Annotated in this window: 51 protein-coding genes (1 of these 51 only partly in view); 12 read left to right on the forward strand and 39 right to left on the reverse strand. The window is 48.2% G+C overall.

Translation table 11 applies throughout. The features are described from left to right. Nucleotides 1-13: 13 nt before the first annotated feature. The gene (locus ICL07_RS19280) at nt 14-1,039 is read right to left on the reverse strand and encodes a LacI family DNA-binding transcriptional regulator (RefSeq protein ID WP_188089649.1); all 1,026 of its coding nucleotides are present in this window, start codon (nt 1,037-1,039) and stop codon (nt 14-16) included. 261 nt (nt 1,040-1,300) lie between these two features. On the opposite strand from ICL07_RS19280, the gene ICL07_RS19285 reads away from it, so the two are divergent. The 7 genes from ICL07_RS19285 to ICL07_RS19315 all read left to right on the forward strand — a co-directional run bounded on the left by ICL07_RS19285 (nt 1,301) and on the right by ICL07_RS19315 (nt 14,293). Further along, the gene (locus ICL07_RS19285; protein WP_168872001.1) at nt 1,301-2,176 is read left to right on the forward strand and encodes an AraC family transcriptional regulator; all 876 of its coding nucleotides are present in this window, start codon (nt 1,301-1,303) and stop codon (nt 2,174-2,176) included. Between the two features lie 161 nt (nt 2,177-2,337). Continuing rightward, on the forward strand, nt 2,338-2,928 hold the full coding sequence (locus ICL07_RS19290; protein WP_188089650.1) for an RNA polymerase sigma factor: 591 nt from the start codon (nt 2,338-2,340) through the stop codon (nt 2,926-2,928). An 80-nt stretch (nt 2,929-3,008) separates the two neighbouring features. Then, a complete protein-coding gene (locus ICL07_RS19295) occupies nt 3,009-4,028 on the forward strand; it encodes a FecR domain-containing protein (protein WP_188089651.1) in 1,020 nt (339 codons plus the stop codon). 26 nt (nt 4,029-4,054) lie between these two features. After that, nucleotides 4,055-7,519, forward strand: coding sequence for a SusC/RagA family TonB-linked outer membrane protein (locus ICL07_RS19300; RefSeq protein ID WP_188089652.1), 3,465 nt, complete (start codon nt 4,055-4,057; stop codon nt 7,517-7,519). An 11-nt stretch (nt 7,520-7,530) separates the two neighbouring features. Then, entirely contained in the window at nt 7,531-9,105 is a 1,575-nt protein-coding gene (locus ICL07_RS19305) for a SusD/RagB family nutrient-binding outer membrane lipoprotein (RefSeq protein ID WP_188089653.1), read from the forward strand. Between the two features lie 413 nt (nt 9,106-9,518). Next, nucleotides 9,519-12,635, forward strand: a complete 3,117-nt coding sequence (locus ICL07_RS19310; RefSeq protein WP_188089654.1) for a SusC/RagA family TonB-linked outer membrane protein — start codon at nt 9,519-9,521, stop codon at nt 12,633-12,635. Nucleotides 12,636-12,661: 26 nt separating this feature from the next. Then, a complete protein-coding gene (locus ICL07_RS19315) occupies nt 12,662-14,293 on the forward strand; it encodes a RagB/SusD family nutrient uptake outer membrane protein (protein WP_188089655.1) in 1,632 nt (543 codons plus the stop codon). Nucleotides 14,294-14,822: 529 nt separating this feature from the next. Here ICL07_RS19315 and ICL07_RS19320 read toward each other — a convergent pair. The 3 genes from ICL07_RS19320 to ICL07_RS19330 are packed head-to-tail and all read right to left on the reverse strand — an operon-like array spanning nt 14,823 to nt 18,579. Then, on the reverse strand, nt 14,823-15,635 hold the full coding sequence (locus ICL07_RS19320) for an alpha/beta hydrolase (RefSeq protein WP_188089656.1): 813 nt from the start codon (nt 15,633-15,635) through the stop codon (nt 14,823-14,825). A gap of 6 nt (nt 15,636-15,641) precedes the next feature. After that, nucleotides 15,642-17,966, reverse strand: coding sequence for a M1 family metallopeptidase (locus tag ICL07_RS19325; RefSeq protein ID WP_188089657.1), 2,325 nt, complete (start codon nt 17,964-17,966; stop codon nt 15,642-15,644). Between the two features lie 31 nt (nt 17,967-17,997). After that, the gene (locus ICL07_RS19330; RefSeq protein WP_188089658.1) at nt 17,998-18,579 is read right to left on the reverse strand and encodes a HupE/UreJ family protein; all 582 of its coding nucleotides are present in this window, start codon (nt 18,577-18,579) and stop codon (nt 17,998-18,000) included. A gap of 69 nt (nt 18,580-18,648) precedes the next feature. Between ICL07_RS19330 and ICL07_RS19335 the strand changes: the two genes are divergently transcribed. The 4 genes from ICL07_RS19335 to ICL07_RS19350 are packed head-to-tail and all read left to right on the forward strand — an operon-like array spanning nt 18,649 to nt 20,428. Then, nucleotides 18,649-19,137 carry a DUF6702 family protein gene (locus ICL07_RS19335; protein WP_188089659.1) on the forward strand — a complete coding sequence of 163 codons (489 nt, stop codon included), beginning with the start codon at nt 18,649-18,651 and terminating at the stop codon, nt 19,135-19,137. A 10-nt stretch (nt 19,138-19,147) separates the two neighbouring features. Beyond that, the gene (locus ICL07_RS19340; protein WP_188089660.1) at nt 19,148-19,729 is read left to right on the forward strand and encodes an ATPase; all 582 of its coding nucleotides are present in this window, start codon (nt 19,148-19,150) and stop codon (nt 19,727-19,729) included. Continuing rightward, entirely contained in the window at nt 19,722-19,901 is a 180-nt protein-coding gene (locus tag ICL07_RS19345) for a hypothetical protein (RefSeq protein WP_188089661.1), read from the forward strand. Before ICL07_RS19340 ends, ICL07_RS19345 begins: the two co-directional genes overlap by 8 nt. A gap of 8 nt (nt 19,902-19,909) precedes the next feature. After that, nucleotides 19,910-20,428, forward strand: a complete 519-nt coding sequence (locus ICL07_RS19350) for a GNAT family N-acetyltransferase (RefSeq protein ID WP_188089662.1) — start codon at nt 19,910-19,912, stop codon at nt 20,426-20,428. A gap of 26 nt (nt 20,429-20,454) precedes the next feature. On the opposite strand, the gene flxY is transcribed toward ICL07_RS19350, so the two are convergent. The 30 genes from flxY to ICL07_RS19500 form a co-directional block, all read right to left on the reverse strand. Further along, entirely contained in the window at nt 20,455-21,747 is a 1,293-nt protein-coding gene (gene flxY / locus ICL07_RS19355; RefSeq protein ID WP_188089663.1) for a flexirubin biosynthesis putative acyl-CoA ligase FlxY, read from the reverse strand. Between the two features lie 12 nt (nt 21,748-21,759). Further along, on the reverse strand, nt 21,760-22,134 hold the full coding sequence (acpS, locus tag ICL07_RS19360) for a holo-ACP synthase (RefSeq protein WP_188089664.1): 375 nt from the start codon (nt 22,132-22,134) through the stop codon (nt 21,760-21,762). Further along, nucleotides 22,131-23,819 carry a C45 family autoproteolytic acyltransferase/hydrolase gene (locus ICL07_RS19365; RefSeq protein ID WP_343071085.1) on the reverse strand — a complete coding sequence of 563 codons (1,689 nt, stop codon included), beginning with the start codon at nt 23,817-23,819 and terminating at the stop codon, nt 22,131-22,133. The genes acpS and ICL07_RS19365 overlap by 4 nt, the downstream gene beginning before the upstream one ends. Before the next feature lies 1 nt (nt 23,820). Further along, complete coding sequence (locus tag ICL07_RS19370) at nt 23,821-25,338, reverse strand: phytoene desaturase family protein (protein ID WP_188089666.1); 1,518 nt, start codon at nt 25,336-25,338, stop codon at nt 23,821-23,823. Next, a complete protein-coding gene (locus ICL07_RS19375) occupies nt 25,325-29,200 on the reverse strand; it encodes a trifunctional MMPL family transporter/lysophospholipid acyltransferase/class I SAM-dependent methyltransferase (RefSeq protein ID WP_188089667.1) in 3,876 nt (1,291 codons plus the stop codon). Before ICL07_RS19375 ends, ICL07_RS19370 begins: the two co-directional genes overlap by 14 nt. 65 nt (nt 29,201-29,265) lie before the next feature. After that, entirely contained in the window at nt 29,266-30,450 is a 1,185-nt protein-coding gene (locus ICL07_RS32720; RefSeq protein WP_188089668.1) for a DUF2062 domain-containing protein, read from the reverse strand. Then, a complete protein-coding gene (locus tag ICL07_RS19385; protein WP_188089669.1) occupies nt 30,451-30,813 on the reverse strand; it encodes an ApeI family dehydratase in 363 nt (120 codons plus the stop codon). A gap of 60 nt (nt 30,814-30,873) precedes the next feature. After that, entirely contained in the window at nt 30,874-31,494 is a 621-nt protein-coding gene (gene lolB2 / locus ICL07_RS19390; protein WP_484484276.1) for a flexirubin biosynthesis protein LolB2, read from the reverse strand. Next, nucleotides 31,472-32,104, reverse strand: coding sequence for a flexirubin biosynthesis/transport protein LolA2 (lolA2, locus tag ICL07_RS19395; protein ID WP_188089671.1), 633 nt, complete (start codon nt 32,102-32,104; stop codon nt 31,472-31,474). Before lolA2 ends, lolB2 begins: the two co-directional genes overlap by 23 nt. Next, nucleotides 32,097-32,876, reverse strand: coding sequence for a polysaccharide deacetylase family protein (locus tag ICL07_RS19400; RefSeq protein WP_188089672.1), 780 nt, complete (start codon nt 32,874-32,876; stop codon nt 32,097-32,099). The genes lolA2 and ICL07_RS19400 overlap by 8 nt, the downstream gene beginning before the upstream one ends. After that, complete coding sequence (locus ICL07_RS19405; RefSeq protein WP_188089673.1) at nt 32,866-33,936, reverse strand: beta-ketoacyl synthase N-terminal-like domain-containing protein; 1,071 nt, start codon at nt 33,934-33,936, stop codon at nt 32,866-32,868. Before ICL07_RS19405 ends, ICL07_RS19400 begins: the two co-directional genes overlap by 11 nt. 15 nt (nt 33,937-33,951) lie before the next feature. Then, nucleotides 33,952-35,145, reverse strand: coding sequence for a beta-ketoacyl-[acyl-carrier-protein] synthase family protein (locus ICL07_RS19410; protein WP_188089674.1), 1,194 nt, complete (start codon nt 35,143-35,145; stop codon nt 33,952-33,954). Then, nucleotides 35,142-35,405, reverse strand: coding sequence for a phosphopantetheine-binding protein (locus ICL07_RS19415; RefSeq protein WP_078667218.1), 264 nt, complete (start codon nt 35,403-35,405; stop codon nt 35,142-35,144). The genes ICL07_RS19410 and ICL07_RS19415 overlap by 4 nt, the downstream gene beginning before the upstream one ends. A 12-nt stretch (nt 35,406-35,417) precedes the next feature. Next, nucleotides 35,418-36,053, reverse strand: a complete 636-nt coding sequence (locus ICL07_RS19420; protein ID WP_188089675.1) for a hypothetical protein — start codon at nt 36,051-36,053, stop codon at nt 35,418-35,420. After that, the gene (locus tag ICL07_RS19425) at nt 36,046-37,302 is read right to left on the reverse strand and encodes an NAD(P)/FAD-dependent oxidoreductase (protein WP_188089676.1); all 1,257 of its coding nucleotides are present in this window, start codon (nt 37,300-37,302) and stop codon (nt 36,046-36,048) included. The genes ICL07_RS19420 and ICL07_RS19425 overlap by 8 nt, the downstream gene beginning before the upstream one ends. Before the next feature lie 132 nt (nt 37,303-37,434). Then, nucleotides 37,435-38,496 carry a class I SAM-dependent methyltransferase gene (locus ICL07_RS19430; RefSeq protein ID WP_188089677.1) on the reverse strand — a complete coding sequence of 354 codons (1,062 nt, stop codon included), beginning with the start codon at nt 38,494-38,496 and terminating at the stop codon, nt 37,435-37,437. A gap of 55 nt (nt 38,497-38,551) precedes the next feature. Further along, on the reverse strand, nt 38,552-39,691 hold the full coding sequence (locus ICL07_RS19435; protein ID WP_188089678.1) for a beta-ketoacyl-[acyl-carrier-protein] synthase family protein: 1,140 nt from the start codon (nt 39,689-39,691) through the stop codon (nt 38,552-38,554). A gap of 3 nt (nt 39,692-39,694) precedes the next feature. Then, on the reverse strand, nt 39,695-40,117 hold the full coding sequence (locus ICL07_RS19440) for an acyl-CoA thioesterase (RefSeq protein WP_188089679.1): 423 nt from the start codon (nt 40,115-40,117) through the stop codon (nt 39,695-39,697). 102 nt (nt 40,118-40,219) lie between these two features. Further along, complete coding sequence (locus ICL07_RS19445) at nt 40,220-40,954, reverse strand: hypothetical protein (protein ID WP_188089680.1); 735 nt, start codon at nt 40,952-40,954, stop codon at nt 40,220-40,222. Nucleotides 40,955-40,960: 6 nt separating this feature from the next. After that, complete coding sequence (locus ICL07_RS19450) at nt 40,961-41,386, reverse strand: hotdog family protein (RefSeq protein ID WP_188089681.1); 426 nt, start codon at nt 41,384-41,386, stop codon at nt 40,961-40,963. 76 nt (nt 41,387-41,462) lie between these two features. After that, nucleotides 41,463-42,338, reverse strand: coding sequence for a lysophospholipid acyltransferase family protein (locus ICL07_RS19455; protein ID WP_188089682.1), 876 nt, complete (start codon nt 42,336-42,338; stop codon nt 41,463-41,465). Then, nucleotides 42,338-42,595: an acyl carrier protein gene (locus tag ICL07_RS19460; RefSeq protein WP_078667209.1), complete on the reverse strand. Its 258-nt coding sequence runs from the start codon at nt 42,593-42,595 to the stop codon at nt 42,338-42,340. The genes ICL07_RS19455 and ICL07_RS19460 overlap by 1 nt, the downstream gene beginning before the upstream one ends. 180 nt (nt 42,596-42,775) lie before the next feature. Next, nucleotides 42,776-44,002: a beta-ketoacyl-[acyl-carrier-protein] synthase family protein gene (locus ICL07_RS19465; RefSeq protein WP_188089683.1), complete on the reverse strand. Its 1,227-nt coding sequence runs from the start codon at nt 44,000-44,002 to the stop codon at nt 42,776-42,778. Between the two features lie 14 nt (nt 44,003-44,016). Continuing rightward, entirely contained in the window at nt 44,017-44,748 is a 732-nt protein-coding gene (gene flxB / locus ICL07_RS19470) for a flexirubin biosynthesis SDR family reductase FlxB (protein WP_188089684.1), read from the reverse strand. 58 nt (nt 44,749-44,806) lie between these two features. Beyond that, complete coding sequence (gene flxA / locus ICL07_RS19475) at nt 44,807-46,345, reverse strand: flexirubin biosynthesis tyrosine ammonia-lyase FlxA (RefSeq protein ID WP_188089685.1); 1,539 nt, start codon at nt 46,343-46,345, stop codon at nt 44,807-44,809. 154 nt (nt 46,346-46,499) lie between these two features. After that, complete coding sequence (locus ICL07_RS19480) at nt 46,500-47,792, reverse strand: hemolysin family protein (RefSeq protein ID WP_188089686.1); 1,293 nt, start codon at nt 47,790-47,792, stop codon at nt 46,500-46,502. A gap of 24 nt (nt 47,793-47,816) precedes the next feature. Continuing rightward, a complete protein-coding gene (locus ICL07_RS19485; RefSeq protein ID WP_188089687.1) occupies nt 47,817-48,548 on the reverse strand; it encodes a ZIP family metal transporter in 732 nt (243 codons plus the stop codon). Further along, on the reverse strand, nt 48,545-49,123 hold the full coding sequence (locus ICL07_RS19490; RefSeq protein ID WP_188089688.1) for a phosphatase PAP2 family protein: 579 nt from the start codon (nt 49,121-49,123) through the stop codon (nt 48,545-48,547). The genes ICL07_RS19485 and ICL07_RS19490 overlap by 4 nt, the downstream gene beginning before the upstream one ends. 2 nt (nt 49,124-49,125) lie before the next feature. Beyond that, nucleotides 49,126-49,875: a class I SAM-dependent methyltransferase gene (locus ICL07_RS19495; RefSeq protein WP_188089689.1), complete on the reverse strand. Its 750-nt coding sequence runs from the start codon at nt 49,873-49,875 to the stop codon at nt 49,126-49,128. A gap of 28 nt (nt 49,876-49,903) precedes the next feature. Further along, entirely contained in the window at nt 49,904-51,922 is a 2,019-nt protein-coding gene (locus ICL07_RS19500; RefSeq protein WP_188089690.1) for an LTA synthase family protein, read from the reverse strand. Nucleotides 51,923-52,079: 157 nt separating this feature from the next. Between ICL07_RS19500 and glmM the strand changes: the two genes are divergently transcribed. Further along, a complete protein-coding gene (gene glmM, locus ICL07_RS19505) occupies nt 52,080-53,459 on the forward strand; it encodes a phosphoglucosamine mutase (protein ID WP_188089691.1) in 1,380 nt (459 codons plus the stop codon). Between the two features lie 147 nt (nt 53,460-53,606). On the opposite strand, the gene ICL07_RS19510 is transcribed toward glmM, so the two are convergent. The 5 genes from ICL07_RS19510 to ICL07_RS19530 all read right to left on the reverse strand — a co-directional run. Continuing rightward, nucleotides 53,607-54,734: a cysteine desulfurase family protein gene (locus ICL07_RS19510; protein WP_188089692.1), complete on the reverse strand. Its 1,128-nt coding sequence runs from the start codon at nt 54,732-54,734 to the stop codon at nt 53,607-53,609. A 270-nt stretch (nt 54,735-55,004) separates the two neighbouring features. After that, a complete protein-coding gene (locus ICL07_RS19515; RefSeq protein ID WP_188089693.1) occupies nt 55,005-55,715 on the reverse strand; it encodes a LytR/AlgR family response regulator transcription factor in 711 nt (236 codons plus the stop codon). Further along, complete coding sequence (locus ICL07_RS19520; protein ID WP_188089694.1) at nt 55,712-57,016, reverse strand: sensor histidine kinase; 1,305 nt, start codon at nt 57,014-57,016, stop codon at nt 55,712-55,714. The genes ICL07_RS19515 and ICL07_RS19520 overlap by 4 nt, the downstream gene beginning before the upstream one ends. A gap of 169 nt (nt 57,017-57,185) precedes the next feature. Continuing rightward, complete coding sequence (locus ICL07_RS19525; protein ID WP_188089695.1) at nt 57,186-57,530, reverse strand: DUF4907 domain-containing protein; 345 nt, start codon at nt 57,528-57,530, stop codon at nt 57,186-57,188. After that, nucleotides 57,523-57,671: the 3' portion of a Kelch repeat-containing protein gene (locus tag ICL07_RS19530; RefSeq protein WP_188089696.1), read on the reverse strand. Its footprint extends 847 nt past the window's final position; only the last 149 of its 996 coding nucleotides appear in the window; its start codon lies off the right edge, out of view — the gene reads right to left on this strand; its stop codon occupies nt 57,523-57,525. The genes ICL07_RS19525 and ICL07_RS19530 overlap by 8 nt, the downstream gene beginning before the upstream one ends.

A 57,671-nucleotide genomic window follows, 5' to 3' on the forward strand; every position in this document is an offset into this window, starting at 1 on the left:
CAGGCGTGGGATATTATTTTTTGCCGGGATCAGAAGAAGCTCTTATGATCACCGAAGGTTCCAGCACGATTTGCCGGGGAGCAGCGGAGGGATGATTCAGTTCCTGCATCAGCAGTTCCACGATATTTCTACCGATTTCCGGAATAGGCTGTGCTACGCAGGTGATGGACGGGCTGTGCAGGCGGAAGAGGTCATGGTCATCGAAGCTGGCCACACCGATCTGTGCACCTATTTCCCAGCCGAGGGAGCGGATAGCTTCAATGCCGTAGATACCGAGGTAGTTGGTGGCAAAGAATACCGCATCGAGGCCTTTAATGCTTGTCAGGAATTTTTTGATTTCAGTTGTAAATGCTTCGCGTTCCAGTTCGAACGGTATTTTCTTTACCAGGCTTTTACTGAAAGGCAGTTGGTGATCTTTCAGCGCAGCAGTAAATCCTTCCAGACGGTCTTTCATTTGAATCTGGTCGGAGGTGATGGTAACGATCGCGATTTTTTTATAGCCCTGATTGGCCAGGTGGCTGGTAACGTTGTAAGCGCCCTGGTAGTTATCTACCACCACATAGTGAGAGCTGACATGCGGAAAATAGCGGTCCATCAGTACTACTGGTTTGGACGTTGCTTTCAGCTGTTCTATTTCCTTATCCAGGTTTTTGGTAGGGGTAACGATATAGGCATCCACCTGGCGGTATTTCAGTACCTCCAGGAGACCTTTTGCTTTTTCCGTATTGTCTTCCGTACTGCCATAGAGCACTTTGTACCCGTGTTTATCAGCTTCATCTTCCATGACTTTAGCGAGGCTGGCGAAGAAGTTATTGGCGATATCTTCCACGATCAGTCCGATCGTTTTGGTTTTTCCGGTACGGAGGCCTCGGGCCAGCTGATTTGGTTTGTACTTCAGCCGGGAAGCGATTTTCTGTATTTTTTTGCTTACCTGCTCGCTGATCCGTTTCTCTTTCGCTTTGCCGTTGAGTACAAACGAGACAGTGGTAGGAGATACTCCCGCTTGTTTTGCAATATCTTTTATAGAGATTCCTTTCATAGACAACAAATGCTATATCGATTTAGCCCAGCGTAATTTACAAAATGAAAGCTGAAATTTACATTCTTGTACTAATTATTCCAAAAAAGTTGCTAAATCTTCTGAATGAGATTAGCAGCCGGTCTATGACATTTAAGGGTCATTTTCGCAATAATGATATTTTTTTAACCAATTTTTAATAATTTGGCAACATTCATAGGACAATGGCAATACTAAATAGGGTATTGTTGGTTACCAGTAGTTTAAAAAATTAATACTTGAATGAAACCCATTCTTATTAAAGTTGGGGCTTTTGCCGATAATCAGATCACCATCATAGAGCGATGTGATCCGTATTTTAACACACCTTTTCACTTCCATCCGGAGTGTGAGCTGGTGTTTGTTACGGAGAGCCACGGGAAGAGGATTGTAGGGGACAGCATTGAGAGCTTTGAAGAGGGCGACATGGTATTTTTGGGGCCGCACATCCCCCATGTATGGTATAACGAAGAAGAATATTATAAGGGAGATGAAAATCTGAAGGCCCGTTCTGTAGTGATTTATTTCCCTAAAGATATTTTTGGGGAGAAATTTTACGGTCTGCCGGAAACGAAGGCGCTAAGCGAACTTTTTCATCGCGCGCAGCGCGGGATGAAAATCATAGGACCCACCTATGACAAGTTAAAGCCGGAAATATTGTCGCTCCCCAAAAAGGAGGGGCTGGACCGGATCATCTCTTTGCTGAACATTCTGAAAACGCTGTCGGAAACGCGCGATTGTTATTACCTGGCCAGCACGGGGTATTCGCATGCCTACAATGTAAAGGACAACCATAAAATAGACGAGGTATTTAAATATGTGATGAACAACTTCTCCAAGGAAATTTCCCTGCAGGATGTGGCCAGCATCACTAATCTTTCTCCACAGTCGTTTTGCCGCTTCTTTAAAAACCGCACCAAAAAATCTTTTGTGCAGTTTCTCAACGAAGTACGGATTGGGCATGCCTGTAAGCGGCTGACCGAAGAAGACTGGTCTATTGCAGAAATCGCTTATTCCTGTGGGTTTAAGAATCTATCCAATTTTAACCGCTTTTTTAAAGAGATTGTAGGAAAAACGCCAAAGGAATACAAAAACGAACTCAGGTTAAAAGAAGCCTGATAATTTGGCTATTTAATTATTTAGCTATTTGATTATTGGGGTTGCTGCGATCCAACAGCACCCAATAAATAACCAAATAACAAAATAGCTAAATAACAAATTTTCTTCTTACTTTCATCGGCAGTAATTCAACCAAAACATCTAATTGCTACTGTAATTCAATGTTCAGCAGTTATTCAGATAACCAGTTAGTGTCGCTGCTCAAAAGCGATAACAGTGCCGCCTTCAATGCCATCTATGATCGCTACAGTAAAATGTTGTATCTCTTTATTTACAGCAAACTGGACGCGGGAGAGATCAGTAAAGACGTACTGCAGGATCTCTTTATTTCCCTGTGGGAAAAACGTCATACCCTTGTATTGAAAGAATCGCTGAAATCGTACCTATACCAGGCGGCCCGGCATAAGATCATCGATATTTACCGGAAAAACGCTACCTATCGCAAGTACCTGCAGCAGCTCATAGAACATTTTGATGCACAACCGCATTCCGTGGAAGATACGGTAGATTACAAAGCCAGGTCACAGGAGCTGTTTGAAGCGATCAACCATTTGCCGGAGAAAATGAAGGAGATCTTTATGTTAAGCCGGTTTGAAAATCTTTCCATCGAACAGATATCCACTCACCTGGGGCTTTCTCAGCAAACGGTGAAGAATCAGATCACCAAAGCCCTGAAGATATTACGAGCCAACTATGCCCAAACCGACATGATATTACTTGTTATATCATTGGTTTTCACGGCCAGCCGCTGATTTTCAGAAAAATATTGTTGTATTGCCATGGTACTAATTCCACGTTACCACGACTTACTATCATCCAAAAACGCTATCAGGTGGACACAGAACAGATAAAAATACTGCTGGAGCGATATCAACAGGGGAGCTGCTCACCGGAGGAAGCGAAAATCATAGAACAGTGGTTTGACCAGGTTAACAGCCACCAGTCTACTTTTGCCGACGAGCAGGTGCTCGAACGGGAGTTGGACGAGGTGAAAATGCGTATCCAGGGACAGCTGGCACCGGCGCCACCGGTGCGTCGCCTGCGGCCATGGCTTTTGTCATCCGCCGCTGCCGCCGCCGTTATTTTAACGGCAGGCCTGTTCTGGTTTAACAGCAACCGCCCTGCTACCGCACCCGCCGATACCCGGCTGGCCCATCATCCCGCCACCGGCAGCAGCCGCGTGGTGGCAGATGGTTTTGTAGAAATCACTACCGCCAAAGGACACCAGGAAAATATCCGGCTGGAAGACGGCAGCACCGTGGCCCTCAATGCCGGCAGTAAACTGCGCTACCCCGAACACTTCAGCGCTACCGAAAGAAGTGTATACCTCGATGAAGGCGAAGCCTTCTTTAACGCCGCCCCCGATGCCGGCCGCCGTTTTGTGGTTCGTACCGCCGAACTGGCTACTACCGTATTGGGTACCACCTTTAATATCCGCGCCTATAAGGCTGAAAATAAAGTGACTGTCGCCCTGCTCACCGGTAAAGTGAAAATAGACCCGTTACAAAACAATCACCCGGTCAGCTCCATCGTATTACTCCCGAGCGAACAAATCAGCTACGACCGGCAGCTGCTGAGCATGATCAAAACATCCTTTGCCAAACCGGAAGAAGTAACCGGATGGAAACAAGGTTATCTTGTGTTTAAAGACGCACCCTATAATGAACTGATGACCGGCATTGAAAACCGATATGGTGTCACCGTTATCAACGAAAGCAATAAAACCGCGTGGAATTATACCGGCAATTTCAGAAATGAAAGCCTGTCCGAAGTAATGGACATTATTTGTATGGCGAAATCCTTATCATATACCATTAAAAAAGACACCGTTTATCTTGTAAATAAAAATTAGACGCTATGAGGGTAAAGCTTTACCCCATGACATGGTTCATCCACATGGGGCTAATGCTGACATTGCTGCTGACCGGCAGCCTGAACACCCTGAGCAGTGCGTTTGCCCAAACACAGCAACCGCCATCCACAATAGTTGTCAGCATCCAGGCAAAAAATAAAAACCTGGAAGATGTGATGACCGAAATATCGGTCAAAACCGGGCTGAACTTCCACTACGACAAAACTGATCTTAACCTGAGAAAAAAGGTTACGCTCAACTGCACCAAAACACCCATAGAAGACGTTCTGGCGTTGTTATCAGCACAAACCGGATTGAAGTTTACCCGTATCAACAACAAAATTATTGTTGGAAGTGACACCGACACAGGAGGCACGCAAACAGTTGACTTGTTAAAGCACGTTTCACTGGAAAGAACAATTACCGGTACCGTACGCGATAATAAAGGCACGCCACTCCAGGGAGTAACCGTTCAAATCAGGAACAGCAATAAAGGAACACAAACAGACGCCGACGCCGGGTATAGCATTGCCGCCAGCCCCGGCGATGTGCTGTTATTCAGTTACGTAGGTTATCTGACACGCGAAGTCACCGTCAGCTCCAACAGCCAGATTGATATCACCCTCCGCGAAAACATCAAAGCACTGGGCGAACTCGTTGTTACCGCCCTGGGCATCCAGAAAAAATCAAGGGAACTGCCCTACTCCACCCAGCAACTGGATGGAGACGACGCCTCGCTGGTAAAAGATGTCAACTTCATGAACTGCATCTCCGGCAAAGCAGCCGGCGTTTCCATCACCCGCAACGCTTCCGGAATAGGCGGCACTGTCAGGGTCGTTTTACGCGGTAATAAATCCACCCGGGAAAACCAACCCCTGTACATCGTCGACGGCGTACCCTACGCCAACTACACCCCTTCCCAGCCACAGGACGTATGGGGCCAGGCCAACAACACCATCGGCGGCGGCGGCCGTGATGGCGGCGATGGTATCTCCAACATCAACCCCGACGATATTGAAAGCATCAGTATCCTGAAAGGCGCCTCCGCCGCTGCCCTGTACGGCAGCCAGGCGGCCAACGGCGTGATCCTCATCACCACCAAAAAAGGTAAACCCGGCAGAAGCCGCATCGATGTAGCCTCTGACTTCACCGTGGAAGCACCGTCGCTGTTACCGAAGCTGCAATACCGCTACGGACAAACAGAAGCCCCCGGCAGCGATTCGGTAGGCGCTCCCAAACCCGGTTCCCTCGGTAGCTGGGGCGCCGCTGTACAAGCGCCCGATCATGTCAAACATTTTTACAACACCGGCGCCACCTGGACCAACACCATCTCCTTCAGCGGCGGCACCGAAACGGCACAGACTTATTTCTCCTACTCCAATACCACCAACAAAGGCATTCTGCCGACGAATAAATTCAACCGGCATACCGTCAACTTCCGCGAAACCCTTAAACTGCTCAATGATAAACTGGTGATGGATGCCAACGCCTCTTTCCTGGCACAGTCGTCCGTCAACCGCTTATCGTCCGGATTGTACTACAGCCCTATCTCCGGACTGTACGTGTTCCCCCGCGGGCTGGATTTCTCCGGCTACAAAAATCAGTTTGAATATTACGATACCACCCGTAACCTGTATATGCAGGACTGGTGGAATATCCGCCATGATAAAAACTGGATAGGACAGGACGACCAGCAAAACCCCATGTGGGCGTTGCTCCGCAACCGCCGCCTGGATACCCGCTACCGGGGCATGGCATCGCTGGCGCTCAGTTATCAGTTCAACAGCTGGCTGTCCGTTAAAGGACGTACCAGCTTCGACAAATCGCTGGACCAGTACGAACTCCAGGCCTATGCCGGCACACAGCCCGTACTATCAGACTCCAACGGCCGTTATACCCTGGAAAAAGAATTTAATACCCAGCTATATGCCGACGTAATGGTGAACGCCAGCAGCAAAGTAAACCAGTGGCTGCACCTGGCCGGTAACGTAGGCGCCAGCATCACCGATATAAAGGCCCATGAAAGATCCTTTTATGGCGCTAACCCCAATGCCGATCCCGGTCTTATTTATCCCAATAAATTCTCTGTTTCCAATATTCCGGATAAATCGCTCGACGCCCAGCATAGCGTGGAACAAAAACAACTACAGGCCCTCTTTGGCAATGCCCAGTTAGGCATCAGGAACTTCCTGTTCCTTGATTTAACAGGGCGCAACGACTGGTCCAGTACCTTCGCGTTTACACCTACGCTGAACAAAGGATACTTCTATTATTCGGTGGGCCTGTCGGCCATATGGACCGACATGTTTAAACTACCCAAAGCCTTTAACCTGTTGCGAACGCGTATCTCCTACGCCAAAGTGGGGAACGACATTGCCAGCTATGCTTCCAATCCGGCGCCTTTTACTATGCGCACCATTGCCGGGGTGAGCCGGGTGGTGCTTAACCAGCGTACCCCTTATCCGGGTGTATACCTGGAACCGGAAGACAACCGCTCCTTTGAGGCAGGCGTAGAAGTACATCTTTTCAACAACCGGCTTAACGCGGACATTACCATCTACAAAAACAATAACTACAAACAATACATGGAAGTGCCCGCCCCTCCCGGTTCCGGCTTTATGACCTATTATCTCAATATGGGAAATATCCAGAACAAGGGGCTGGAAGCATCTATCACGGTAACGCCTGTACAAACGAAGGGTTTTAACTGGAATACCACCATCAACTTCTCCACCAATCGCAATAAGGTGTTGCAGTTGAGCAATAACAGTATTTCCGGGGCAGATACCAGTAATATGTTTACCCTCACCGATTTCGGCGTAAATATGTTCGGCTCCTTTATACAGGAAGGTGGTTCCTGGGGAGATATTTATTCCAACAAAGAGCTGAAGCGGAATGATAAAGGACAGGTTGTGGTAGATGAACACGGTAAACTGACCACCACCGGTATTTTCAAAAAAGTTGGTAATCCTAACCCTGATTTTATGTTGGGATGGAACAATAGTCTTTACTATCGTAACTTCACCGTCAACTTTTTAATAGACGGTCGTTTTGGAGGTAAGGTAATGAGTGTTACCCAGGCGGTGCTGGACTGGTATGGCGTGAGCGAGATAACCGCCAAAGCCCGCGACAACGGCGGCGTAGCCCTCAATGCCGCGTTGGCAGACGGCACTCCTTACACCGGTAAAATAGATGCCGCCAATTATTACACCACCATTGGTGGCCGTTCCGGCATTGGCGAGATGTATATGTATGATGCCACCAATATCCGGTTACGCGAGCTGAGCGTTAGTTACCTGGTACCATTAAAGTGGAAATGGTTGCGTAGTTTACGGGTAGGTGTTATAGGCAGAAATTTGTTTTTCTTTAAACTCAATGCGCCCTTTGACCCTGAAGTGTCTATGGGCTCCGGTAATGGGCTGCAGGGCGTGGATGTATTCGGATTACCGCCGCTGCGCAGTATGGGCCTGAACCTGAAACTAGGATTTTAAAATGAGACGTCATGCGTAAAGGGATTCATCTCCAGTTGTTGCTTGTCACCGTCCTCATCCTGGGCGCGTGCACCGGAAAGTTCACCGACATCAACAAAAATCCGTTTGACTTTACGGAAAGTGATCTGAAAGGCGATTTCCAGCTGATGGGAGCTCCGCTCTCACAGGCACAACTGTACCTGTTACGCTACAACGATCCGCCCACCGCGCAATTACAACAAAACCTCAATGCAGACATTTTCTCCGGATATATGATGTCGCCCACGCCGTTTGAAGGCAATATCAACAATACCAATTACGGATTGCTGTATTACTGGAACAACCATCCCTGGAATGAAGCCTATCACTGGGTGATGAAAGCCTGTGTATTTGCCCAGGAGAAAGCCGGCGACAAATATCCTGATTTCTATGCCTGGGCGCTGATCATGAAAGTGGAGGCCATGCACCGGATCAGCGATATTTTTGGGCCCATTATTTACAACCGTTACGGGAAGATGAATCCTGACAATAGTTTTGATTATGATTCCCAGCGGGACGCCTATTATTCCTTCTTCCGGGATTTGGACACCGCCATCAACCTGTTGACCGATTACGTAAACCGGGGTAACCCGCAACGTTTCCAGGCCTTCGACCTGGTATATAAAGGTGATTATGTCAAATGGATAAAATTCGCCAATACCTTACGGTTGCGGTTAGCCATCCGGGTGAACGGCGTAGAGAAAGACAAGGCCAGGAAAGAAGGCGAAGCCGCGTTGAAACATCCGCTGGGGTTGCTACAGGAAGCCAGGGATAATTTTGCGGTAGACATCTCTCCCGTTACCCATCCGCTGAATATTATGTGTTATACCTGGGCGGATTTGCGAATGAGCGCCCCGATGGAATCGATACTTTCCGGATATAAAGACCCGCGCCTGCCAAAGTATTTTGTGCATACCGATGAAGGGCCGGAGATATACCGGGGTATCCGTAATGGTATCCCTATTTCCCTGAAAGAGCAATATTCCGGTTATTCCAAGCTGGTGAGACTGGAGAACAAGATCCAGTTTATGGCCGCGGCAGAAGCGTGGTTTCTCAAAGCAGAAGCCTCCCTGAATGGCTGGGATGGCGCCGGCAGCGCTGCCTACAATTACGAAAAAGGCATCAGCACTTCTTTTGACCAATACGGCGTTTCTAACGTTGCCGGCTATATGAAAGACGACACCAGTAAAGCCAGGCCCTATATTGATCCCAACAACCGCAGCAACAATGTAGAAGCCGGCAACCCACATCTCAGCAAAATTACCATTCACTGGGAAGAGCAGGCAACGCCGGAAGAGAAGCTGGAACGTATTATTACACAGAAATGGATTGCCATGTTTCCCGAAGGGCAGGAAGCCTGGACAGAATTCCGGCGGACAGGTTATCCCAAACTTTTCCCCGTTGTGATCAACAACAGCTACAATACCATCAACACGGAAAAATTTATCCGCCGCTTACCTATGCCACAGATAGAACAGGTCACCAATCCCAAAGCACTGGCCCGTGCTATCGCCACGCTGAAAGGAAAAGACAATGGCGGTACTCCGTTATGGTGGGATACCAAATAATCGTTTTGTTATTTGGTTATTTTTTTATTTAGAATTTTTTTTTAGCCTGCCGTAGTACCATTTACGTCAACACACGACTTCCTTCCTGTAGCGCGTAGATAGCGCTCATCCAAATGAAAACAAGAGCGAGTTAACATCATTCAAATTAAAAATTTCATGTAAGAAAAACAGGCACAACAAACGATGACGGAATCGGCGCGGTAATACCGTGTTGTTTTTCCGCAGGGGATTCCTGTGCTAACAAAACCACGTAATTCAATCAAAACAAGGTGGTAAAGGATGGCTAACGCCATGCTAATGGGGTATTTATTTCCAGTCAGCACGTGACGTATTGTATCAGCCAGGCACGCGATACATGTCAGATCTTATCCACATCATTTTAATACCAATTATTAACCAAAAAAAAGGCAAGTATGAAAAAAAACCTACGCCTTATGAAAGTGTGTGCTGTAACGGGAATAGCGCTCACTTCCATATTAGCAGACAATGCATATGCGAAGGCTGCCGGCTATACTTATGCGCCCACAGCTTCATTCCGTAGCATTTTACAGGAAAAGGAAATCAGCGGTACCGTGCGTGATAGCAAAGGCGCACCATTACCGGGTGTTTCCGTTCAGGTAAAAGGTACTACCAAAGGCGCACAAACCAATGCCAACGGCCAATACCACCTTAGTGCCAAGGCCGGCGATGTATTGGTATTTTCCTCCATCGGCTTCGGTTCACATGAAGCAGTAGTAGGCAACAGCGCTACGCTGGATGTAAAACTGGATGACAACGTAAAAGGATTGAATGAACTGGTAGTAACCGCACTCGGTGTAAAAAAAGCTGCCAAGTCGCTCACCTATTCTACACAGCGCCTGGGCAATGAAGAACTGACTACCGCCAAAGACGCGAACGTGATGAATTCCATCTCCGGTAAAGCTGCTGGTATCACTATAAGCAAAAGCGGTTCCGGTGTAGGTGGTTCCGTTAAAGTAACTCTCCGCGGTAATAAATCCGCCCAGGGTACCAACCAGCCGTTGTATGTAATAGATGGTATCCCCATGACCAACTACAGTACCCAACAGCCTAACAGCACCTGGGGTGGCGATGGTACTTCTACCTTTACCCCTGGTCGTGACGGTGGTGACGGTATCTCCAACCTCAACCCTGATGATATCGAAAGCGTATCCGTACTGAAAGGTGCTTCTGCATCTGCCCTGTATGGCAGCCAGGCGGCCAATGGTGTTATCCTCATCACCACTAAAAAAGGTAAAGCAGGTAACGCTAAAGTTGAATTCTCCAGTGGTTTCACGTTAGATAAAGTAGCTTACAAACCTGAACTGCAGAACTCCTATGGTGCTACCAAAGATGGTTCCACCCAAAGCTGGGGCCCTGCCATCACCAATGCGCAGGATAACGTATCTGATTTCTTCCGTAATGGCAACACCTGGATCAACTCCATCAACTTCACTGCCGGCACTGAAAAAGCTCAGTCCTATTTCTCCTATGCCAATACCAATGCAAAAGCGGTAATGCCGGGCAATGATCTCAATCGTCATAACTTCTCCTTCCGGGAAACAGCCAAGTTCCTCAACGATAAACTGACCCTGGATGGTAACGTGAATATCATCAGCCAAAAAACAGATAACGGTCCTGTAACCGGTTTGTACTTCAACCCGCTGACCGGTCTTTACCTGTTTCCAAGAGGCCGTGATCTGTCACCTTATAAAACCTATACCAAGTTTGACCCCATCCGTCAGATCGATCTCCAGAACTGGCCTTTCAACGAAGACGTACAACAGAATCCTTACTGGATCATTAACAAGAACAACAGTCAGGCAGTACGTAACAGAACGCTCTTCAATGCCAGCGCCAAATATGATTTCAATGACTGGTTATATCTGCAGGCCCGCGGTAACATGGACCGTACCAACGATACTTACGATGGTCAGTTTTACGCAGGTACTAACCCGGTACTGTCCGGCGCCAACGGTCGTTATATCATGAGCGATCTGACCACCACTCAGTTCTATGGTGATTTGATCCTGAACCTGAACCGTAATCTTGGCACCAATTTCAAACTGAATGCCCTGGTAGGTACCAGCATCAATGATACCCGTACCAAAGGCATGAGCGGAGACAGCTACCTGGGCGACCTCTATGTAGCCAACAAATTCATCCTGCAGAATATGACTGCCGGCAGCCTGATTCAGACCGTTCCGGAGAACCACACACAGTTGCAGGCTGTATTCGGGAACGTGAACCTGTCTTACAAAGACCTGGTATTCCTGGACCTCAGCGGACGTAATGACTGGTCATCCAATCTGTCATTTACCCCCAATGGCTCCTACTTTTATCCCTCTGCCGGCCTTTCCTTCATGCTCCATCAACTCTTCAACCTGCCGGAACCGGTTAGTTACGCCAAACTCCGTGGCTCTTATGCCGTGGTAGGTAACACCGTTCCTTTGTATGTAACGAACCCGCTGAGCAGGCTGGGACAGGTAGGTGGAACCTTCCAGTTCAACAACCAGGCGCCTTTCACCGATCTGAAACCAGAAAGGACCAAATCACTGGAAATCGGTACAGAATGGCGTTTCCTGCAGAGCAGACTGAACTTCGACTTCACCTATTATAAAACCAATACCACTAACCAGTACTTCCAGATTGCCGTACCGCCGGGAACAGGTTACAGCTTCCGTTTCATCAATGCGGGTAACATCCAGAACAGTGGTTTCGAAGTAGTGTTGGGTTATAATGTGATCCAGTCCAGCAGATTTACCTGGAACACCAGCGTGAACTATTCTCAGAATAAGAACAAGGTTATTGAGCTTGCAGACAACATCGACCAGTTTATCCTGACACCTGCCGGTTCCAATACCTTTGGTTCTATCATTGAAAAAGGCGGTTCCTATGGCGATATCTTCGGTAAAGCGCTGAAAAGAGATGAAAGCGGCCGTATTATCATCGGTTCCGATGGTACGCCGCTGGTAACTTCCGACCTGGTATATGTTGGCAATGCTAATCCTAAATGGCAGGCCGGCTGGAGCAACCGTTTCACTTACGGCAACTTCAACCTGAGCTTCCTGGTTGACGGCAAATTTGGCGGTAAAGTAATGTCCCAGACCGAAGCCGTAATGGATAAATATGGCGTATCTGCCCGCACCGGCGAAGCCCGCAAAGCAGGTGGCGTATTTATAAACGGTGTGTCTGAAGCGACCAAAGAGCCTGTTACCAAAGTAGATGCCGACAAATGGTATGGTACCGTTGGTGGCCGTGATGGAGTGAGTGGTGAATACATGTATGATGCCACTGTAGTAAGATTAAGAGAACTGTCTTTAGGTTATGCGATTCCTTCCAAAGCGCTGGGCCATGGTTTTGTAAAGAACATCCGTTTCTCTCTCGTAGGCAGAAACCTGTGGTATATTTCTAAAAAGGCACCGTTTGATCCGGAAATCGCTATGTCTACCGGTAACGGTCTTTCCGGTGTGGATATGTTCGGTTTACCCGCTACCCGCAGCTTCGGCTTTAACCTGAATGTTGGTTTCTAATCATGTTCACCTTTAATTCAACACAGATGAAAAAATTAAGATTCAAACTATATAAGCCGGTGGCTATCATCACGCTGGCGGCTGGTATCCTGGGCCTGAACGCCTGTACCAAAAACTTCGAACAATACAACACCGACAATACCGGGTTGACCGAAGGTGAGTTGAAGCCCGATTTCAACAATATCGGTGGTTTCTTTCCGCAGATACAGTCTTCCATCTACTTTAACTTCAACAATACCACCGCCGACTTCCAGTTGCAGCAAAACCTGATGGGCGATGTGTATTCCGGTTATATGATGCCGCCGAATAACTTCCGTGGTAACATCAATAACATGACGTATTCGCTGGTAGACGGCTGGAACGCTTCCGCCTTCAACCTGGCTTACAACAACGTGATGGCGCCTATTTATGAAATAAAAAGAAGAGGCGCACAGACAATTGCTCCTGAGTTCTGGGCTATCGCGCTGATCCTGAAAGTAGAGGCCATGCACCGGGTAACCGATATCTACGGTCCTATTCCTTACAGCAGCTATGGTACCGGTGGTACTACTTCAGCTTACGACTCCCAGCAGGATGTATATACCCGCTTCTTCAAAGAGCTGGATACCGCTGTTACCACGTTGAATGATTATGTAACCGCACATCCCGGCATCTCTCTCTTCTCCAAATTCGATATGTTGTATGGTGGCGATTACAAACAATGGGTGAAATTTGCCAACTCCCTGCGTCTGCGCCTGGCCATCCGTATCTCCGGAGTATCACCTGCAAAAGCCCAGGCTGAAGCGGAAAAAGCGCTGAACCCAACTTCCGGCGGTGTGATGGAGATTCCTAAAGACAACGCCAATGTTTCCGGTTTCGGGCTGAAAAACCCGTTGTTTACCATCGTGACTTCCTGGACAGACAATGCCATGAACGCCTCTATGGAATCCTTCCTGGTAGGGTATAAAGACCCCCGCCTGCCGAAATATTTCGATCATGCCACTGCTTACCCCGGAACTTACAAAGGTATCCGCATCGGTAGCCTGGTAACTGCCAAACCGGACTATAACGGCTACTCCGTTCCGGCTTATGTGGAAACCAAGACCTTTAAAGCTACCACGCCGTTGCAGCTGATGACCGCCGCCGAAGTATGGTTCCTCCGTGCCGAAGCAGCCCTCAATGGCTGGAGCAATGCCGGCGGTACTCCCGGTGAGCTGTATGAAAAAGGTATGCGTGCCTCCTTCACCCAATGGGATGTTGATCTGGCTGCTGTTAACAACTACGTGGTTGATAATGCCGCCAAACCGATCGATTATGTAGATCCCCGTAATGCGGCCAACAACCACGCTGCCATGACCAGCACTACCGTTAAATGGGATGACGCCGCTGATCCGAAAACCAAACTGGAACGTATCATCACCCAGAAATGGATCGCGATCTATCCTGAAGGCCAGGAAGCCTGGAGCGAATTCCGCAGAACCGGTTATCCAAAACTCTTCCCGGTAGTGAACAACTACAGCAACAATACTATCAACACCGATATACAGATCAGAAGGATACCTTTCCCATCTACAGAGTACACTTCCAATAAAGCAGAAGTGTTAAAAGCCATCCAGTTGCTCGGCCCAGGCGCCGTAGACAACGGCGGACAAAGGCTTTGGTGGGATATTCCTCACTGAGTGTAGTTACATACTTATTTTGAATCGCGTGCATAAAAAAAAATGCCGGTCCTATCGAGGACCGGCTTTTCTTTTTGGGGTTAGCAGTGCGTATTTTTTACACATTAAAAATATTTTATTTTCGATGGTACTATCAGTTTACTATTACGACTTCTTGCCTGATAACGAAAATAGTTCTGATAAAACACGTCATGAAAAACAGGATCTAAGGACCTACAACAGAAAGCATTTGCGATTCGGTTGCCATCCGTTATATAGGGCGTACTTGTCATCAACAAAAAATAACCTATGCCAAAATCATTGTCGCCCGACTATTACCGGGATATATAAACGCAATTGATTTCGCTTAGCATTCAACTTAGGTCACATGAAAATAATCCGGCCGCTTGCAATCCTGCTTACGGCCGCTCTTTTCAACTAAAACGACAACTCAAATTTTCATAGATCAACAGGACATATTAGCAAGTTTTAAAAAAGCCGCCCCGTTCCCGGGACGGCTTCATTTTTTATAGCCTTTTGTCGTTTGTTATTATTTGTTGAAGAAACGATGGAAGTATAACATGTGATAGTAGGTAGAATTTGACCAGTAGGGCCAGTCGTGCTGTCCGGGCCGTTCAGTATAATCGTGGTCAATTCCCTTTTCGAGCAGTTTTTTGTTCAGTGCCCGGTTTACATCAATAAAAAAGTCCTTCACGCCACAATCGATAATCATCGACAAAACACCCGGTTTCAGTCTGTCAACCTGGTCCATTACCGTGTAAGGGGTCCAGTTCACGCCATCTTTACCCGGTTCTCCCAACAGTTTTACGAGTTCCCAGCTTTTGGGGAATGGCCTGATATCCACACCTCCGCTCATACTACCTGCTACGCCAAATACATCCGGATGCCGCATCGCCAGATACAGGGCGCCATGGCCGCCCATACTGAAACCAGTTATAGCGCGGTGTTTGGAGTCCGGCAGGGTTTTATAGCGCTGATCAATATAAGCCGGTATTTCCTTGCTGACATATGTTTCAAAGCGCATGGAGCTATCCATCGGGCTATCCAGGTACCAGCTGCCAAAGGCGCCATCAGGAAATACCATTACACATTGGTAGGTATCAGCCAGGTCCTTCGCCGCCGGCATTTTCGTAATCCAGCTGGCATAGTTACCGCTGTAACCATGCAGTAAATATACTACCGGATAACGCTGTTTGCCTTTCTTATAGGAATCCGGTGTTACCACCACACATTTGTAGCTGCGGTGCATAGCCGCACTGGGAATACTGATAGTGTCCACCGTGGCCGCGCGGAGCGATTGCAGGGAACAGCACAACAGTAAGAGGAGAAGCGTGTTTTTCATCAACGTTTATTTATTAAGGGCTTTTTTCATCGGGTTATCGCCGGTTGAAGCACCTCTTACGCCCGCACCATCCTTAAACATCTCAAACCGTGACGGAGCAGCTTCTCTTGGCCAGCTGTTATTGCTTTCATCAATATCAGCTGTTTCGCGGAGCGGGTCCAGCTTCAGGGAGACCACCTTTTTGTCTTTGGCGAATACTTTGGTCACCTGATTTTCATTTTTACGCCAGATGTAGGCCGAAATACGGTCTGTTTCTTTTGTACCGTCTTCAAACGTCCATTCCAGGATGAGCGGCATTACCAGTCCGCCTACATTGGAAAAAGTTACTTCATAGAAGTTCTTTTTACTGTCATACATCGCCTTTTCTTCCGGAGTCAGGTTATTATAGAACTGATCGTAGGCCGCTTTGTCTTCCGGCGCTACTTCAAAGCGGTTCCATTTGCTGTAGAAGTCCTGCAGGCTGGTATCCTGATCTACCACAAATTTGACGCCAGCCGCTTTATTACGTTGACGGGCCACATGGTCCATATTACGGTCATATTCCGCTTTCGCCTGTTGACTGGCAACAGCCGGATTTTTACCCCCGAGGTTATACCACTTCACGTTATCGATAGAGATATCCACCGGTTCGATGGAGAAGAACCATCCGCGCCAGAACCAGTCCAGATCTACCGCAGAAGCATCTTCCATGGTACGGAAAAAGTCGGCCGGCGTTGGGTGTTTAAAAGCCCAGCGACGGGCATATTCGCGGAAAGAGAAATCAAACAGTTCCCGGCCCATCACGGTTTCCCGGAGGATATTGAGCGCGGTAGCCGGTTTGGCGTAAGCATTAGGACCAAACTGGATAATATTTTCGGAGTTGACCATAATCGGTTCCAGCTGATCTTTCGGCATCTTCATATAGTCCACGATCTTATGGGCAGGACCACGGGAGGAAGGGAAATTGTTATCCCATTCCTGTTCAGCCATAAACTGGCAGAAAGTGTTCAGCCCTTCATCCATCCAGGACCACTGGCGTTCGTCGGAGTTCACGATCATCGGGAAGAAGTTGTGGCCTACTTCGTGGATGATCACGCCGATCATACCGTTTTTAGTGGATTCGGAATAAGTACCGTCTTTATCGGCGCGGCCGTAGTTGAAACAGATCATCGGGTATTCCATACCGTTAGCCGCTTCCACGGAGATAGCCACCGGATAAGGATACGGGATGGTATGGCTGGAGTAGGATTTCAGCGTATGTGCCACCACTTTGGTGGAGTAACGGCGGTACAGCGGGTATGCTTCCGGACCATAGTACGACATCGCCATCACCTTGTTGCCTTCCACATTGGCCGCCATAGCGTCCCATACGAGGCGGCGGGAAGATACCAGGGCGAAGTCGCGCACGTTCTGTGCTTCGTATACCCAGGTTTTGCGGGCGGTAGATTTGTTTTGCAACGCTTTCTTAGCATCATCGAGCGTTACCACTTCCACAGGTTCTTTACTGCTTTGCGCCTGTTGCCAGCGTTGGTATTGCGCCGGAGACAACATTTCCTTGTAGTTCCGGCATTCGCCGGTAGCGCCTACGACGTGGTCGGCAGGAACTGTCAGCCGTACTTTGAAGTTACCGAAGGTGAGTGCAAACTCTCCCCTGCCGGTGAATTGTTTATTCTGCCATCCCTGGAAATCGGAATATACCGCCAGCCGGGGATACCATTGGGTGATGGTATACAGGTAGTTTTTATCTTCCGGAAAATATTCATAACCGCCACGGCCGCCGGTGGTCATACGGTCAGACAGGTTATACCACCATTCTACCTTAAAGCGGTATTTTTCGCCCGGCATCAGTGTTTTGGGCAGGTCTATCCGCATCATGGTCTGGTTGATGGTATAAGGCAATGCCTTACCATCAGCATCCGTTACTTTCACGATTTTAACGCCCAGGTCGCCCGTAGGAGGCAGGATATTGCGGATATCCCGCAGGGTCATCTTATCAGATATTTTACTACCATCAAAGCTGCGGTTATCACTTTTCGGATCGTGTTCATTCTCATCGAGCTGTAGCCAGATGTAGGTCAGCGGATCGGGTGAATTATTAAAATAGGTGATTGTTTCAGCGCCATCGAGCCGCTGTTTATTGTCATCCAGTTCTGCATTGATTTCATAGTCGGCCCGCTGTTGCCAGTATTTGGGTCCGGGTGCGCCGGAAGCGGAGCGGTACATATTGGGCGTCTGGAGCATAGTGCCCAGCTGCTCAAAGCGGTTACCGTGGTTGGACCCCGGGTTGTTTTGCGCCTGCAGTGTAAATGCAGTGCTACATAAAACACCTAACAGGTAAAGACTTTTTCTCATAGAGGCTTTAGATTTTCGATTCAGATTTTAGTTATTTCAACAGTTCCCGTACTCCCTGGATTACCATCAGGAAGGCCACTCCAAAGGTAGCAGCGGATAAAAAAAAGTTCCAGTCGCGGCGGCTTACCCGGCCTATGTTGACGATAATACCGGATACCAGCATCACTACGGCAACAATCAGGATCTGGCCAAATTCCAGCCCTATATTGAATCCCAGTAGTGGTTGTACGATGTTGGCCTGGCTGCCCAGCAGGCTTTTCAGGTAGTTGGAAAAACCGAGTCCGTGGATCAGCCCAAAAAATAATGCATAGAAGTAGTTGAGCTGCAAATGCTGCGGCGCTTCATTTCTTCTGAAAATGTTTGATAATGCAGTGATACAGATCGTTACCGGTATCAGGAATTCGACCAGCGAACTGGATACCCGGATAATATGTAATACACTCAAAGCCAGCGTAATAGAATGACCGATTGTGAAGGCTGTCACCAGGACCAGCAACTTTTTCCACTCGTTCACCACATAAATAGCGCTCAGGGCAATCACGAAAAGTATATGATCATAACCTTCCCAGTTGAGTATATGTTGCCATCCCAGCTCAAAATACAACGCATCCATTGCCCTTCTTTTGTCTAAATTTGGTAATTATAGAAAGTAAAAGTTAATTTTCCCAATAAAATTAGTCTAGTGGGGTTATTATTATGTAAATGGTGGACAGTGGCCTGGATGGCCCTTCTACACCCGTTCTATGTGAGTGTTACAGAAGTTACGCACAACGCCGCCAAAAAGGAACTGGAAGTGAGCTGCCGTATTTTTGCCGACGACCTGGAAAATACACTGAAAGCACAATACCAAACATCTTTCGATATCATCAAACCAGCCAACAGGCAACAGGTAGAAGGATTTATCGCCGATTACCTCTCCAAACACCTGCAACTGACGCTGGACGGAAAAAAAATCCCCCTGCATTTCCTGGGGTATAAGATAGAAGAAGATGCCGTATGGAGCTTCCTCTCCGCCGAAAATGTGCCCGCACCAAAGAAAGTAGGAATTTTTAATGACCTGCTGTATCAGCAACATGCCTCACAGATAAATATGATTCATGTGATGGTAGGCGGACAAAGAAAAAGTACCAAGCTGGATAATCCGAAGGCGGGAGCGGTGTTGGAGTTTTAAAAAGCAGTTTATGCCGAATCTTTATATCATATCAGGTTGTAATGGCGCCGGTAAAACGACCGCCAGTTATACCATTCTGCCAGAAATACTGCATTGCCGGGAGTTTGTGAATGCAGATAATATTGCCGCAGGATTATCGCCGTTTAATCCTGAAAATGTGGCGGTAGAAGCAGGCAGGCTGATGCTCAAAAGAATACATCACCTGCTGGAAGAGAAGGTGGACTTTGCATTTGAGACAACATTGGCGACAAGGAGTTATCAATCGCTGGTGATAAAAGCGAAGGAATTGGGATATCAGGTGACGCTGCTGTATTTTTGGCTGAGCTCACCGGAAATAGCCCGGAAAAGGGTAGATGAAAGAGTGGAAAATGGTGGGCATAATATACCAACAGACATTATTACGCGCAGGTATTACAGGGGCATACACAACCTTATAAATATTTATATCCCAATATGTTGCGAATGGAGCATCATTGATAGCATGACAGCGATTCCTATTACCATTGCAACAGGTTTTGGTGGTGGGGAAAAATTAATAATTAATCCCGATATTTGGGATATCATTCAGATACAAAGCCAATTAAATGACTAATAAACAAAAAGAATTACTGGTATTTTCTGAAAAAATCCAGCAAGGTGCGCAGAAAGCAGTCAGGAAACTGGTTGAAGCGAGAGCAGCTAGCGGCAAATCCCTTGTTATTGGTGATAAAAACGGGAATGTAAAAATTGTTCCTGCTAAAGAATTACTGTCAGCTATGAAGTAAGTAATAAGATGAATACCTTTCCCACGTTATACACTCCCCGACTCATACTCCGAAAGATAGATGCAGCCGATATCCCGGCGCTGCTCAAATATGCCAATAACAAAAAGATTTCAGACTATGTACTGAATATTCCCCACCCTTACCAGGAGCCCGATGCTGTTTTCAGGATCAGCTATGTGTGGCAGGGTTTTAAGCAGCAGAACCGTTTTGTTTTTGCCATTATTTTAAAAGACAATGAAGAGCTGATTGGTGAGGTAGGCCTCCATTTAGACAACAACAAACAGGTAGCCCAACTAGCCTATTGGGTAGGAGAACCTTTCTGGGGTAAAGGCATGGCCACAGAAGCTGTCAAGGCTGTACTCCGCTTCGGTTTTCAGCAACTCAATCTCCAACAGATTTTTGCAGACTGCAAACAGGAAAATACCGCGTCGGTGAAAGTACTGACCAACAATGGTATGATCAATGACAGCATGACGGGCAGTATTCTGCAATATTATTTAACACAGGAAGCCTATAAATCGCTATAACCTTAAAGAAATCTACCACATAACTTTCAACTCCTGTTATCCACAAACTTCACCGGTTTCCGGCTATTCTCCGGAAACTGCATCCGCATAATATCCTGCTGGCTGCAATACTTCACCTGTGGTATCACCCGCAGTTTCGCCTGCAGATAGGATTTAATTTTACGGTCCATTTCTTCCGATTCTTCGGTAGGCCATACGTGCATCAGTATTTCATCGGTACCGAGTTCGTTGGAATACACTTCTACCACAAATTCTTTTACTTCTTCCATATCATTGAGCAGATCGAACAGGGCAGGCGGATATAAGGTGGTGCCTTTGTATTTGATCATTTGTTTTTTTCTGCCGATGACCGGAGACAGGCGCAGCGTATGTCTTCCGCAGCTGCATACCTCTTCGTGGTACTGGCAGATATCGCCGGTTTTATAACGCAGCAGGGGCATGCCTTCTACGCCGAGCGTGGTGATGGTCACCTCTCCTTCTTCACCGGGAGCGACAGGTTGGTTGTTTTCATCCAGCACTTCTACATAAAGCAGTTCCGGGTGATGATGCCCGCCTTTACCGGCCTTACATTCGGTGAAGGCCGTCTGCATTTCGGTGGAAGCATAGGTGGAATACAGTTGGATATTCCACTGCTCAGTGATTTTTTTACCCAGCACATTGAGCGAAAAATCGGTATTACGGATATTTTCGCCGATACAAACCGCTTTACGCACGGATGTTTCGTTGATATTGATATGATGTTCTTTGGCGTAGGCGATCAGTTTCACGATAAAAGAAGGTACGCCAACGATCGTAGTTGGTTTAATACGCTGAATATTTTCCCATTGCATACTGGGCACGCCGGGGCCTACACGCAGTACGCCGGCGCCCAGTTTCCGGATACCGTTGTAATACGCCATACCCGCCATGAACTGCCGGTCCAGCGTAAGCATCAGCTGGAAAATATCGCTGTCGGTACCATCCGCGCAACAGAAAGAAATGTATTCGTTGTAACTGAGCCGTTGCAGGTCTTTCTCTGTCAATGCGATGATTACCGGGCGGCCTAAAGTGCCGGAAGTAGTGGTATATTCTGCGATATGACTTTTATCTACACAAAGAAACTCCCAGTTATGTTCCTGCAAATCCTGTTTGGTCACCGGTGGAATCAGGCTGAATTGTTCCAGGGAGCGCACTTGCTCCGGGTGGATATCATGTTGTTTGAACCAGGACCGGTAGAAAGGAGAGAATTCACGCAGATAACCGAGCAGCCTCATGACTTCCTTCTCCTGGAAAGCCCTGATAGCGGCTTTTGACTGTAGTTCTATATCGGGAATGTACATATGTTACGATATTCAGCTTTCAAGAATTACCATGGCCACAGCGGCATTTTTTTCGTGTGACAAGGATACCCATATTTTTTTTACGCCCAGCGATGTATAGCGCGCATTGTCTGTCAGCAGGAACAGTTCCGGTTTACCGGCTGCATCGTTGCGTATTTCAATTTCATTAAAGTTGACGCCACCATTGCCCCAACCGGTACCCAACGCTTTCAGAAAGGCTTCTTTAGCAGCGAAACGGGCCGCATAACTTTCTGCCGGCGCGGCCTGTTGATCGCAATACGCGATCTCCTGCGGTGTAAATACCAGATCGCGGAAACCATTGCCCTTGGCCAGTTGCGCCGCAATACGTGTTACATCTGTAATATCTGTGCCTATACCAACAATCATGATTTGGATAGTTTTGCATTACATTTTTCCAGCTGTTTACGAATATGCATCTCCTCTCCTTTGGTAGCAATTACTTTGGTGAGGGCTGTTTCGTAATACTGCTTTGCCTGCGCGAAGTTACCTTTTTTGAAATCGTAATCGCCTGCCAGCACATAGGTATGATAGTACTCCGGATTGGAGGCTATCAGCTGTTGGGTATTGATATCTTTTCCATCCTGGAGTTGGGCCTTTAGTTGGCGGTATATCTGGAAGGAAGCGTATTCATGGGTGAGCAGGAAATTATCGGCAGGGACATTCTGTACACTGTCATACACCTCATGATCGCTATCGAGACCGTGCATGCTGAAGATCTTGTTCAGATCGTAGGCCACAAACTGTCCCAGCTGCCAGGGAGCAGCAGATACCCACACCATTTTTTTCTTTGGCTCAAATACAATGGCATGGTGCGCGATGAACTGGTTGATGGCTTTTTCATTACCCAGACCGATGTCTTCCCCATGCAGCCCTTTACGGTCACGCAGGATATCAATGGTTTTTTGTACGGTATTGGGTCCTTTCTCCTTCAACAGTTCATTGAGGCGTTCGTAACGGTATTCAGAAGCGCTTTCGCTGATTTGCAGTTTATTGGAGGCGAGGTTACCCAGCGTATCTCCCTGGAAGTGATTGGTGCAGGTGATAAAGCTCTTTTTAGGATCGTAGAGGTCCATGCCTTCCGGTGTTTTTTCAATCACCACGGCTTTATTATCTTCTGCGGAACCGATCAGGAAAGACTCTGATACGAACATCCTGCGTTTCTGCGCGATAGCCCAGGCTTCCCGGATGTTACGGGCGTATTGTAATATTTCCCTGGCTACCAGCGATACCGGTGTAGCGGCGCCGGTAGGCACGCTCGTTTTGGCGGCGTTAATGGTAACGGTTAAACCTTTGTCGTTCATGCCGGATACCACGCCGGTAAAGCCGCCCCAGGTCACGAACATGAAGTTATGGCCTTTGTCGGGGTGATAAAACACCACCATTTTATCTTCGGCGAATTTATCGCCCATATAAAAATCGAAGTTGCGGCCAATGATCAGGCTGCTGTCGGCGGATTGTTCGTTCCAGGTACCGAAAGATGTGCAGCCTACCAGCATCATGCCTTGCAAGGCGTGGCCAATATCATGGGCGCCGTGGTAGTTCATGAGCCTTTCATAGTTGCTGCCTACCCAATCGTAACCACTGGCGGCGGAAAAAGATTCTCCATAGATCTCTTCCTTAAATTCCTCCGCTACATGATCGCTCAGGTGCCTGTTAAACCAGCCGGTAAAATATCTTAAAAAACGAAGGTAAAAGGGAGAAGGAATCATTTTGCGGATCTGCTCCACAAAAACATCTTCCTGGTGACGGATCAGTTCACCGGACAATTTTCCATTGATCACGCCTCTTTCAAAAGGGGCGCCTTCCACGTACATCTCATACAGACCACTGTTGCTTTTGCGGAACCAGTTGTTGCCAATGGTCCAGGAGGTGCTGTCCAGCGCTTTCCGTTGCAGCTGCAGAGCCGATTTATCGGCTATGTTGGGTGGTGTCATACGGCTGACGGACACCAGGTATATCGCCAGCGCCACAAACAGTAACAGTATCACACCCAGGGTATATAACAATACCCTCCCCAGTTTCCGCCATCCGCTTCGTTTTTTCTTTTCCACGCTATTTAAGTATTGACTGGTTAATTTCATCTACCAGGAATTCCATCCCCAGTAGTTCTGCTGAAGTGATCACACTGCTGATGGTGACCCCTAAAATACCATGCAAGTTCAGGTTTTGCCCGGTAAGATACAAATTAGACAAGCGGGTACGGGCCGAAACCATGGTCCGTAAAGGATCTTCGCAATCTTTCATGACGCCGTACATGCTGCCGTCGCCTGTACCGATGTAATCACGATAAGATAACGGCGTAGCCACATAATAGGACTGTATACAATCCCGGAAACCGGGGAATCTTTTCTCTACACAGGCGATCAGCTGTTCTGCCTTTTGCACTTTGAAGGCTTCGTAATCCGCTCCCCTGTCCGCTTCATGCCTTTCGGTATTAAACGTATGCTGCCAGGGAGCCATTTCTTCGCAATGCATATACGTCATTACAGAAAGACAATCTGCATAGGTTTCGTGCCGGGAGCTGGCAGACACATACATGGCGTAGGTCTGCGGCCACTGTTCCGGCGTATAGTTTATACCAGCCCAGGCATCATCTGTAGCATGGTAGTAGTAATTGTAATTGAGATACGGGAAAGTACCGGGTTTCAGTACCACATTGAGTACAAAAGCGCCGGTGGAGTTTTCCAGTTTCTGCATACGGGTACGGTAAGCGCCGCGTATGGTATCGCTTTCCGTCATCGCCGTGGTTTGCGCCGGATGCAGGTTGGAGATAAAATGATCAGCAAACGCTTTTTCACCGTTTTCCAGCACGATATGATCTACCCGGTCACCCAGTCCTATAATCTTTTCCACACCGGTATTACGGATAATTTCGCCGCCGTTTTCCGTGATACACCGGCATAACAGGCGGGCGATCTGTGAACCGCCATCCACGCATTTCCAGGAACTCTGCATATAGCTGTTTAACACCAACGCATGTACGTAAAATGGTGTCTTTTCCCGCACGCCGGCATACAGGAGGTTGTTACCCGCCAGTACCTGTTGCAGCCGGGGATTGCTGGTAAAACTATCAATTATCTCCGCAGCATTTAGCTGCAATACACTGCGTTTTTCCTCGTAGTCGCCTACCCGCAGGTTGTATAACGGGAACTTCGCACATACCTCGGCTATCTTATCACAATAGGCATGCAATGCATCCGCTTCTTCAGGGAAATCCTTCAACAGTTGCCGGATAAAGTTATCCCGGCCTTGCGCGATGCGATATACTTTATCATCAATACCAAAATTAATATGGTCAAAGCCGTCAGCGTCCATCTTTTTCAGCTTCAGCTTGTCCATGATGCCCAGGTAGGAAAATACCTTGTACAGGTTCTCTCCGGCTCCCAGTCCACCAATGTAGTGCACACCGGAGTCGAAGATGACCTTGTCCCGCGAGAAAGTCTGGAGACAGCCGCCTGGCTGGCGGTTTTTTTCGTATATGCGTACCTTATAACCATTCCGGCTGAGGATAGCTCCACATACCAGGCCACCAAGGCCGCTGCCGATAATGATCACATCATAGTTGTGCATAGTTTTTTTGGGGTGATTTTTTGATAACAAATATTACATTGGATGTATAGCGGGTATTATCTATCTCTTCAGCCACAGCGCCATATTTGTTGACCAGGCTGCGTACATGCGTAGCCGAGAAAAACGACAGTTCCCTGTTCTTCGTCTTATTAAATCCTATTACCCGGGTTGATAAAAATTCGGTGAATCGTGTTCCTTCATGGCGTTTGGCCTTGTCAGCATCGCCATCCCTTACCACGATGACACCATCGGGTGAAAGCCGGCTAATACACTGCTGCAGCAACTGTTCCTGTTCTTCCGGTTGCAGGTAATGCAACACGTCGCTCAGGATGAAGGCATCATATGTTTCAAACGGCGTATCGGAAATATCACCGTGAATAAACTGAAGGTTACCCGGTTTGGCATATACATGCACGGCGGTAGCGATCTTCTCCTCATCATAGTCAATACCGGTGACCTGCCGGTCGGGTGACATATACGCCAGCGTATAACTCATAAAACCATATCCACAGCCCAGGTCCAGGATGCGCCCCTCTTTAGGCAGCAGCCGGTCAAACAGCTCATAATTGTGCTCCAGGCGGGTTTTCACTTTCATATACCATTCCAGTACAGGACCTTTGTAGATAAAGTTATATTTCAGCTGCTCCCTGAAGTAAGCAGGCACTTCTATCTCCTGGCGCAATAGCTCATATTCCTGTTTAAAATACCGGCTGATGGATTTCGTACGGGCGCTGTAGTTATCTCCCCAGCTTTTATCAGCGGGGGTAATACGCGGCAGGTATTTCACGGTCACGTGACCATCTTTCAGCAGGAAATCGCCCTTGCTCATCGTATAGGCGGTACCGTGAATTACAATGGGCAGAATATCCAATCCCAGCTGTTCCGCAATATAAAAGGCCCCCTTATGGAAACGTTTGATCACCGGGTCCGGCGAACGGGTACCTTCGGGATATACCACAATAGAATACCCTTCGGCAACACGCGCTTTTAATTTTTCGATGGCGCCTTCTGCACCGTCCGCTACCGGGTAATAGTCCGCCAGCCTTACTACCGAGCCAAATACCGGCGAGCGCCATACCCATTGATTGGTGAGCAGTATCACCTTCGGATGCAGCATGGTAGACACCAGGATATCGAGGAAAGACTGGTGGTTACTGATGATCACCGCCGGTTTCTTCAACTGTTCGTTATCCGGGTTGATAATACGTTTCTTCACGTTGGTCATGATATACAACACACTGTGCGTATAAGCCGACAGAATCCGGTGGTACAACAGTTTTCCTTTCTCTTTGTTAAACGGATTGAGGCGGATCAGGATGGTACCCAGCAATGTCATCAGCAAACAACCTACGGTGAAGTAAGTAAAAGAAAACACCGACAGTGTCCAGCCTTTAGCCGTCCAGGGAGCATAGCCTTTTTTCACCCGGTTGGTGATCAGCCAGTTGAAAAGCACTGGTATCATTACCTGTGAAATCAATACCACCGTGCTGATACCGATAATGGAGATCAACGCGATAGATTTCAGGGATGGATGTTGTGCGAAGATGAGCACGCCCAATCCCAGGATGGTAGTGATAGCTGACAGGAAGATGGAGGATTTAAAAGAAGAAAGCGTTTTCTTTCCCGTCTTGTATTCCTGTAACAGCCCATCCATCATAAATATGCTGTAATCATCTCCCAAACCAAAAATAAAGGTGGAAAGGATGATGTTGACAATATTAAACTTGATACCAAACAACCCCATGATACCCAATATCCACACCCAGCTCAGCGCCATCGGGATAAAGGTGATGAGCGCCAGTTCTATGCGGCCGTAAGACAGCAACAGGGCCAGGAATACCAGCGTGGAGGTCATCCAGGCGATGCTGTTAAACTCGTCCCGGATCACTTCCACCAGGCGGTTAGCGGCATATTGTTTATCCAGTACCGTGGTATGTGCATGTTGATCGAGCGCGGCGTACACCTCTTTTTTACGGGACGGATCTACTTTCAGCAGGGTTACAATAGCGGTGCGACCGTCTTTTTCGATGATAAAATCGCCCAGCGTGCCCTTGCGCATTTGTTGCAGCGTTTCGCCGGACAGTGGCTGGTAAGGCGTATTCAGCAGTGTGGCAAATTTGTCGAATGCATTAGCGCTGAAGCCCACTTCCGGACCGTGGTTGCGGAGCCAGGTCAGCAGTTGTGCCTGTTTCTCCGGTGTCCAGTAGTTTTTCCAGCGGCCGATACGGGCTTGCTGCTCTTTTTCAGATAACAGCAACGTCTGTACGCCGGCATATTTTTTTACGATGCCTTCCGCCTGTAAACGGCTGATGGCGGGCGTTAACTGTTCGTTATTCTCCAGGGCGGACTCCAGGTTGGTACCGTCTGTGACTACGTACACCGACTGCGCCGTATAGGCGTTAATGTTATTCAGGTGCGCTTCTGCCGCCTTCAGCTCAGGCGTCATGAAGTTCATGCGCATCATGTCGCTTTCAAACGACACGTTGCGGGCGGTGAAGAAAAACACGATGGTAAGCAGGAAAATAGCGCCTACCAGGTATTTGTTACGTTCCGGTTTGAGTGCGGAAAAACGGTCCAGCCAATTGTCGTGATGCTCCGCCGGTGGATGGTTCTGTCTACCCAGTACAATCCAGTGCGGCAGAAAAATCAGCGAGAACAGTGCAGCGCCCACCAGGCTGAGTGCGGCAAACAGCCCTACATCGCGCAGCATAGGCGAATGCACAAACTGCAGGCAAAGGAAACCGCCGATAGTGGTAAAACTGCCCAGCGTCATCGGTGTTGCCAGGTCGGCAATTACTTCCCGGATATCATGGGTATGGCGGTAGTGGTTAAATACATGCAATGAATAGTTGACCGCGATACCCAGTACCACCGCACCGGCGCCCAGCGCCATCACAGCAATATGCCCCTTGATGAGGTAGATGCAGGCCAATGAAAACAGGCCACCGAAAAGTACGGGTAACATCACCAGCACCGGCGCTCTTTTTTTCTGGAAGAAAAGCGCGATCAGCGTTATCAGTAATACCACCGTGATACCCTGTGTGAGCAGCGTATCCTGGCGCAATTGGGCGGCGTTACCGGCCGAAACGGCGGTACCGCCGAAGTAGCTGATGCTCAGGCCGGGGTATTGACGGGACAAGCTGTCTTTAATACCATCCAGCCCGGCGAGAAATTTCGCGTTGATTTTCGTAGCACCGGGAGGGTTAGCCGGGGTAATAAATATCATCAGATGACGATGGTCTTTCGTCATCACATAATTGTCGTAGAGTTCAAACTGATCATCGTACTGGAGATGCTGTAGTTTTTTAACACCTATCCAGGAAATACCGACAGGATCGGATTGGATCACTTTTTTCAACACCAGTCCCGCTGGTGAAATCAGTGTATTATAGTCATATTGCAGGGAGCGTTGCAGTTGCTCCGGCGCCAGCAGGCTATCGATTTTCGTATAGTCGCCGGGTTCCAGGAAAACAGGCAGGTTTTGCTGGATAAGGTCCATCATGCCCATGATCAGCGTATCATCCGCCTGGCCCTGTATCTGCCGGATGTAAGGCGATAACCGGCTGCCGGCGGAAGATACCAGGGAAGCCGCGCAGGCGGTAAGGCTATCCGGTATGGCCGCTCTGGAAGTATCTTTCTGGGAAAGCGTTATGACCAGCTTATCTGCAAATTTGGAATCCTGGAAAACCTGTTGCAGTTTATCCAGCTTTTTATCCTGAGGAAGTATTTTGGTGATATCTTCTTCCAGCCTGATACGCGATGCGAAAAAGCCAACCAGCACAAAACTCACGATGGTACAGCACCACAACGCCAGTTTATGCCGGTCAAAAAAGTTATAGATCGCTACGAAAAGACTGCTCATATAATATCAATTGCGAATTACGAATGACGAATGAAGGGAACCATCCCGCAATTGTCAGCCCGTAACTATTTGTTTTTTCTGAATATGGCCAGTAAGACATAACTGATAGCCCATGCTGCCAGTCCGGCGGCGATGGCGAGTGTGACGGCGCCAAATACGTACTGAAGCAGGTTATCTCTTACTGCGGCTATGGTAATTTGTTTATCAAACAACAGGTCTTTGGCTGATCTTCCCATCCAGACTTTTCCTGCCAAAAAACTGAAAAAGATAATGAAAGGAGTTAATGGTGGCGTGCTCACGTGCGCTGCCAGGAATACCAGGGCTTTGTTGAGCTTCAGTTTAATGGATACGAGGAATGCCACCAACAGCTGGAATCCCCATATTGGTACAATCCCCATAAACACCCCAAAACCAATAGCAGCGGCTTTGCGTGCATTGGATTCAGTGGGGTTCAGGATTTCTTCCTTCCACAACTTTTTCCAGTTTTCCCTTTTGAGTAACCAGAAAAAAAAGTCCCTGGGTTTGATATACAGGAAGGTAATCAGTACCAATACCGTATTTAATACGCTGATACGCGAAAAATCACGGAAGGGCCGGAAATGGGATATCCGCTCTTCCGCAGGCGGATAATACACCTTTACGGGTGTCCAATCTATTTTAATCCCTTTCCAGGCGCTGCGTACCAGTACTTCTATTTCAAATTCATATTTGGTACACCACCAGCGAACGCGCCCCATGCGGCGTAAGGGATACAGGCGGTAGCCCGATTGTGTATCGGGACCTTTCAGCCCTGTTTCCACATAAAACCAGAAATTGGAAAACTTGTTGGCAAATGTGTTTTTGCCGGGCATGTTTTCCTGGTTCAGGTTACGGGCGCCTATCACCAGGGTTTCCGGGTCGCTGTTGATTTTGTCCAGCATACCGGGCAAATCGGAGGCAAAATGTTGTCCGTCTGCATCCATGGTGATCACATAGTCATAGCCCTGGTTGAGGGCATATTCAAAGCCACGGCGAAGGGCGATGCCTTTACCACGGTTAGGACTATACGACACTTTATGTATGCCGGGATATTTCTCGAGAATAGCGCTGGTATGGTCGGTAGCGCCGTCATTCACAACAATTACGTGCGAGGTATAGGACAAGGCTCCCTTCACTACCTCTTCCAGCGTGTTGGCGTTGTTGTAGGTAGGAATGAGCACGGCTGCGCGATGGCGCTCAAAGTGTTCGTTATGTGTATTGCTGGTTGTCACTTACTTAAATACTCCCTGAAATTTCATGAATGTAGTCGCTTCCCTTTTCAGGGTGGCGTTTACTTTCCAACCACCGTTCTCTTCTGGTTTATAGGTCAGGGTTACATCTACCAGTGGTTGTTGTACCGGATCTATCATATTCAGGAATTTCATCGCGCTGGCTTTCTGCAGCAGCACTTTCTGTTGTACTGCCTCTTCCAGTGTTTCGGTGATGATCTGCATCATACATACGCCGGGCACTACCGGTTGTTCCGGAAAATGGCCCTGGAAAATAGGATGCGCCGCATTCAGTTCCAGTGTGAGGTTTACCTGGCCTTCTTCCTTGACGACGTTGCTTATTGTATAAAAGTTTCCTTTCAGCATTTTTTTATTTTAATATTTTTCTATTTATGCCTTAACACTACACCCATTCGTAATTCGTAATTATTTCCGGGTTTTCTGTAACGATATATTAAACCGGAAGTTCTGATGTTCAATACGAATGGTATCCGGCGTGCCTTTCGTATAATGCTCCATCCATACTTTCACCACAGGTTTGCGGGCAGACGATTTTTCTATCCTCAGCAACTGCGTACAGGCGGTATCCGTGATATAATAATTATTGCCTTTGGCAGTAGGGACTACTATATAACTGTACCGGTTATCCGTGGCTACATGTGCCTGGCTCAAATCGGGCCGCAGCAGCACCAGCTCAAAATCCTTGCGCAGCGTGGTCACTACCGCCTTTTTGTCCATCTTTGGCAACAGGTAGTGTTTGGTAAAATTGCCCTGTTTATCGAATTCAAAATCAAAAAACTTGAATCCCATCTCATTGGCAAATACTACCCGGAGACTGCTGTCGGGCATCTGTTTAAAAAACAGCAACCCGCTCAGGTGGTGCTTCAGTATATTGACCTGTGTACTGTACAACGTGGCGTCAAAAGCAGGACTGAACTGCCTTACACAATTCACATCGCCGCCGGTACGCTGTAACCCTTTATAAGCGGAAGTACAACCAGTCAGTAGCAGCACCGGCAGCACACTATTTAACCACAAATACCGCATCCGGAATATTCGCATTCACTTGTTTATGTAAAAAACTGATACTGGTATCGTCACCGGATGGTTCTGCCATCGTGATGTTCGACACGGTGAAATCTTTTTTATCTACCAGCAGGGTGATGGTTTTGAAATAAGACGCCAGGGCTTTGTTGACCGGCACCATTTCCAGGCGGTAGCTCTGTGCATTTTCAAATGCTTTGGTAGTAAAATCAGCGTTGTCCAGCACGGTACCGCGTACACAGTCCACCGTAATCTTATTGATCTGTTCAAACAGTTTGTTGTTTTTGCCGGATACCTTGCTTTCCTTCTGTGCGTCTTTGATGCGGATATCTTTTCCGTTGATGACCAACAGGTAGAAGGATGGCTGCTGGTATTCCATGCGGACTTTATCCTCCCGTTTAAACCAGAATTTTCCTTTAGACGTGATTTTATCGGAGAGCATGCTCAGGTTCTTTTCCTGCACAAAATCGCATTGGATGCTCTGCATTTGCTGAGCGGCCCTGGCAAACTCCTTTTTCACGGCAGACAGATCTCCGACCGGTTTAAATCCTGACTGCGCCTGTATTTGCAGCGACAGCAGGGAGAAGATCCCTATCAACATCCATTTACACATAAGCTGGCACTTTTAACATTTTATCCATTCTTTCCAGCCGGTAACCTTCTGCCCTGATAGCTTTGATGAGCCGGGGCAAGATACTGGCGGTAATGCTGCAGGTATCATGCAACAGGATCACTGCACCGGGATGCAGTTCCGACATGATTTTTTGCAGTAGTTTATTTTCATCTGTCGCCACGGTGTCCATAGAACGAATGCTCCAGCCCACCGGGACATAGTTATTTCTTTTGATAGCCCTGGCCAGGTTGGGGTTGGTTACCCCATACGGAGGGCGGAACAGCCGCGGCTGCAAACCGGTAGCGTTGATGGTGATGGAGTCCATCTTCTCCATATCCCGGCCCATGCGGCTGCTGGTATGCATATCAAACCAGAAGTCATGCGAATAGGTATGATTACCGATCACATGTCCTTCTGCGTGTATGCGTTGCAATAAGTGTGTATTTCCTTCTATATTTCTACCGATGCAGAAAAAAGCGGCTTTCACCTGGTGTTCATCGAGGATATCGAGGATTACCGGTGTTTGCGTAGCTTCCGGGCCATCATCAAAAGAAAGCGCCACTACATTTTCGGTAGTAGTGGCAGCACAAACCGTTTTGATGAAGAAGCCGGAGCGGATGTTGATAGCGCCCCGTATATAGAACGGCAGCAACAACAGCAGCGGCAGTACCAACCACCAGAACGACAACGGGTACAGGCCGGACAAGCGGGCGCCCAGCAGTACGATGATGCTCGTGATGATGATGATATTTCCGGTCCGGTTATTCAACATGAGAGAGCAGGATCAGGGAATGGTGCGTACCCTGATGATGGTTATACAATAATATTTTTTTGATGTTACGCGGCGCCTTACCGTAGAACATGGCAGCATCGGGTACCGCCTGATCAGCCAGGATACCGTTGGCCAGCCACATGCCGAAACCGGCAGCCGTAGGATATTCGCCGCAAAGGTGTTTGAAGCTGGCTTCCGGGTGTTCAGGGAACAGCGCTTCCACTACTTCTTCGTATATATCATCCTGGTCGATGTCACCGTTTCTGCCGGTCACCAGGAGATCAATATCGTTGGGGGTACAGGCATTATCTTCCAGGAACTTCATGATATGGCCGATCACTTCCCCTTCCCACATGGGTTTGTAGAGGGTGCTGATACCCGTGAGGGCGGCAACGGTGTTTTCGCCGGGTGTAGTGCCTAAAGTAAAAAATGCCGCGCCTTCTCCCGCGATAGTGCCGCGGGTAGGACTTTTCAGCAGTTCCAGTGTTTTCACCGGTTCTTTTTTATACAGCCCGAAACGGGACAGTATCTGGTAGCTGTGCTGGGTGAGTTCATCCAGTCCGCCTGCCAGTATATGTTGCGCACTGCCTTCGCGCAGCATCATCGTAGCGTCCAGCAGGGAATTTTCAAAAGAGAAGCCCCGGTGCACGAACGTGTTGTTGTAGCCGTTACAGCCCAGCAGCAGCGCTATCTGGCCGCCTACCGTATTATGTGTGCTTTGGATAAAAGCGGTAGGTGTCAGCATTTCTTCCTGTTGATTCACCATTTTGGTGAGGAACACACCGGTATCATCGAGGCAGCCATAGGCGGTGCCGGTGATGATAGCGCCCGGCATGGTGATACCGGCCGCCTGCAGGCTGAGGTTGGCGGCGCCAACGCCCATTTTTACCACACGGCTCATGCGGCGGATCTGTTTTACATCGATCCACTGTTTGTAGTCCGGGTCTACCGTCGCCAGCTTCACCTGGTCATATTCCCGCAGGTTGGCGAGCAAAGGTCCGCCTGTCGCAGTTTCCTGCGCAGAAATACAACCGGTGCCGTTTATATAGATGGTCAACATAATCTCATTTAATCACTAAAAGCTGGAAAAAACCAGGCTGGAACAGTTGCCGCCGAAACCGAAAGAGTTCGACATCACATGACGGAGGTCGTTGCCTTCGGACCAGGCGGTAGCCGGTGCAAACGGCAATTCTTTCATCTGGTGCTCAAAACGCGCATTGGGATAGATGATCCCTTCCTTTACGGAAACAGCCGACAACACGGCCTCAATACCACCGCTGGCGCCCAGGGTATGCCCGGTGAAGGACTTGGTAGAGCTCATGGCCGGGAAATGCGGCGCAAAGATGCGGTTGATGGCAATCCCTTCCGACACATCGTTGTTGCCGGTACCGGTGCCATGCAGGTTGATGTACCCGATCTGCTGTGGTTGCAGGCCGCTCATGTCCAGCGCGCCTTTCATAGCCAGGTAGTTGCCCGTACCATCCGGCGAAGAAGCCGTTTGGTGATAGGCGTCGTTGGCATTGGCAAAGCCGCTGAGGCGGCACCAGGGCTGCAACTGGGCAGCCAGGCTATCGGACACCAGTACCACATAACCCGCACCCTCACCCAGATTAAGCCCGGTACGGGTTTCATCAAAGGGACGGCAGGGCTGCTGGTCCAGGATCATCAGGGTATTAAAACCATTAAGCGTAAAACGGGTGAGCGAATCTGTACCACCGGCAATCACCACGTCCACGATATTATTACGTATCAGGCGGTAGCCATACATGAGCGCGTTAGCGCCCGAAGAACAGGCGGTGCTGATGGTAGACACATGGTGACGGATGCCCATGGCATCGGCTACAATTTCGGTGACGCTGCCGCATTCGTGGTGTACCACCTGCTGCAAACGGCCTTTCCGGTTATCTGCCAGGTATTCCGCGAAGAAATCTTCCGTTTTGTCCATACCCCCTACCGTATTGCCGGAAACAAATCCGACACGGTACCGGGAGATATCGTCCAGACCGGAAGACTGCCACGCTTCCTTTGCGGCGATCAGGCTGAGCAGGGCCGTACGGCTGATATTTTCCGGTAAGCCGGCCATATCCGCCAGGGTGGTATTGTCTGCTTTCACTTCCGCTACCGGGAAGGTGTTGCGGTGCACGGATGACAGGTATTGCATGGCACCCATGCCCGGTTTCATCTCACGGAAAGCGCCGAGGCATTCCCGCAAGTTCAGGCCTATACCGCTGATGACGCCGCCACCTGCTATCCACACCTTTTCACTCATGCTTTAGCCGTTTGTTGTGCCACAATAAATTCCGCCATGGAACGGATAGAGTAAAAAATCTCCGGTCCCTGTTCCGGGTTGGCAATACGGATGTTATAATGCTGTTGCAGCAATACGATCAGCTCCAGCGCATCGATAGAATCGAGACCCAGCCCCTCTTTAAACAACGGTTCATCGTTGCCGATGCTCTCCGGTGTTACTTCCTGCAAATTCAGTTGTTCGATGATCTGTTTCTTCAGATCTGCCATCAGCTGTTCCATTTATTAATTTTGTTATTTTGATATTTTATTATTTAAATAGATGTCGTTCAAAGCAGTGGCTGTCAATGGTTTCGCCAATCCTGTCGGTGTTTTCTCCAGTAAAAACAGCGCTACTTCATATGCTTCGCCCATCACTTCCACCCAACCACAGAGACAAGCCTCCAGCGGCGTGGCAGCGAGCAGCTGCGCAGGGTAACTGCTCATCAGTTCCGGATCAAAATTCTCCGACACAAAGAAAGTATTCTCTCCTTTAAAACCGTGCCGGATGCAGATTTCCCCCATCACAATATTGGGGAGCGTATATACGAAAAGCGCAGGACTGGCAATATCCTTTACCGTGGCATAGTAACGCAGGTCTGTATCGAGGCTGCCACTGCGGTTAGACAACACCATACCCACTTTTTCCGGTGGCAGTGCCTGTAACGGAGCATCCTTCAGCAGCACTTCCGCTGCCAGCCAGCCCAGCTTGCTCAGGGCATCCATCTTATGGAACTTGGGATACTGCCCGGAAAACCGGTCGTAGCCCGCCCGCAGCCATTCCTGCAAATCCATGCTCCGGTCTGCCTCCCATAACAGCTGCCCGTTTAACCAGATGCCTTGCTGCCGTATGATACAATATCCTGTAATATATGCTTCCGCGCTATTCAATCTCTGAACTGCTTTTTAATTTTTCTGTTAATTCTATGGTCCGCGCCAGGCGTTTCAGCGCCGTATCGTGGTTTTTCACGAACGGATTGTCCATATCCCATACATATCCTGCCAATACGGAACAGATCTGGTTTTTGATCAGCGTGTCTGCATCTTTTTTGAAGAAGATGGTATCCAGCGTGCCTTCATACCAGGCCATTACATAAGAGCGGAAAGTATTGACCCCCTGCAGGGTTGGTTCCATGTATTCCTTCTCCCAGTCTACCGCTTCCCCACGTAACTTCTTAATCACCAGTTTAGCAGCCGTTTGACTGGAAACGCAGGCCAAAGTTACGCCAGAAGAGAAAATCGGGTCCAAAAATTCTGTCACGTTGCCGGTCAGCACAAACCCATCTCCATAAAACTTATCGGTAGTGGCCGACCAGGACTGGAGGATTCTGGGTTCGAACACCAGTTCCACGTCGCGGAAACGCTCACGGGTATAGGGTTCTGCCTCCAGCAAAGCGCGGTACACTTCCTCATCCGTACCGGGGTACTGTGCAAAAAACTCCGGATCGCCCACAAAACCCAGGGAAGTAACACCGGTAGAGAACGGAATAATCCAGATCCACACGCCTTTTTTGTGTACCACCGCCGTAATACGGTTAGGCTCATCCGCCATGGAACGGCGTTTGTCTACCGTATGGGCGAAAAGGGCTTTACGGGGTTGGAGGTTGGAATTTTTTTCCAGGTTGAACAACCGGGGAATTACCCGGCCATAGCCGCTGCCGTCTACAATAAAACGGGCTTCAATAGTGGATTTATTCCCGTCTTTATCTTCTACCGTAGTAACTGAATCAGATCCATTAAAACGTATATCCGTTACCGTAGTTTCATAAGCTACCGGCACGCCCATACTTTCTACCGTATCTGCCAATGTTTTATCAAAATCGGCCCTGGTTACCTGCCAGGTCCAGGTCCAGCCGGGGGTGAACTGTTCTTTGAAGGTAAAATCGCAGACAGCACCGCCTTTCACGAATTTGGCGCCGTATTTTTCCTGGAAACCTTTTTCCTTGATGGCATCGATGAAACCTGCTTCATTCAGGGCATCCATACTGCGTGGCAGCAGGCTCTCTCCGATAACGAAACGGGGAAACTTCATCTTTTCAACGATTTTCACCTTATAACCCGCCTGATGGATGATAGACGCCGCTACTGTACCGGCGGGCCCCGCACCTATGACTAAAACATCTACTTGTTCAGTTTTCATACGGTAAAAAATTTACGATTTGGAATTAGTTCATGTAGTTATTTTTTTATTTGGATATTTTTTTATTTTCTGTGCACCGTGCCATCGAAACATCAATAACTAAATAACCAAATAACAAAATGAATCGGGGTTTTATGCTTTTTTAACTTTTAACAACGTGTAGTTAAGGCCCATCTTGTTGTTTTCTTCGGCCACTACCAGACCTGCGTCGGTAATGCATTGGAAGAAATCGTCCGTGTGGTACATCTGGCTGTTACCATTAGCCATGGCAGTGAAGTACAGGGAGGTCTGCTGCAGGCAGAACGCGGCCGACTTAAACTGCTGACGGTTCCAGAATGGCTCCAGGATATAGATGGTACCGTTGTCGTTGAGGGCTTCGCGGCAACGGGACAGGATGGAAACGATTTCCGCCTCGGAGAAACAGTCCAGGAACTGGCTCATCCAGATGGCATCAAATCCTTTAGGGAAAGGGATTTCCTCATGCAGGATATTGGCAATATGGAAATGCACGCGGTTTTCCACACCGGCATCTTTCATTTTCTGCTGCGCGATATTGGCCTGACCGGGGATATCGAAGATGGTTACTTCTACTTCCGGATCTTTGGCAGTGCAGGCCAGTGCCCATTTACCGGTGTTACCACCGATATCGAGCAGGCGTTTGGGTTTATTTTCAAAAACGATGTCCAGCGCGGCAGGCGTGGCCAGGTCGGAGTAGTAGTGGTCAAAATCGAACCAGCTTTTGCCTACTGCCGGTGGCAGCAGGGAGAGACCGGGATAGATGGTATCCCAGGGGCCCAGTTCTTTCAGGCCTTCCGGTTTACCGGTACGGAGACTTTCCTCCAGGTGATACATGCCTTTATAGCAGATATCCTGTGTAAAGTCCATGTTGATGCGGGTAAGCTGATCATGCAGGATAAAATACCCTGTCTTGGTCAGCGTATATTTTTTATCGTTCACGATCACCAGTTCGATACCTAAACCGGCTTCCAGCAATACTCTTACTGCATAGCGGTTCATATTGGTTTTTTCCATTATCTCCTCGATGGTGATACCCGCAGATCCGCTATCGCTCACTGCTTTCAGAATACCCATGTCGCGCAGGGCCCTGGTAGCCTGGAAGGCTATCGGAGCAAAGGCCAACCACAATGCGGCTTCTTTCGCCTGTAATGCTGTTTTCGTTTCCTTGTTAAACATAAATCGACTTTAGAAAATGACGAAAGGTGGCATAGATACTGCTCCGGACTCGTCCTTACTTTTTACTGAATATCATGGCTGCATTACAACCGCCGAAGCCGGACACTGTTTTCAGGAGATGGCCGGATGGTTGCTGACGCAGGGTGTTACTAACGTTGACAGGCATACTGACACCAGGTGTTTCGTATCCTTTGGTGGGTAGTATAACGCCTTTTTTCATGGCTTTTATACTGATAATGGCTTCTACCAGTCCGGCTGCGCCGAGGGTATGACCATAGTATCCTTTGAGGCTGTTGACCGGCACTGTCGCCAATCCTGCGTGGTGCAGGGCTTTGGCTTCCATCTCATCGTTGTACAGCGTGGCTGTGCCGTGGGCTGATACAAATCCGATATCTTCCGGTTGCAGGCCGCTACCTGTAAGGGCCAGCTGCATGGCGTTGGCCAGCTCCTGACCGGTACGGGAAGGTCCGGAAATATGATTGGCGTCGTTGCTGATAGCACCGGCGCCGAGTATAATATCCGCGTTGTGCGGGTCTTTGCTAAGGATCATGGTAGCGGCGGCCTCTCCCAATGATACACCGGTGCGGTGCGCATCGAAAGGTTTACAGGGTACGGCGCTGACAGCCTGAAATGACTGAAAGCCGGACAATACGAAGCGGGTGAGCACATCGGCGCCCGTTACCACTATGTGGTCGTATTTCCCGGAAGCGATGAGGCGTTGACCGGTTAAAATAGCTACCAGTCCGGATATGCAGGCACTGCTGATCACCAGCGGCGTATTCACCGCACCGAGGCGGGCCGCTATTTTTTGCGCCGTGGCGGCAGGCCGCAGCTGTGAAAGCGGCGGAATTATGCCATCCGCCTGCTGTTCCAGCAGTTCGATGTTGCCTTTGGTAGTGGAAATGATCAGACCGGTGCGGGTATCCGACAAACGTATATCCGTTTGCGATAGTGCTTCCGTAGCGGAAGCGATCACCAGCTGCTCAAATTTCGTGTAGCCTTCGAGGTTAAGTCCGCCGATGGCTTTCTCCAGCATTTCCGGAGCCATCATAGCGCCATAGAAAGGCGCAGGACCATAGTCTTCCCGGTTTTGTAAACGGATACCACTGTTGCCCTGGATGACCTGTTCAAAATTCTCATCCGTGTTCACGCCCAGTGGCCCAACAATATTATCTGCAACTACGAAGACCATCATCCTTTATTTATGCAAGTGTCTTTTTTTCCATTCGTTGAAGAAAACCGGGGTAGTCAGTTGCAGCAGCTCTGTGTCTTTATCCAGGAAAACCTGTACAGTAGAGCCTTTAGCGATGACCTCACCGGTTACCGGATTGGAGAGCACATAGTTGAACCTGATCTTAGCTGCGAGGTCGTCTACCAGGGTAGTTTCTACCTGTACACGATCGCCATAGCGCAGGGGACGTTTATAATCGCACTGAATATTGACCACCGGCGCCGTAAAGCCGGCATTAAAAATATCCAGGTAACGTAAACCATGCTTTTCACCGAAAGCCTCTCTCCCGTCTTCAAAATACCGCACATAGTGGCCATGCCAGACTATGCCCAGTGAATCCACTTCATTAAACTTCACCGGAAACTCGGTGCATTCGGTTATTTGCTCCATACGTGCCATTTTCGGATTTCTTGATTTATGGATTTCTTGATTTCGGGCACCCGACGATCCCCGAAATCAAGAAATCCATAAATCAAAAAATCCCTAAATATTTTATCCTTTCTTCTTCGGCGCTTTTTTGGCTTTTTCTTCTTTAGCCACCGCCGTTTTAGTTTCTTTCTTAGGTGCTACCGGCGTTTCTTCTACAGGATCCTGTGCGTTAGCATATTTCTCCTTCCATTTTTTGTAGTCGATGTGCTCCAGTACTTTGTGTACGGTATACGCCCAGTAGTTACGGAAACCGAAGCCCTGTGCCTTGCCGGTCATGCGTTCTGTCATCAGTACGCTGCGGGAGCCCATATCCACGACGGTTACATACATGGCTGCTTCTTTTTCCGTTTTGCTCATGGCTTCCATTACAAACAGCACACCAATCCCTTTTCTGTCACCGAATTTGTAGCCTTTCACCAGTTTGGTGATATCTTCCGGTTTCAGGCGGTTGTAATCGGCCGCATCTTCGGATTTGATTTTATCGGTATTTACACTGGCATTTCTTTCGTTGGTTTCGCTCACATCGAAATCTACTTTAGAGCGTTTGAAAGCGCCGGGAACATCATATTTTTTAGGTTCGTTCCGGATCACGTCGTTGATACCGGCGAAATGACGGGTGATATCAGCAGGACTGGCAGCAGCGTCGCCCAGCAGGCGGGCTTGCGTGAAATCCACACCCAGCCAGGTAAAAGGAGTGTCAGTATTGTCCAGAAAGTTTTTCAATTTCTGGGCCTGTGTAGCGGTGATAAAAAAGCTACAGAGAAGGATGGTCAGGGCAAAAACTTTACGGATAAGCATAACTTTTTATTTAAGGGGATTGATGAAAATTTTCAGTTCACACTGTGCCATCACTTTGCCTTCATACATCACTTTACCATTTACCATGGTAGCGTTAAACACTTCGCCGGTTATTTCCGTGGTGGTTTCGATCGTTTGACCGGCGGGAGGCAGTTCAAATATTTCCAGGTCTTTCACCGCGCCGATGAAACCCAGGGGAACGGGACTGTTTTCCTGTTTGGCAATGTAGCCTACACGGGCGGCGGCGGTTTGGGCCATATTTTCCATGAGGCCGGGAGGCATCAGCACACCGTTTTCCACAAATACGTTATCGGGCGCAATATGCAGGGCAGTGCGGGTAATGGGACCGTTCACCTCCAGGATACCACTGATCATCACAATAGGGGTACGCTGAGGAATATAGGCGGTAATATCGTCTGAATGAATAAACATCTGCACAAGTTATTATTTATAGACAAAACACGAAATAAATCGAATTATTCGACATTATTACGCGTAAAAACACGGATTATGCCCAAAAATCATAATAATTGAACCATTGCTCCGGGTAACGGTGGATTTTTTCTTCCAGCAGACCGGCGAAATCGGCGAGGGCTGTTTCCACACCTTGTTGCCGGCGCCCATGGTAAGAACGGGGCTCAGTAGCATAAAAATGATAGTGGGTGGCCGTTTCCTTAAAAGCAAATACCACACAAACCGGCACCCGGAAAGTAGCTGCCAGCAGGAAAGGGCCCATAGGAAAACGGGCATCATGGCCTAACAGTTTAGTGGTAACCGTTTTATTCCCAGGCAGAAAACGATCGGCGTGCATGCATACCAGTTCCTGGTTACTCAATGCTTCATTGATGGCATAGATATGCGATAAATCATCCTTAATTACGATGATATTCACATTTCTGTCGCCGGTAATGGAAGATAAGTACTCCTTGATACGCTGGTGCTCTCCATCGAACATGACAATATTAATACGGGTTTGCAGGCGTTTAAACAGGTGCCCGGCCACTTCCCAGTTACCCAGGTGCGCGCTCAGCATGATTCCGCCACGTCCGCCAGCCACCATTTCACGTAAATGATGTTCCCCGTCAAAATCGAAAGTAAACTTGTTGGCCATATCTGCCATCACGACAATCTTATCGATCAGCGTCTGGCCAAATACATAATAGTTACGATACAGGTTCAGTAATGATTTCCACCTGCCATAGCCTATTTTGGTATGAAAGTATTGATAGATGGGTTTGGAAGAGCTCCAGGAAAATAAAAAGTAATAAAAAGCGACAAATCTTAACAGAAAATAAGCGGGGTAAACACCTCCATATCGTAATATGAAAATAAAAATACTGTAACCCAGCTTATTTCCTTTTGACTTTCCTTGCCAGGAAGGCATTATACCAGTTCTTTTTGTTGTACACGAGCTGTTACATAATCGTAGAAATCCTGGAAGGTAACGATAGACTGGAAGTCTTCCGGTTTAACTTTAAAACCGAAATTATCTTCTATCACTACCACCATGTCGATATAATCCAGGCTGTCCAGATCCAGCGTGGATTTGAGGTTCGCTTCAGGCTTAATGTCCGTGGGGTTCGCTTCAAACTCCTCCACCAGAAACTTGTTCGTAACAGTTATTATTTCCTTGATATCCATAAATGTGCGAATCAGATATAGGTCGTTTTAAAATAATTTATAGCGGTTAATCTTACCCAATCCTGATTTTATCCTCCAAAGTTAAAAAATTTAAAGATTGGGTTATTTGCTTATTTGCTTATTTTCTGAATCAAGGGCTCTTTAATAAACAAATAACTAAATAACCAAATTTCTAAATTTCTAAATTCCAGTCCACTTTCTGACAATGAGGGAAGAGTTGGTCCCTCCAAAGCCAAAAGAGTTGGACAAAAATATATTAAATTTTTTATCTATGGTCTTTGTGGCAATATTCAATTTAGCGGCATCTCCGTCCGGATTTTCCAGGTTAATGTTAGGCGCGATAAAATCGTGCTGCATCATGAGCATGGAATAAACGATTTCACTGGCGCCCGCCATCCAGCATTCGTGGCCGGTCATGGATTTGGTAGAGCTGACGAATGGGTTGGAAGCGCCGAACACCTCATAGATGGCACTGGCTTCGCTGGCGTCGCCGGCCGGGGTGGAGGTAGCGTGTGCGTTGATATACTCAATATCGGCTGCCTGGAGCCCGGCGTCCTGCAAGGCGATCTGCAGGGAACGTACCGGCCCGTCCACCGTTGGGTTGGAGATATGGCTGCCATTGGAAGAGAAGCCATAACCCAGTACTTCGCCGAGGATGGTAGCGCCTCTGCGGCGGGCCGATTCCAGGCTTTCGAGGATCACGGTAGCGGCGCCGCCGCTGGGAACGAGACCGTCACGGTCGCGGTCAAACGGCCGGGAAGCCCTGGTGGGGTCCTGCTCGCGGGTGGAGAAAGCAGCGATCGCATCGAAATTGCCCATGGCGTACAGGTTCACTTCCTGAGCGCCGCCACAGATCACTGCATCCTGCATACCGTTACGGATAAACATATATCCGAGGCCGATAGCATGGGAACCGCTGGCACAGGCCGCGCTCACGGTGAAATTAACGCCCCGCAGCTTAAAGATGGTGGCCAGGTTCATATTTACGGTGGAGTTCATGGTCTGGAATACAGAACCGGAACCCACCAGCATGGTATCTTTTTTTTCCCGCATGATATCCGTGGCCTCAATCACTGGTTTGGCCGAACTGTCGTTGCCATATAACAGTCCCACCGGGGTACTGTCAATATAGTCCTGGTCCATTCCCGCCTGGGCAAGCGCCTCACGGGTGGCCATATACGCAAATTCTGCCTGTTCGGGCATCATGAGCCTGGCCCGGCGATCCAGCAGCCCTTTCAGTTCAGGACGCTGTATAAAGCCGGTGAGGCCGGAACGGTAACCAAATGTTTTCCGCTCAGGGTCCAGTACAATACCGGATTTGCCCGTATACAATGAATCCCTCACCTCCTGCATGTCTTTACCAATGCAGGAGTAGATTCCCATTCCAGTGATCACTACTCGGTTCATGTATAAACTACTTTTTAAGTATGGAGACCTCCGTTGATGTTCAACACTTCTCCTGTGATATATCCGGCTGCTTTGGAAGCCAGGAACGCTACGGCTTCTGCCACCTCTTCGGGGGTACCGAAGCGGTTCATGGGCACCTGGGCCGCCAGTTCCTTCTCGTTCAGCTCGGCGGTCATATCGGTTTTGATGAAGCCGGGCGCAATGGCATTGACGGTAACACCCCGCTTGGCCACTTCCTGGGCCAGCGCTTTGGTAGCGCCAATGATACCCGCTTTGGCAGCGGAGTAATTGGTCTGCCCCGGCAATCCTTTGATACCGGACAGTGATACCATATTGATGATACGGCCATAACGCTTCAACAACATCGGATTCAACACCTGTTTGGTGACATGATAAAAACCATTCAGGCTGATATTCAATACATTATTCCATTGTGCGTCGGTCATCCAGAACATCAGGGAATCTTCCCGGATACCGGCATTGTTGACCAATACTTCAATGGTATGTTGTTCTTTGTTTTGTTCTATCCATCCGCCCAGTACTGTTTGTACATCGGCGGCATCTCCTACGTTGAACTGCAACAGCTCACCGCTGCTGCCTTTCGCCTTCACTGCCTCCAGGGTGTCCTGTGCAGCGGCTTCATTGCCTTTATAATTGATCAGGACATGATATCCCAATTCCGCCATTTTAATACATACTGCCCTGCCAATACCGCGGGAACCTCCTGTAATTAAGGCACATTTCATGAAAATTACGAATTACGAATTACGAATTAAGAGTTACGGTCTGTGATCTGCGTAGAAATCAGAACATTTTTACCGGCTCATTACATAAAAGATAATCTTTAATCTTGCCGAGGTCCTTATACATTGGGCTATCTTCAATGAATTTAGGATAAATTGCTCTTACTTCCCGGTACATCTTTTTAGAGAAAGCCGCCAGCCTTTCCTCGCATTGCAGATAGTCTACCGCCTGTAATACGGTCAGCGTATGAATCGCCAGCACCTCGAAGGTATTGGCAATTACCCTGTTGGCCATCAGTGCGGAGTTACAGCCCATGCTCACAATATCCTGGTTATCGTTGTTATTCGGGATACTGTGTACGTACATCGGGAAGGACAAGGTTTGGTTTTCTGCTACGGTAGAGGTAGCGGTAAACTGTGCGCCCTGCATACCGAAGTTGAAGCCCAGTTTACCCAGGTTCATAAACGGCGGGAACTTGTGGTTCAGTTTTTCGTTCAGCAGGTAGTTGAGCTGACGTTCCGCCAGCATAGACAGCCGGGTGGTAGCGATTTTCAGCTTGTCCATTTCCAGGGAGATATAATCGCCATGGAAGTTACCGCCGTGGAATACGTTTTCCAGCTCATGGTCCACCACCGGGTTGTCGCTCACGGAGTTGAGTTCCTGTATCACTATTTTTTCTGCCTGTATAATGGTATCATACACAGGGCCCAGGATCTGGGGCACACAACGCAGGGAATAATATTCCTGTACTTTATCCTTGAAGATTTCTTCTTCCAGTTCTTTATAGAGATGGTCCGGACGATGCCTTACCATTTTGCTGCCTTCCAGTACTTCGCGCATTTTGGCGGCTACCGTGTTCTGGCCGGTGTGCATTTTCACGGCATTCAGTTCGGCTGACAGGTGGTCGTCGAACGCTTCCACGATTTCGTTGATCATGGCAGAGAGGGTAACGGCCCATCCCAGCAGTTGCCGGGCCTGTATCAGGTTCACCAGACCGGCGCCGGTCATCGCGGAAGTACCGTTGATGATGGCCAGGCCTTCGCGCACATGGATATTGATAGGCTTTAAACCCAGGCGGGCAAACACTTCTGCCGTAGGCTGCATTTTATCTTCGTACCATACTTCTCCTTCACCGATCAGTACCAGGGCCAGATGGGCCAGCTGTACCAGGTCGCCGCTGGCGCCTACGCCACCGTGTTCAAACACACAAGGGTATACGTTTTTATTGATCAGGTCTTTCAGCAACACCACTACTTCAGGATGAATACCGGAATGTGCCTGCATAAAGCTGCTCAAACGCGCTATCATCAGGGCTTTGGTGACTACGGGAGAAAGCGGTTTGCCGGCGCCCGTGCTGTGGCTGCGGATCAGGTTATATTGCAGCTGAAAGGTATCCGCGTCGCTGATACGATATTGGGCCATCGGACCAAAACCTGTGTTGATACCATAAATCAGCTTTTTGGCGGAAAATTTTTTCAGAAACAAAAAGCTGGCTTCCACCTGTTGTAATGCCGCTGCGTCCAGGCTCAGCTCTTCACCTGCGTAAAGCACTCTGTACACCTCATCGAGTGTCAGCGACTTACTTCCTAATACAACCATTTTATATTATATTATTTATTTATTTATGTGAAAAAGTGCTCAAAAATAGTATAAAGATGGATTTAATCAAATAAATCCACCCGGAACATTCACGAATTACGGGTAAGTACGCATGCGATAAATACCTGCTTTGGGGGAGGTCGGTTTTTACGGTTTACGGTTCGTCAGTTTGCACAGGTGGTGTCACCAGCACCTTGTCTATACGGTGAGCATCCATATCCACTATTTCAAATTCAAAACCACGCCAGAGGAACTTCTCTCCTGTTTTGGGTATATGTTCGAGGTGATGCAGGATAAATCCGGCCAGGGTATCAAAGTCCTGTTCAAATTCGTTCATCCAGTCTTCCTTGTCAAATTCTGCCAGGAAATCGTAAAAGGGTATCTGGGCATCTACCAGCCAGGAGCCGTCGTCGCGGAGTACCATTTCATAATCGTCTGCTTCTTCGGTTTCCGGCATATCCCCGACTATCGCTTCGAGAATATCGTTGAGCGTGATCATACCCAGAAACGTGCCATATTCATCGACGATAAACGCGGCATGTACGTGTGTTTCCTTAAACTTTTCCAGTACCTGATAAGCGGTATTGTTTTCCGGTACGAACAGGGGTTTGCGGATAATCTGTGTCAGCGGCGTGGATTTGCCGCTTACGCCATACAGGTCCTTGATAGATACAATACCTTTGATACTGTCTATCTGTCCTTCACATACTGGATATACGCTATGCAGGCTCTCATGAATTTTTTGCTGATAGGTGGCCGGTGGCTCATTGATATCCAGCCAGGTAATATCGTTTCGGTAGGTCATCAGCGAAGTGATGTTCCGGTCGCCCAGGTGAAACACCCGTTCAATGATTTCCTGTTCCGTTTCTTCAATAGCGCCGGAAGTAGTGCCTTCATTGATGATAGCCTTGATTTCTTCTTCTGTCACCTGCGATCCTTCGGGCTGCAGGTTAAATATTTTTACCAACACGTTGGTGGAGGCGGTTAACAACCAAATGAACGGGAAAGTAAGCCAGGAGACCACCTGCATGGGTTTGGCCATCCTTTTGGCGATGGCTTCGGGTCTGGCACTGCCCAATCTTTTGGGTACCAGTTCGCCCAATACCAGCAAAAAATAAGTGATAATGATAACAACGATAATGGTAGCGAGCAGGTTGCTATAAACGGCAACTGCAGGAAACTGGCTGAGCCAGACGGCCACTTCGTCCTTGAGGGTTTCTCCGGAATAAATACCGATGAAAATACCAATGAACGTAAGACCGATTTGAACGGTAGAAAGAAATGTGTCCGGATTGTTGGCCAGCTTCAGTGCTGCCTTTGCTTTTTCATCCCCTTTATTGGCTTGTTGTTCCAGTCGGCTCTTGCGGGCCGAGACCAATGCCGTCTCCGACATTGCGAAAATGCCGTTGACTAAAATAAGGATGAGGATAATGACGACGACTTCCATGATTTAAAGCCTAAAAATAAAAAATTATTCAAATATCAATGTAAGAAATGCCAGCACCAGTCCGCTCGCAATGGCCAATACTTTCCGGCCGCTGAGTTCATGGTGTTTGGTTCCGCTTTCATAAAAAATGGTGGTGGAAATGTGCAGAAATGCTCCGATCACCAGTGCCACCACATACAGCAGGTAATGCGATACCAGCTCAAAGCGGTTGCCCATCCACCAGGCGAGTATGCCAGCCAGCGGGGTGACGATCGCAAAAGTGACCAATATCTGCCAGAGCTGTGACTTTGACTTGTGCGCGTGTATCATCACCGTGATCAGCGTCAGCGCTTCCGGTATCTTATGCGCCGCTACGCCCATCATCAGGGAGGGTAAGGCCGACTGGTCTTCATATTTGAAGCCCAGCGGGATACCTTCCATAAAAGCGTGAATGGAAAGCCCCAGCAGCAGTGGTGTAACAGCAATATGGTGGTGGTTTTCGCCCGGCAGGTGACTATGGCCGTGTTCCATGCCATGCGACAGCTGTTGCAGGAACACCTGCAGGAAAAATCCCAGCACAATGTAAATACCGGCGTTATGGCCCAGTTCATGGTATACTTCCGGCAGGAGGTGCATGATGGTCACCCCAAACAGGAAAGCACCTGTGAAAGCCAGCAGGTAGATGGTAAAATTAGCGTTGATACGCCGGATCGTCATGGGGATAATCCCACCAACGAGCGTAGCCAACAGTATGAGTATCAGATATGTCCAGTTCATGATATTGCTTCAGGCTCCAGTCTTATGCGGCGCTGGAAAAAACTGCCGCTCAGCAGCCCGATCAGGGCGCCCAGTAAGCCACCTCCCACTACATCCAGCGGGTAATGCACGCCTACATATATCTGTGCATAGCCGATAAGGGCTGCCCACAGGAAAAACAACCAGGTGTACCGGCCAAAGGCTGATTTTAAAGTTAAGAAACAAAACGTCGCTAACGCAAAATGGTTCGCGGCGTGGTTGGAGGTAAAACTACCGCTCATAGGGCAATACGATACCAGCACGCGCGCATAATGCGACACAACCGGGTCGCGGCAGGGCCTGATACGGCCAAAAGCCTGTTTCATATACAGGCTGCTCTGGTCGGCCAGGGCAAAACACAACAGGAAAAAGAGCATCCAGAAGAAACCTTTCCAGCCGTAGTTAATAGTGGCAAACAACCCCAGGAACAGATATAATGGCGCCCACACATAAGGCTCCCGCACAAACGGCAGGATCACATCCAGTACCGCATTGTGCCATTGCCCATTGATATGGAAAAACAAGCGAAGGTCCTGTTTCAGGATACTTTCAAGCATGGCTAAGGTTTTTGAGCAATGAGGACCATACGTGGTGAACGTTGCTCGTCATAACTGTTAAAATGATAATCTCCGAAAATTTCCGTGATAACCAGCCCCTGTTTGGCGAACATACGCTCAAAATCCGCGCGGGTAAAGGCATTTACGCTCTCCGCGAAGGTGGCCCTTCTCATCAGGGTTTTGTCGAGAATATTAATTTTTTTGAGGAATTTATGATTTTTCACCTCCCGGCGGATGTCAAACACCACATTATCTTTCTCCTTCACCTCATCGTATACCAGGTGGGACTCCACGTAAGGACTGTTCAGATAGTCCAGCACCAGTTTACCACCGGGCCGCAGCGCGTTGGCCAGGGTACGCAACGCGTTGTCATTGTCGCGCTGTGATTCGAAATAACCGAAACTGGTAAAGAAATTAAATACCACATCGAAGTAGTTGACACGGAAAGGCAGGCGCATATCATGCTGGAAGAAGCTCAGGTGTTCATTTTCCAGCTTTTTGGCGACATTAATGCTTTCTATGGAGAGATCTATGCCGGTGACGGTATATCCTTTGTCCGCCAGGTATTTGGCATGACGGCCCCTTCCACAGGCCACGTCCAGCATTTCTGCGTGGGCAGGTGGCTGCAGGTACGCCAGCAGCTTGTCAATAAAGGCTGCTGCTTCCTGCTCGTCGCGATGATCGTAGAGCAGGTGGTAGTAAGGAGAATTGAACCAATCTTTAAACCAGCTTTTGTCTATATCTATATCCATAACAATTCAATCGTGCCAGTGGCAAATATTATTTTTTATTATTAAACATCAAATATCGCGTGCTTTCGTAGAAGCCGCGTGTTAAATTATCCAGATTTTTTGCGGTGTCCGCCTTTTCGGCCTGTATGTTCTTCAGCGGATCGCCTTTCAGGTCGTACAGGGCGGTGGCGTGGGTGGTCATGTTTATCTCATAGAGGTATTGATCGCCGATTATGCTGTAGTAAGGCTGCTGATTACGCAGGTAAGTCACAAATACGTATTTGTCGTTTACCCGGGTACTGTCGAACAGGTTGGTACCCAGCGTATAGTTTTTATAGGGTAACCCTACCATGCTGGCCATGGTGGGGTATACATCCAGCAGGCTGCCGGGCGTACTGATCACCTGGGGCGCCACATGGCCGGGGCTGTACATAAATGCGGTAACATGTACCCCGCCGGTAGCCAGTTCATATTCCGGCAGCGGCATAAACGTGTAAGGATTGAGGATGCAGTTGTGGTCACCGAAGAACATGAAGACAGTATTGTTGAGATAACCATCTTTACGCGCCATGTCTATGAGGTGGCCCACATTATAATCTTCATACCGCAGGGCGTTGAACTGATCGATAGACACGAAGCCGGATTTTTTGAATTTGGCCATATCGATGTCTTTTTCGGTCAGCTTTTTAAAGTCGCCTGCCCCGCTGGTGGTAGTATACGGCGGGTGGTTATCTGCCAGCTGCAGGAAAGCCACGAACGGTTTTTTCTGGTCGTTGTTGGCTTTGAAGATTTCGCTGGCCTCAGTGATCAGGTCGTAGTCGGAGATACCCCACACATCGGCCTTTGCGGACTTATACATGCCTTCCTCGTGTATATTGATGCCTTCCACGTTGTTGGTAAATACCGCGCGGATATTAGCCCAGTTAGTGTTTCCACCGAGCAGGTATAGTTTTTCGTAGCCTTTGAACTGGTCCAGGATAATACGCTGGTCCAGCATTTTAGGGTGACGGCTGGCTGTTTTCACAGCCGTAATGTCCGGCAGGCCGGTAGTGACGCCGAAAACGGTTTTCGCCGTGCTGATAGCCGGTACGTAGAAGTTTTTGAAGAGGATACCGCTATCGGCCAGGCGTTGCATATTGGGCGTAGCCTGCATGGGGTTGTTGTACAGGCTGGTAGGCGCTGCCCCGGTAGATTCCAGCATGACCAGCACCACATTAAGTTTGGGTTTGGAAGCATCGCCGGGAACGGTGCGTACGAAATTCAGCTTATCGGCATCTGGCTGATCTACCTTCAGGTAGTTGGCGATAGCCGGATAATATTTCCGGGTGAGGTTGATATCATAGGTATCGCCCTCTACCGAGAAGTTGGAGGCGAAATACAGGATGGGATTGAGTCCCAGGCTGGTAACGCCATTGTCACGGGTGAACATGGCCTGGCTCCAGCGCAGCGGAAAATAGGCGAAATTGCCATAGATACCGGCCGCGACCAGCAGGGTGAGTGCCGTTACATAGCCGGTAAAGGGCCAGTTGCGGAGGTATACCGGGGGCTGGGCCGCAAAACGTTTCCAGGTGCGGATTTGCAGGCGTAGCAGCAGGAACAGGAATACGAAGATACCCAGGAAACCACGTACTACCGGGTAGCTCTGCCATACCATGCGGGCGTTGTCCGCCCGTTCTCCTTTCGCCAGGAAACGCAGGATGGAAGGATCTAACCGGATACCGAGATAATCGTAGTGGCCCAGGTCGAGTATATATAATAAGGTGAGGCCGGTAAAAACGGCGACCAGGTAAACCGTCATTGCTTTACGTATAGCCTTCGACGTAAAAAAACAGTTACGGGCGATAACGGCCGTCAGGGCGACAGGTATCACCAGGATAAGTGCCAGCCGGAGATCGAATTTGGTGCCCAGGTACCATGCTTTGATAATATCGGCGCTGCTGGTAATGGTGGTCTTAAAAAAGAACAGGTAAAAAACGAGCCTGAACATCACCATCAACAGGAAGAGATAGAGCGTTTGAACAAGCACATAACGAATATACCGGGGTATATTCTTCCAAAAGTATTGCATGCAACGTATAGCTGTTTTTTTAAAAGCGTAGCTGCAAATATAGTGAAAACTGAACGGGGAAATGGGTCGATCTGCCGGCAAGGTTGCTCATCTTTTCATAATTAGGAAATCTGGAACGGTTTTTTTTATATTTGCCTTCCTTAAAAAATTGAATCTCGTGGCACTGATCAAATCAATATCCGGTATTCGCGGAACCATAGGCGGCAAGCCGGGTGAAGGACTCTCTCCTCTTGATGTAGTAAAGTTCACCGCAGCTTACGGCACCTGGCTTTCCCGCCAGACCGACAACCGCAAAGTGGTAATAGGCCGTGATGGCCGTATTTCCGGCGAAATGGTGAAAAACCTGGTAGTATCCACGCTCAACGGCCTTGGCATCGATGTTGTTGATCTGGGCCTGTCTACTACGCCTACAGTAGAAATTGCTGTTAAAATGGAAAATGCCGCCGGTGGTATCATCCTTACCGCCAGCCATAATCCGAAAGAATGGAATGCGCTGAAACTGCTGAATGCGGAAGGCGAATTCATTTCCGGCGAAGACGGCGCAGCACTGCTCGACATTGCAGAAAGGGAAGATTTCACTTTCGTGGATGTAAACAAGCTCGGCACCTACACACAGGACGATTCTTACCTGCAAAAACATGTAGACCTGGTAGTAAACTATCCCCTGGTGGATGTGGCTGCTATTAAGGAGCGTAATTTTAAAATTGTGGTAGACGCCGTTAACTCTACCGGCTCCCTGTTTGTACCGCCGTTGCTGAAAGCGCTGGGCGTAAACGAAGTGGAAGTACTGTTTCCGGAAGTGACAGGTAAATTCGCCCATAACCCGGAACCACTGGCAGAGAACCTGACTGCGCTGTCCAACGAAGTCAATAAATCCAATGCCGACCTGGGCATCGCTGTAGATCCGGACGTTGACCGTCTCTGCTTTGTGTGTGAAGACGGCAGCATGTTTGGTGAAGAATATACCCTGGTAGCCGTAGCGGACTATGTACTCAGCAAACGCAAGGGCAATACGGTTTCCAACATGTCTTCCACCCAGGCATTAAAAGATGTGACGCTGAAAAACGGCGGTCAGTACAATCCTTCTGCCGTAGGTGAAGTGAATGTGGTACGGAAAATGAAAGAAACCAATGCCGTGATCGGTGGCGAAGGCAATGGCGGTATCATTGTACCGGACCTGCACTACGGCCGCGATGCGCTCATCGGTATCGGTCTGTTCCTGACACACCTGGCCAACAGTAAAAAAAGCATCAAAGCGCTGCGTAACAGCTACCCGGATTATTTCATCTCCAAAAACAAAATCGAGCTGGATAAAGGGGTAGATGTAAAAACCATCTTCGAAAAAATCAAAGGCAAGTATAAAAATCAGCCGTTAAACACGGAAGACGGCCTGAAAATCGAATTCGATAAAGACTGGGTGCACCTGCGTACCTCCAATACGGAGCCTATTATCCGTATCTACGCGGAGAGCCAGAATGAGACCACGGCAGATAATATTGCCAAAAGGATCATGCAGGACATCAAGGAATTTATGTAGGGATTTTTTGATTTACGATTTTTTGATTTCGTAGATTGATAAAAAAGAAGACCGAAGCGGATAAATTCTGCTTCGGTCTTCTTTTTATTGGTGGTTTCGCTTTTATTCGCGAAATCAAAAAATCGTAAATCAAAAAATCCTTAAATCCTATATCAGTTCCTTCAGTTTCGTGATCACAGTATCCACTTCTTCTTTTGTATTGTTTTTAGAGAAGGAGAAACGTACGGCAATCTGGTTAGGATTGCTGTTGATAGCGCGGATCACATGAGAACCTGCGTTGGCGCCGGAGGTACAGGCACTGCCGCCGGAAGCGCAGATACCGTTGATATCCAGGTTAAACAGGATCATTTCACTTTTTTCTGATTTCGGGAAAGACACGTTCAATACCGTGTACAGGCTACGGCCGTGCAGGTCGCCATTGAACATGACGCCCGGGATATTTTTTTCCAGTTCGGCAGCCATGTATTTACGCAGTCCGTCAATGTACGCTTTGTGTTCTTCATGTTGTTCAGTGGCCAGTTCCAGTGCTTTGGCAAAACCGATAATACCATAGAGGTTCTCGGTACCGGCGCGCATATTGCGTTCCTGGCTGCCGCCCTGGATAAAGGGACTGATTTTCACGTTTTCGTTGATATACAGGATACCCACGCCTTTAGGGCCATGGAATTTATGTCCTGCCGCGGTAATGAAGTGCACCGGGGTGTTACGCAGATCGAACGGATAGTGCCCTACTGTTTGGACCGTATCAGAATGGAAGATCGCATCAAACTCTTTGCAGAGGGTGCCTACCGCGTGGATATCGATCAGGTTGCCGATCTCGTTGTTGGCGTGCATGAGGGTTACCAGGCATTTCTGACCGGCTTCTTCGAGCAGCTGACGGAGATGGTCCATGTCCACATGGCCGGAAGGCAATATTTTTACAAATGACAGACCGATGCCGTCATGATGATGCAGGTGCTCTACGGTATGCAGCGTAGCATGGTGTTCGATCGGGGAAGAAATGATGTGTTTGCACCCCAGGTCTTTTACCGCCGCATTAATAGCCGTATTGCTGCTTTCTGTACCGCCAGAGGTGAAGAATATTTCTCCCGGATGTGCATTCAGTATTTTAGCGACGGATTTGCGCGCATTTTCGATACCCAGCCTGGTTTCTCTTCCGTAGGAGTAGATAGACGAAGGGTTTCCGAACTTTTCCGTCATATAAGGCAGCATGGCATCCAATACCACCGGATCGAGAGCGGTGGTTGCTGCGTTGTCAAAATAAATTCTTTCCAATGTTGGTGGTTTTTGATTAAGGCTTTTTGTAATGGTGCCACCAAAGTTCCGAAAAATTTGAATAGATTCATTTGGTTATTTTGATATTTGGTTATTTATCTATTGAATTACTCGGATATTAATTACATAAACAAATGATTATATATTCGTTTTGAATATATAAAAATAAAATATAAAAATATCTAAATATCAATTCCTATACAAAAGGTTCAAATAACACTATCAAATATTAAAATATCCAAATCCCTAAATATCAAAATCCGTAAATGTTCAGGAGTTTCTATTGATCAGATCATAGAACCGGTCGCGGTACCCATCACTGATAGGGATGGACTGGTTGGCGATCATCACGGTATTTTTCTCCACCGAATTAATCTTATTGAGCGACACGAGGTAAGAGCGGTGTACGCGGATAAACTTATCGGCCGGCAGGCGGGTTTCGAATGATTTAAGGCTGCGCAGGGTAAGCACAGGCAGGTTAGGCGTATAAATTTTCGTATAGTCTTTCAGTGCTTCGATGAAAAGAATGTCTTCAAGATTGATCTTGATGATTTTGTATTCTGTTTTGATAAAGATGTAATCATTGGTGAAAGCTGCTTCCAGCGGAGCGGTTTTCTGCTGATTGGCAGAGAGGACCTCTCTGGCCTTGGCCGTTGCTTTCAGGAACCGTTCAAAAGGCACCGGTTTCAGCAGGTAGTCCACCACGTCGAGGTTGAAGCCGTCCAGCGCATATTCCCCATAGGCCGTTGTAAAAATTACCATAGGCGGATATTTGAGGGACTTCAGGAACTGAATGCCGGTAATATCGGGCATTTTGATATCCAGGAATACCAGGTCCACCGGTTCCTCCTGGATAAAGCGCAGGGCATTGGCGGCATTTTCAAATTTACCGGCCAGCTGCAGGAAGGGCACTTTGCGGATATAATCTTCCAGGATTTCCAGGGCCAGGGGCTCATCATCCACAGCGATACACTTTATCATTTTTTCAACACTATTTTAAGATCAACAATAAACCGGTTATCCGTTTCCGTGATGGTAATTTCATGGTCTCCGTGATAGAGCATGTCCAGTCTTTTCAGTACATTCTGTAACCCGATACCGCCTCTTTCGGATACCCGTTCTTTAAAGAGGCTGTTCCTGACGATTAATCTGATCATATTTTCGGCAATAGTAATATCGATGTTGATAAAGGACTCTTCTGCGTAGCTGATCCCGTGCTTAAAGGCATTCTCCACAAAAGGCACCAGCAGCATAGGTTCTATCGTAAACCCGGCAGCCTTGCCTTTTACGGTATAGTGGATGTCAATATCGTGCGGCAGGCGCAACCGCTGTATGTCAATGTAGTCCTGTAAATATTTCAGTTCCTGTTCCAGATGCACATTGGCCTCGTTAGATTCATAGATCATATACCGCATAATGGTTGATAGCTTCAGGATGGCATGTTCCGTTTGCCCCGATTGTTTGTGCGCCAGTGAATAAATCGTATTCAGGCAGTTAAACAGGAAATGCGGATTTATCTGCGATTTCAGAAATTTCAGTTCTGCATTCAGCTTTTCTACTTTCAACGCTTCCCGTTGTTTTTCACTTTCAAACCACTCCACGGCTATCTTGATAAAACCACTCATGAACAACATCAGCAGCGCGAAGAAGCCTGAGCGGCGAAGTACTTCCGGGAACAACAGGTAATCCCAAAAGGAAGCCTTCTCTCCTACAACCCTGAACCAGCGTGGCGGCGGCAGCGGCAACGTAGATACCACCGGCGTCACGGCAGACATATGATGTACTTTGGCATCACCCAGCGGCGTAGCCATGACTGTTACACTCTGCTGTGCCCCGCTTTCATCCGGGAACTGATACCGATGGTTAAACGGAGGAAAGGACCTGGTTGTTACATCATTGGCAAATTTGCTTTTATCGATCCGCATAGCCATCATTGCCGGGCGGCCCACAAAATTGCGGAAGAAGTAAAAGTCGAGCGCCGCCTGCTGTATAGTAATAAATACCACCAGCAGTATCACCGTGCTCAGATATTTTACAATCTTCTGCCGGTTAAAATAACGCGGGATCAGTACATAGATGTTCAGGTAAAAAATAGCGATCAGAAAAAGGTTATCAATCAGCTCCTTAAAAAAGAAACCTTTGTGCAGAATCTGTATGCGGTAGATAAAAAACGGAAAGAATAAAAAACATACCCATCCTAAGATGTGCAGGGAGACGACGACCGGGCGATTCTTTAATATACGTTTGAAAGGAAGCATCATTGTAATTGATGCGATAAACATACAACCGTATCTGCTTTTGCTTGTGTTAAAGTTTGTTAATCCTGCTATAAGGGATTGTTAAAATTAGAACGGGATTAAATTCTTCTTAAAATTGCACCAATAGGGAATCCCACCCGGTTTTAAATTGTTTAAAACCAGGCAGGATTACACCACTGAACAGACAACATTCTTATTGCACGCCGGCCACCTGCATCTTTATTAATTCCGTTAACGTAACAGTTGGTATCCGGTGCGCCATCATCTTTTCCAACACTGCCTGGCCTACACGCTGCGCATCAGCCTTTGACCGGAAAGGCCGGTTACCCGCAATACCGGGTATCACATCCTGATAGATATAGGGATGATTATCGGCCATCACCTTGTACCCCCATCCACCGCCAGTTTCAAAAGGCACTACGGATAACCGTACCATATCATCCCTGTCAGGTGAGGATTCCCGATGATTCCGGCATACCACCCACAATAGCAGTATTGCCAGCACCGGGATAATCCATCGTAATTTTCGTTTAGTCATACTGGTTATATGCAGCTGTAGGATCAAATTCAAACATATTATCAAACGGTTGGCTGGAACTGGTACCCAGTACCACAAAGCCACGGTCCTTCACCGAAAAGCCGGTCGCCCCGTTGCGTGCCGCCCCTTCAAAATCCGTTC

This window comes from Chitinophaga qingshengii, from assembly GCF_014529935.1.
Classification (GTDB): domain Bacteria; phylum Bacteroidota; class Bacteroidia; order Chitinophagales; family Chitinophagaceae; genus Chitinophaga; species Chitinophaga qingshengii.

What these genes read in the sequence shown, in the direction of transcription:
- ICL07_RS19415 (WP_078667218.1), bottom strand. Translation starts at nt 35,405, where the DNA reads ATGGAACAGCTGATGGCAGATCTGAAGAAACAGATCATCGAACAACTG.
- ICL07_RS19370 (WP_188089666.1), bottom strand. Translation starts at nt 25,338, where the DNA reads ATGCACAACTATGATGTGATCATTATCGGCAGCGGCCTTGGTGGCCTG.
- ICL07_RS19525 (WP_188089695.1), bottom strand. Translation starts at nt 57,530, where the DNA reads ATGACTAAACGAAAATTACGATGGATTATCCCGGTGCTGGCAATACTG.
- ICL07_RS19500 (WP_188089690.1), bottom strand. Translation starts at nt 51,922, where the DNA reads ATGCAATACTTTTGGAAGAATATACCCCGGTATATTCGTTATGTGCTT.
- ICL07_RS19455 (WP_188089682.1), bottom strand. Translation starts at nt 42,338, where the DNA reads ATGCCTTCCTGGCAAGGAAAGTCAAAAGGAAATAAGCTGGGTTACAGT.
- ICL07_RS19315 (WP_188089655.1), top strand. Translation starts at nt 12,662, where the DNA reads ATGAAAAAATTAAGATTCAAACTATATAAGCCGGTGGCTATCATCACG.
- ICL07_RS19425 (WP_188089676.1), bottom strand. Translation starts at nt 37,302, where the DNA reads ATGAAAACTGAACAAGTAGATGTTTTAGTCATAGGTGCGGGGCCCGCC.
- ICL07_RS19410 (WP_188089674.1), bottom strand. Translation starts at nt 35,145, where the DNA reads ATGAGTGAAAAGGTGTGGATAGCAGGTGGCGGCGTCATCAGCGGTATA.
- ICL07_RS19400 (WP_188089672.1), bottom strand. Translation starts at nt 32,876, where the DNA reads ATGTTGAATAACCGGACCGGAAATATCATCATCATCACGAGCATCATC.
- ICL07_RS19375 (WP_188089667.1), bottom strand. Translation starts at nt 29,200, where the DNA reads ATGAGCAGTCTTTTCGTAGCGATCTATAACTTTTTTGACCGGCATAAA.
- ICL07_RS19305 (WP_188089653.1), top strand. Translation starts at nt 7,531, where the DNA reads ATGCGTAAAGGGATTCATCTCCAGTTGTTGCTTGTCACCGTCCTCATC.
- flxY (WP_188089663.1), bottom strand. Translation starts at nt 21,747, where the DNA reads ATGTACATTCCCGATATAGAACTACAGTCAAAAGCCGCTATCAGGGCT.
- lolB2 (WP_484484276.1), bottom strand. Translation starts at nt 31,494, where the DNA reads ATGCGGTATTTGTGGTTAAATAGTGTGCTGCCGGTGCTGCTACTGACT.
- ICL07_RS19485 (WP_188089687.1), bottom strand. Translation starts at nt 48,548, where the DNA reads ATGAACTGGACATATCTGATACTCATACTGTTGGCTACGCTCGTTGGT.
- acpS (WP_188089664.1), bottom strand. Translation starts at nt 22,134, where the DNA reads ATGATTGTTGGTATAGGCACAGATATTACAGATGTAACACGTATTGCG.
- ICL07_RS19515 (WP_188089693.1), bottom strand. Translation starts at nt 55,715, where the DNA reads ATGATAAAGTGTATCGCTGTGGATGATGAGCCCCTGGCCCTGGAAATC.
- ICL07_RS19285 (WP_168872001.1), top strand. Translation starts at nt 1,301, where the DNA reads ATGAAACCCATTCTTATTAAAGTTGGGGCTTTTGCCGATAATCAGATC.
- ICL07_RS19300 (WP_188089652.1), top strand. Translation starts at nt 4,055, where the DNA reads ATGACATGGTTCATCCACATGGGGCTAATGCTGACATTGCTGCTGACC.
- ICL07_RS19325 (WP_188089657.1), bottom strand. Translation starts at nt 17,966, where the DNA reads ATGAGAAAAAGTCTTTACCTGTTAGGTGTTTTATGTAGCACTGCATTT.
- ICL07_RS19340 (WP_188089660.1), top strand. Translation starts at nt 19,148, where the DNA reads ATGCCGAATCTTTATATCATATCAGGTTGTAATGGCGCCGGTAAAACG.
- flxB (WP_188089684.1), bottom strand. Translation starts at nt 44,748, where the DNA reads ATGAAATGTGCCTTAATTACAGGAGGTTCCCGCGGTATTGGCAGGGCA.
- ICL07_RS19520 (WP_188089694.1), bottom strand. Translation starts at nt 57,016, where the DNA reads ATGTTTATCGCATCAATTACAATGATGCTTCCTTTCAAACGTATATTA.
- ICL07_RS19405 (WP_188089673.1), bottom strand. Translation starts at nt 33,936, where the DNA reads ATGTTGACCATCTATATAAACGGCACCGGTTGTATTTCTGCGCAGGAA.
- ICL07_RS19310 (WP_188089654.1), top strand. Translation starts at nt 9,519, where the DNA reads ATGAAAAAAAACCTACGCCTTATGAAAGTGTGTGCTGTAACGGGAATA.
- ICL07_RS19430 (WP_188089677.1), bottom strand. Translation starts at nt 38,496, where the DNA reads ATGTTTAACAAGGAAACGAAAACAGCATTACAGGCGAAAGAAGCCGCA.
- ICL07_RS19460 (WP_078667209.1), bottom strand. Translation starts at nt 42,595, where the DNA reads ATGGATATCAAGGAAATAATAACTGTTACGAACAAGTTTCTGGTGGAG.
- ICL07_RS19440 (WP_188089679.1), bottom strand. Translation starts at nt 40,117, where the DNA reads ATGGAGCAAATAACCGAATGCACCGAGTTTCCGGTGAAGTTTAATGAA.
- ICL07_RS19480 (WP_188089686.1), bottom strand. Translation starts at nt 47,792, where the DNA reads ATGGAAGTCGTCGTCATTATCCTCATCCTTATTTTAGTCAACGGCATT.
- ICL07_RS19320 (WP_188089656.1), bottom strand. Translation starts at nt 15,635, where the DNA reads ATGAAAAACACGCTTCTCCTCTTACTGTTGTGCTGTTCCCTGCAATCG.
- lolA2 (WP_188089671.1), bottom strand. Translation starts at nt 32,104, where the DNA reads ATGTGTAAATGGATGTTGATAGGGATCTTCTCCCTGCTGTCGCTGCAA.
- ICL07_RS19435 (WP_188089678.1), bottom strand. Translation starts at nt 39,691, where the DNA reads ATGATGGTCTTCGTAGTTGCAGATAATATTGTTGGGCCACTGGGCGTG.
- ICL07_RS19345 (WP_188089661.1), top strand. Translation starts at nt 19,722, where the DNA reads ATGACTAATAAACAAAAAGAATTACTGGTATTTTCTGAAAAAATCCAG.
- ICL07_RS19490 (WP_188089688.1), bottom strand. Translation starts at nt 49,123, where the DNA reads ATGCTTGAAAGTATCCTGAAACAGGACCTTCGCTTGTTTTTCCATATC.
- ICL07_RS19330 (WP_188089658.1), bottom strand. Translation starts at nt 18,579, where the DNA reads ATGGATGCGTTGTATTTTGAGCTGGGATGGCAACATATACTCAACTGG.
- ICL07_RS19445 (WP_188089680.1), bottom strand. Translation starts at nt 40,954, where the DNA reads ATGCTTATCCGTAAAGTTTTTGCCCTGACCATCCTTCTCTGTAGCTTT.
- ICL07_RS19465 (WP_188089683.1), bottom strand. Translation starts at nt 44,002, where the DNA reads ATGAACCGAGTAGTGATCACTGGAATGGGAATCTACTCCTGCATTGGT.
- ICL07_RS19385 (WP_188089669.1), bottom strand. Translation starts at nt 30,813, where the DNA reads ATGCTGAAAGGAAACTTTTATACAATAAGCAACGTCGTCAAGGAAGAA.
- ICL07_RS19495 (WP_188089689.1), bottom strand. Translation starts at nt 49,875, where the DNA reads ATGGATATAGATATAGACAAAAGCTGGTTTAAAGATTGGTTCAATTCT.
- ICL07_RS19350 (WP_188089662.1), top strand. Translation starts at nt 19,910, where the DNA reads ATGAATACCTTTCCCACGTTATACACTCCCCGACTCATACTCCGAAAG.
- ICL07_RS19280 (WP_188089649.1), bottom strand. Translation starts at nt 1,039, where the DNA reads ATGAAAGGAATCTCTATAAAAGATATTGCAAAACAAGCGGGAGTATCT.
- ICL07_RS19450 (WP_188089681.1), bottom strand. Translation starts at nt 41,386, where the DNA reads ATGTTTATTCATTCAGACGATATTACCGCCTATATTCCTCAGCGTACC.
- ICL07_RS19290 (WP_188089650.1), top strand. Translation starts at nt 2,338, where the DNA reads ATGTTCAGCAGTTATTCAGATAACCAGTTAGTGTCGCTGCTCAAAAGC.
- flxA (WP_188089685.1), bottom strand. Translation starts at nt 46,345, where the DNA reads ATGGTTGTATTAGGAAGTAAGTCGCTGACACTCGATGAGGTGTACAGA.